At 60.6% G+C, this 57,671-nt stretch carries 43 protein-coding genes, 2 tRNA genes and 1 other RNA gene (2 of these 46 only partly in view); 28 read left to right on the top strand and 18 right to left on the bottom strand.

Annotated features, from left to right (window positions below; all coding sequences use genetic code 11):
• Positions 1 to 791, top strand: the 3' portion of a protein-coding gene (locus ACP3RB_RS06985; protein ID WP_426698884.1) for a DNA polymerase III subunit delta'. It extends 352 nt beyond the left edge of the window; the window shows 791 of its 1,143 coding nt (coding positions 353–1,143); its start codon lies off the left edge, out of view; it ends in the stop codon at positions 789 to 791.
• 111 nt (positions 792 to 902) lie between these two features.
• Here ACP3RB_RS06985 and ACP3RB_RS06990 read toward each other — a convergent pair whose 3' ends face one another.
• The 3 genes from ACP3RB_RS06990 to manA all read right to left on the bottom strand — a co-directional run bounded on the left by ACP3RB_RS06990 (position 903) and on the right by manA (position 4,066).
• Complete coding sequence (locus ACP3RB_RS06990; RefSeq protein WP_426698885.1) at positions 903 to 2,258, bottom strand: PFL family protein; 1,356 nt, start codon at positions 2,256 to 2,258, stop codon at positions 903 to 905.
• Positions 2,259 to 2,268: 10 nt separating this feature from the next.
• Positions 2,269 to 2,538, bottom strand: a complete 270-nt coding sequence (locus tag ACP3RB_RS06995) for an ACT domain-containing protein (protein WP_294631696.1) — start codon at positions 2,536 to 2,538, stop codon at positions 2,269 to 2,271.
• Positions 2,539 to 2,878: 340 nt separating this feature from the next.
• Entirely contained in the window at positions 2,879 to 4,066 is a 1,188-nt protein-coding gene (gene manA / locus ACP3RB_RS07000) for a mannose-6-phosphate isomerase, class I (RefSeq protein WP_426698886.1), read from the bottom strand.
• Positions 4,067 to 4,203: 137 nt separating this feature from the next.
• On the opposite strand from manA, the gene ACP3RB_RS07005 reads away from it, so the two are divergent.
• Positions 4,204 to 5,610: a phosphomannomutase/phosphoglucomutase gene (locus tag ACP3RB_RS07005; RefSeq protein WP_294645256.1), complete on the top strand. Its 1,407-nt coding sequence runs from the start codon at positions 4,204 to 4,206 to the stop codon at positions 5,608 to 5,610.
• 153 nt (positions 5,611 to 5,763) lie between these two features.
• On the opposite strand, the gene ACP3RB_RS07010 is transcribed toward ACP3RB_RS07005, so the two are convergent.
• The 3 genes from ACP3RB_RS07010 to ACP3RB_RS07020 all read right to left on the bottom strand — a co-directional run bounded on the left by ACP3RB_RS07010 (position 5,764) and on the right by ACP3RB_RS07020 (position 10,276).
• A complete protein-coding gene (locus tag ACP3RB_RS07010) occupies positions 5,764 to 6,945 on the bottom strand; it encodes an FAD-binding oxidoreductase (protein WP_426698887.1) in 1,182 nt (393 codons plus the stop codon).
• A gap of 651 nt (positions 6,946 to 7,596) precedes the next feature.
• A complete protein-coding gene (locus ACP3RB_RS07015; protein WP_060823933.1) occupies positions 7,597 to 8,067 on the bottom strand; it encodes an RrF2 family transcriptional regulator in 471 nt (156 codons plus the stop codon).
• A 358-nt stretch (positions 8,068 to 8,425) separates the two neighbouring features.
• Positions 8,426 to 10,276 (bottom strand): phosphoenolpyruvate carboxykinase (GTP), encoded by a 1,851-nt coding sequence (locus tag ACP3RB_RS07020; protein ID WP_426698888.1) that lies wholly within the window; start codon positions 10,274 to 10,276, stop codon positions 8,426 to 8,428.
• 510 nt (positions 10,277 to 10,786) lie between these two features.
• Here ACP3RB_RS07020 and ACP3RB_RS07025 point away from each other — a divergent pair.
• From ACP3RB_RS07025 to ACP3RB_RS07045, 5 genes are all read left to right on the top strand, one after another.
• Positions 10,787 to 10,862, top strand: a tRNA-Arg gene (locus tag ACP3RB_RS07025).
• 343 nt (positions 10,863 to 11,205) lie between these two features.
• The gene (locus ACP3RB_RS07030) at positions 11,206 to 12,822 is read left to right on the top strand and encodes a DNA repair protein (protein ID WP_315342353.1); all 1,617 of its coding nucleotides are present in this window, start codon (positions 11,206 to 11,208) and stop codon (positions 12,820 to 12,822) included.
• A complete protein-coding gene (locus tag ACP3RB_RS07035; protein ID WP_426698889.1) occupies positions 12,822 to 14,075 on the top strand; it encodes a cell wall biosynthesis glycosyltransferase in 1,254 nt (417 codons plus the stop codon). Before ACP3RB_RS07030 ends, ACP3RB_RS07035 begins: the two co-directional genes overlap by 1 nt.
• A gap of 279 nt (positions 14,076 to 14,354) precedes the next feature.
• Complete coding sequence (locus tag ACP3RB_RS07040) at positions 14,355 to 14,675, top strand: 2Fe-2S iron-sulfur cluster-binding protein (RefSeq protein WP_005507166.1); 321 nt, start codon at positions 14,355 to 14,357, stop codon at positions 14,673 to 14,675.
• Between the two features lie 2 nt (positions 14,676 to 14,677).
• Positions 14,678 to 15,622 (top strand): DUF4232 domain-containing protein, encoded by a 945-nt coding sequence (locus ACP3RB_RS07045; protein ID WP_426698890.1) that lies wholly within the window; start codon positions 14,678 to 14,680, stop codon positions 15,620 to 15,622.
• A 150-nt stretch (positions 15,623 to 15,772) separates the two neighbouring features.
• Here the strand turns inward: ACP3RB_RS07045 and ACP3RB_RS07050 are convergent, their stop codons facing one another.
• On the bottom strand, positions 15,773 to 16,360 hold the full coding sequence (locus tag ACP3RB_RS07050; RefSeq protein ID WP_426698891.1) for a malonic semialdehyde reductase: 588 nt from the start codon (positions 16,358 to 16,360) through the stop codon (positions 15,773 to 15,775).
• Positions 16,361 to 16,508: 148 nt separating this feature from the next.
• Between ACP3RB_RS07050 and ACP3RB_RS07055 the strand changes: the two genes are divergently transcribed.
• Complete coding sequence (locus tag ACP3RB_RS07055; RefSeq protein ID WP_426698892.1) at positions 16,509 to 22,103, top strand: DEAD/DEAH box helicase; 5,595 nt, start codon at positions 16,509 to 16,511, stop codon at positions 22,101 to 22,103.
• A 261-nt stretch (positions 22,104 to 22,364) separates the two neighbouring features.
• On the opposite strand, the gene ACP3RB_RS07060 is transcribed toward ACP3RB_RS07055, so the two are convergent.
• A complete protein-coding gene (locus ACP3RB_RS07060; protein ID WP_294641222.1) occupies positions 22,365 to 22,949 on the bottom strand; it encodes a TetR/AcrR family transcriptional regulator in 585 nt (194 codons plus the stop codon).
• Between the two features lie 573 nt (positions 22,950 to 23,522).
• Here ACP3RB_RS07060 and ACP3RB_RS07065 point away from each other — a divergent pair.
• The 5 genes from ACP3RB_RS07065 to ACP3RB_RS07085 all read left to right on the top strand — a co-directional run bounded on the left by ACP3RB_RS07065 (position 23,523) and on the right by ACP3RB_RS07085 (position 29,267).
• The gene (locus ACP3RB_RS07065) at positions 23,523 to 24,713 is read left to right on the top strand and encodes a pseudouridine synthase (protein WP_426698893.1); all 1,191 of its coding nucleotides are present in this window, start codon (positions 23,523 to 23,525) and stop codon (positions 24,711 to 24,713) included.
• A gap of 163 nt (positions 24,714 to 24,876) precedes the next feature.
• Positions 24,877 to 26,139, top strand: a complete 1,263-nt coding sequence (locus tag ACP3RB_RS07070; protein WP_426698894.1) for a glycoside hydrolase family 76 protein — start codon at positions 24,877 to 24,879, stop codon at positions 26,137 to 26,139.
• Positions 26,140 to 26,294: 155 nt separating this feature from the next.
• A complete protein-coding gene (locus tag ACP3RB_RS07075; RefSeq protein WP_426698895.1) occupies positions 26,295 to 27,233 on the top strand; it encodes a Dyp-type peroxidase in 939 nt (312 codons plus the stop codon).
• A gap of 181 nt (positions 27,234 to 27,414) precedes the next feature.
• Positions 27,415 to 28,725, top strand: a complete 1,311-nt coding sequence (gene tgt / locus ACP3RB_RS07080; RefSeq protein WP_044150805.1) for a tRNA guanosine(34) transglycosylase Tgt — start codon at positions 27,415 to 27,417, stop codon at positions 28,723 to 28,725.
• Between the two features lie 32 nt (positions 28,726 to 28,757).
• Positions 28,758 to 29,267, top strand: coding sequence for an SRPBCC family protein (locus ACP3RB_RS07085; RefSeq protein WP_303980409.1), 510 nt, complete (start codon positions 28,758 to 28,760; stop codon positions 29,265 to 29,267).
• Between the two features lie 135 nt (positions 29,268 to 29,402).
• Here ACP3RB_RS07085 and ACP3RB_RS07090 read toward each other — a convergent pair whose 3' ends face one another.
• The 6 genes from ACP3RB_RS07090 to ACP3RB_RS07115 form a co-directional block, all read right to left on the bottom strand.
• The gene (locus ACP3RB_RS07090; RefSeq protein WP_426698896.1) at positions 29,403 to 30,122 is read right to left on the bottom strand and encodes a hypothetical protein; all 720 of its coding nucleotides are present in this window, start codon (positions 30,120 to 30,122) and stop codon (positions 29,403 to 29,405) included.
• Between the two features lie 115 nt (positions 30,123 to 30,237).
• A complete protein-coding gene (locus ACP3RB_RS07095) occupies positions 30,238 to 31,356 on the bottom strand; it encodes a phosphoglycerol transferase (protein ID WP_426698897.1) in 1,119 nt (372 codons plus the stop codon).
• A 111-nt stretch (positions 31,357 to 31,467) separates the two neighbouring features.
• Entirely contained in the window at positions 31,468 to 31,989 is a 522-nt protein-coding gene (locus tag ACP3RB_RS07100; RefSeq protein ID WP_426698898.1) for an acyl-CoA thioesterase, read from the bottom strand.
• A gap of 368 nt (positions 31,990 to 32,357) precedes the next feature.
• Positions 32,358 to 33,863 (bottom strand): amino acid permease, encoded by a 1,506-nt coding sequence (locus ACP3RB_RS07105; RefSeq protein ID WP_426698899.1) that lies wholly within the window; start codon positions 33,861 to 33,863, stop codon positions 32,358 to 32,360.
• 232 nt (positions 33,864 to 34,095) lie between these two features.
• Entirely contained in the window at positions 34,096 to 35,547 is a 1,452-nt protein-coding gene (locus ACP3RB_RS07110; protein ID WP_426698900.1) for an amino acid permease, read from the bottom strand.
• A gap of 107 nt (positions 35,548 to 35,654) precedes the next feature.
• Positions 35,655 to 36,383, bottom strand: coding sequence for a queuosine precursor transporter (locus ACP3RB_RS07115; protein ID WP_060823951.1), 729 nt, complete (start codon positions 36,381 to 36,383; stop codon positions 35,655 to 35,657).
• A 225-nt stretch (positions 36,384 to 36,608) separates the two neighbouring features.
• Between ACP3RB_RS07115 and ACP3RB_RS07120 the strand changes: the two genes are divergently transcribed.
• Both ACP3RB_RS07120 and ACP3RB_RS07125 read left to right on the top strand, forming a co-directional pair.
• Positions 36,609 to 37,703, top strand: coding sequence for a hypothetical protein (locus ACP3RB_RS07120; RefSeq protein ID WP_426698901.1), 1,095 nt, complete (start codon positions 36,609 to 36,611; stop codon positions 37,701 to 37,703).
• A gap of 109 nt (positions 37,704 to 37,812) precedes the next feature.
• On the top strand, positions 37,813 to 38,508 hold the full coding sequence (locus tag ACP3RB_RS07125; protein WP_060823953.1) for a TetR/AcrR family transcriptional regulator: 696 nt from the start codon (positions 37,813 to 37,815) through the stop codon (positions 38,506 to 38,508).
• A 107-nt stretch (positions 38,509 to 38,615) separates the two neighbouring features.
• Here the strand turns inward: ACP3RB_RS07125 and ACP3RB_RS07130 are convergent, their stop codons facing one another.
• The 3 genes from ACP3RB_RS07130 to ffs all read right to left on the bottom strand — a co-directional run bounded on the left by ACP3RB_RS07130 (position 38,616) and on the right by ffs (position 39,390).
• Positions 38,616 to 38,939: a type II toxin-antitoxin system VapB family antitoxin gene (locus tag ACP3RB_RS07130; RefSeq protein WP_005507186.1), complete on the bottom strand. Its 324-nt coding sequence runs from the start codon at positions 38,937 to 38,939 to the stop codon at positions 38,616 to 38,618.
• A 119-nt stretch (positions 38,940 to 39,058) separates the two neighbouring features.
• Positions 39,059 to 39,147, bottom strand: a tRNA-Ser gene (locus ACP3RB_RS07135).
• A gap of 146 nt (positions 39,148 to 39,293) precedes the next feature.
• An RNA gene (gene ffs, locus ACP3RB_RS07140) (signal recognition particle sRNA small type) lies at positions 39,294 to 39,390 on the bottom strand.
• Between the two features lie 228 nt (positions 39,391 to 39,618).
• On the opposite strand from ffs, the gene ACP3RB_RS07145 reads away from it, so the two are divergent.
• The 9 genes from ACP3RB_RS07145 (at position 39,619) to purL (ending at position 51,254) form a co-directional block, all read left to right on the top strand.
• Positions 39,619 to 42,573, top strand: coding sequence for a DNA polymerase III subunit gamma and tau (locus ACP3RB_RS07145; RefSeq protein ID WP_426698902.1), 2,955 nt, complete (start codon positions 39,619 to 39,621; stop codon positions 42,571 to 42,573).
• 170 nt (positions 42,574 to 42,743) lie between these two features.
• Complete coding sequence (recR, locus tag ACP3RB_RS07150; protein ID WP_426698903.1) at positions 42,744 to 43,895, top strand: recombination mediator RecR; 1,152 nt, start codon at positions 42,744 to 42,746, stop codon at positions 43,893 to 43,895.
• A 187-nt stretch (positions 43,896 to 44,082) separates the two neighbouring features.
• On the top strand, positions 44,083 to 45,378 hold the full coding sequence (locus ACP3RB_RS07155; protein WP_426698904.1) for an aspartate kinase: 1,296 nt from the start codon (positions 44,083 to 44,085) through the stop codon (positions 45,376 to 45,378).
• A 228-nt stretch (positions 45,379 to 45,606) separates the two neighbouring features.
• Positions 45,607 to 46,077 carry a helix-turn-helix domain-containing protein gene (locus ACP3RB_RS07160; RefSeq protein ID WP_426698905.1) on the top strand — a complete coding sequence of 157 codons (471 nt, stop codon included), beginning with the start codon at positions 45,607 to 45,609 and terminating at the stop codon, positions 46,075 to 46,077.
• The gene (locus ACP3RB_RS07165) at positions 46,071 to 46,715 is read left to right on the top strand and encodes a PIN domain-containing protein (RefSeq protein ID WP_426698906.1); all 645 of its coding nucleotides are present in this window, start codon (positions 46,071 to 46,073) and stop codon (positions 46,713 to 46,715) included. Before ACP3RB_RS07160 ends, ACP3RB_RS07165 begins: the two co-directional genes overlap by 7 nt.
• A gap of 52 nt (positions 46,716 to 46,767) precedes the next feature.
• Positions 46,768 to 47,718: a 3-methyladenine DNA glycosylase gene (locus ACP3RB_RS07170; RefSeq protein WP_426698907.1), complete on the top strand. Its 951-nt coding sequence runs from the start codon at positions 46,768 to 46,770 to the stop codon at positions 47,716 to 47,718.
• 122 nt (positions 47,719 to 47,840) lie between these two features.
• Complete coding sequence (gene purS / locus ACP3RB_RS07175; RefSeq protein WP_005507194.1) at positions 47,841 to 48,092, top strand: phosphoribosylformylglycinamidine synthase subunit PurS; 252 nt, start codon at positions 47,841 to 47,843, stop codon at positions 48,090 to 48,092.
• A gap of 5 nt (positions 48,093 to 48,097) precedes the next feature.
• Positions 48,098 to 48,910: a phosphoribosylformylglycinamidine synthase subunit PurQ gene (purQ, locus tag ACP3RB_RS07180; RefSeq protein WP_012904196.1), complete on the top strand. Its 813-nt coding sequence runs from the start codon at positions 48,098 to 48,100 to the stop codon at positions 48,908 to 48,910.
• Positions 48,911 to 48,935: 25 nt separating this feature from the next.
• Positions 48,936 to 51,254, top strand: coding sequence for a phosphoribosylformylglycinamidine synthase subunit PurL (gene purL, locus ACP3RB_RS07185; RefSeq protein WP_060823960.1), 2,319 nt, complete (start codon positions 48,936 to 48,938; stop codon positions 51,252 to 51,254).
• A gap of 163 nt (positions 51,255 to 51,417) precedes the next feature.
• Here the strand turns inward: purL and ACP3RB_RS07190 are convergent, their stop codons facing one another.
• Positions 51,418 to 52,080, bottom strand: a complete 663-nt coding sequence (locus ACP3RB_RS07190) for a heme oxygenase (biliverdin-producing) (RefSeq protein WP_426698908.1) — start codon at positions 52,078 to 52,080, stop codon at positions 51,418 to 51,420.
• Positions 52,081 to 52,316: 236 nt separating this feature from the next.
• Here ACP3RB_RS07190 and ACP3RB_RS07195 point away from each other — a divergent pair, with 236 nt between their 5' ends.
• The 4 genes from ACP3RB_RS07195 to ACP3RB_RS07210 all read left to right on the top strand — a co-directional run.
• Positions 52,317 to 54,656, top strand: a complete 2,340-nt coding sequence (locus ACP3RB_RS07195; RefSeq protein ID WP_426698909.1) for an HtaA domain-containing protein — start codon at positions 52,317 to 52,319, stop codon at positions 54,654 to 54,656.
• 185 nt (positions 54,657 to 54,841) lie between these two features.
• Positions 54,842 to 56,005, top strand: coding sequence for a heme/hemin ABC transporter substrate-binding protein (locus ACP3RB_RS07200; protein WP_426698910.1), 1,164 nt, complete (start codon positions 54,842 to 54,844; stop codon positions 56,003 to 56,005).
• Positions 56,005 to 57,084, top strand: coding sequence for a FecCD family ABC transporter permease (locus tag ACP3RB_RS07205; RefSeq protein ID WP_219101931.1), 1,080 nt, complete (start codon positions 56,005 to 56,007; stop codon positions 57,082 to 57,084). Before ACP3RB_RS07200 ends, ACP3RB_RS07205 begins: the two co-directional genes overlap by 1 nt.
• Positions 57,081 to 57,671, top strand: partial view of a heme ABC transporter ATP-binding protein gene (locus tag ACP3RB_RS07210; RefSeq protein WP_426698911.1) — the 5' portion only. 180 nt of this gene lie beyond the right edge of the window; the window shows 591 of its 771 coding nt (coding positions 1–591); its start codon is at positions 57,081 to 57,083; its stop codon lies beyond the right edge, outside the window. Before ACP3RB_RS07205 ends, ACP3RB_RS07210 begins: the two co-directional genes overlap by 4 nt.

Below are 57,671 nucleotides of genomic sequence, written 5' to 3' on the forward strand. Positions count from 1 at the left end.
ACACCGAGCGCATGCCGGAGCGTACCTCCAATGTGTTGTTGAAGGCGGTTGAGGAGCCGCCGCCGCATACGATTTGGTTGTTGACGGCGCCCTCCCCCACCGATGTGCTGGTGACGATTCGTTCGCGTTGCCGCCCGGTACAGTTGCCGGTTCCTACCGATGCGCAGGTGCACGAGTACTTGCTGGCGCACGGTGTGGCGGATCCTTTGGCGCAGCGTGCGGCGCGTCTGGCTATGGGTGATGCGCAGGAGGGGTACCGTCTGGCGACCGACGAGTGGGCGATGGCTCGTCGGGAATTGATTACCTCCCTGATTCTGAATGTTCGTTCTATTTCTTCGGCTTTCAATGCTGCAGAAAAGCTCACCGACCTTGCCGACCAGGACGCACAGGCCGTCTCCGCTCTCAAGGATGAACAGGAACGCCAGGAGCTTCTGGCGCTACTGGGTATCCGCGAGGGTGAGCGTGTTTCGCCGTCCTTGCGAGCGCAGGTTCGCCGCCTGGAGGAGCAGCAGAAGCGCCGCGCTAAGCGCGTTTCATCCGATACGCTATTGCGTTCCGTGGCGCAGGTTCAGACGGTCCTACGTGATGCATTGACGGTGGCTCTGTCAGCTCAGGCTCCGCTGGTCAATGAGCATTTGCGTGAGCCTCTGGAGGCGTTCTGCACCCGCCGTTCCGCCCAGCAGCTACTGGAGGATGTGCAGGCGGTCGAGCTGACCCTGCGTCGCCTGCGGACGAACGCGAATGCGCGCCTGGCGCTTGAGGCGTTGATGAGCCGCTTCGTGTATCAGTAGCTTCTTAGTAGCTCATACAGCCAAAGGGGAGGCACCGAAGAGATGATCTTCGGTGCCTCCCCTTTTTCTGTTGGTTCTCAGCGCACCTAGGGCTTAGTTACGGAAGCGAGCTTAGTTGCGGAAACCGTGAACCGGCGACGGAATACGACCGCAGCGGGCGATGAACGCCTCCGCGCTGGGGGTGCGGGTGGGCATAACGGGTGCGCGACCGAGCAGGCCACCGAATTCGACCATGTCGCCTACGCCCAGGCCGACCGCCGGGATGACGCGGACCGCGGTGGTCTTGTGGTTCATCACGCCGATTGCTGCCTCGTCGGCAATCATTGCGGCAAGGGTGGCGGCGGGGGTGTCGCCGGGAACCGCGACCATGTCCAGGCCGACGGAGCAGATGGCGGTCATTGCTTCGAGCTTGTCTAAGGTGATGTGTCCGGCTGCTGCGGATTCAATCATGCCGATATCCTCAGAGATCGGAATGAAGGAGCCGGAGAGGCCACCGACGTTCGAGCATGCCATGAGGCCGCCCTTCTTCACCGCATCGTTGAGCAGCGCGAGTGCCGCAACGGTGCCGTGGGTACCGACGGTTTCCAGACCCATCTCTTCGAGGATGTGCGCGACCGAGTCGCCAATCTCTGCGGTGGGCGCCAGGGAGAGGTCAATAATGTTGAAGGGTACGCCCAGACGCTCGGAGGCGAGGGTGCCGACCAGCTGACCGACGCGGGTAATCTTGAAGGCTGCTTTCTTGATTTCTTCGGCGCAGGTGTCGAAGGATTCTCCGCGGACCTTCTGCAGGGCGCGGTGTACCACGCCGGGGCCGGAGACACCCACGGAGATGGTGGTGTCTGCCTCCTGCACGCCGTGGAATGCGCCAGCCATGAAGGGGTTGTCGCTGACTGCGTTGGCGAAGACGACGAGCTTGGCGCAGCCGAAGCCGTGTGCGTCCGCGGTCAGGTCTGCGGTGGCGCGGATGGTTTCACCCATGAGCTTGACGGCACTCATGTTAATGCCGGCGCGGGAGGATCCGATGTCTACGGAGGAGCAGACCACGTCGGTTTCTGCGAGCGCTCGCGGGATGGAGCGGATTAGCTTTTCGTCGGCGGGGGTCATGCCCTTGTCGACGAGGGCGCTGAAGCCACCGACGAAGTTCACGCCGACTGCCTTAGCTGCCGCGTCGAGGGTGCGGGCGAATTCTACGTAGTCCTCGTCGCCGGAGGCGCCTGCCACCAGTGCGATGGGGGTGACGGCGATGCGCTTGTTGACGATCGGGATGCCGAGTTCAGTTTCGATACCTTCGCAGACGCTGACGAGGTTTGCGGCGCGGCTGGTGATCTTGTCGTAGATTTTGCGGCGGGCTACTTCGCCGTCGGAGTCGGCGCAGTCGAGCAGGGAGATGCCCATGGTGACGGTGCGAATGTCGAGCTTCTGCTCCTCGATCATTCGGATGGTTTCTAGAATGTTGGTGTTGCGCATCAGTGGAGCCCTAGATGGCGTGCATTGCCTTGAAGATGGATTCTGCCTGGATGCGAATCTGCACCTTCTGTTCGTGTTCGACGCCGATCATGGCTTCCTGCAGATCGATGAGGTTCTGCTGCTTTTCGTCGAAGGAACAGTGCATGATCATGGTGAAGTACTCGCCCATGATGGTCTGGGAGACGTCGAGAACGTTGACCTTGCGCTCGGCGAGGGTTGCGGTCACGGCGGCGATGATGCCTTCGTGGTCGATGCCTGTGACGGTGAGAATAATCTTCACGGTGTTCTCCTAGTGGTTTGGGGTTGCGCCCCTAAGGAAAAGGTGCATAAAAGCGCACGCATACGCATATTTATAAGACCAATTATAGGTTACTCAGAACACATTCTGTAGAGTCAACAGCAGGGTCAACATAAAAAGCCCCTCCCACCGCACATCGAGAGAATAAAAAATCCACGTCCCCTCACCTTATTTAAAGGTAAGAAAGAACGTGGATTCTTTATGAGCATCGCTAACGGGGCATTCTCTTTTGATTGCTCCAATAAAATAATCTGTCTGGATTTGAGCGTCTAGAGACATTTCCCAGACGTAACGCCTAGATGTAAGACCTAACAGGTAAGGCCTAGACGTAAGAAGCGATGTACAGCTCACCGCTACCGCTCAGGGTTGCCGCCGAGGGCTCGCCCACATGCAGTACCGACTCGGTGGCACCCAGTACGAATTCCTCGGTGCCGTTGCCGTCTGCTGCGTGAATGGTGATTTCGCCGGATACGCTCAGTGCGGCACTAATGCCCTCGAAGGTGTATTCCTGCGGCTTGCCCTCTTCAACGCGGATGCGGGTCACGCTCATGCGTTCATCCCACATGGCGTAGGTACCCACGGGCGCATTCTCGGGGGTGGGACGCTGAATAACCGGGGCGTCCTGGCTTTCACCCAGAACCTTAATGAGCTCCTCAGTATCGATGTGCTTTGCGGTCAGACCGGCACGCATCACGTTATCGGAGGGGTTCATCAGCTCGATAGCGGTACCGGAGACGTAGGCATGCACCTGACCATCGGGGGTGAAGGCGGATTCGCCCGGTGCCAGGTGCACCAGGTTCATGACGAAGGCGACGAGCAGACCGCGGTCGCCGGGGTACTTGCCGGCAACGATCTGCACGAGCTCAGCGGCGTCAGCAATGACAGGGTTGTTGGAGCCGGTCAGCTGTGCTGCCGCCTCGACAAGCTGCTCAACAGCCGCGGTGGCGGTCTCTTCGGGCATGCGAATAATCTCGGTCAGCAGCTGCTTGGGGGTAAGCTCCACACGCTCTGCCAGCCAGTCGGCCTTGAACGCCTCGGCAAGCTCTGCCAACTGCGCAGAGGTGCGCACACCGGTGAGCACGCGCATCTGGGTCAGCGCGATGACGGTTTCAGGCTTGGAGTAGCGGTCCTTGTAGTTGCGGTGCGGCGCGTCAATCGCGATGCCGCGTGCCTGCTCATCCTCGAAGCCGGCAATAGCCTGCTCGGGGGTGGGGTGCACCTGAATCGACAGGGGCGCATCAATCGCAAGGATCTTAAAGAGGAAGGGGAACCAATCGGAGGTACGGTCCGGGCGCAGGAAGCGGGAGGGGTTCTCCACAATCAGCTCATTGAGCGGGGACTCGGTACCATCAACGGTTGCACGGGAGGGCGCAGCCGGATGCGCGCCAACCCACACCTCAGCCTCGGGCTGTTCGGTGGGCACGGGCACGCCGCGCATGCGTCCAAGAATTTCGCGGGAACCCCACGCATAATTCTGAATCTGGTTTTTTAGGGAAAAAATCTCACCCATGGGGGGAAATACCTCTCGACGTGAGTTGTTTGAAGTAAGTGACGTGATAAAAAACCCATACATTCAGCGGAATTTATAAGGTTTTACCTGCCCATTATAGAGGCTAGTTACACTTCTTTACCGCTAAAATAAAAGGCGTGACTACTATTAATCTACATGACTCATTCAAAGCGTACGACGTGCGTGGCATCGTCGGCGAGACCATTACCGCAGAGACTGTTCGCGCAACTGGCGCGGCTTTCGTAGACGTTCTGGGCCTGGAGGGCCAGACCATTCTGGTCGGTGGCGACATGCGCCCCTCCTCCCCCGAATTCATGGATGCATTCGCCCAGGGTGCAACCGCTCGCGGTGCAAATGTTGAGAAGATCGGTCTGATCTCCACTGACGTTCTGTACTTCGCATGTGGCGTTGAGAACGCTGCCGGTGTTACCTTCACCGCTAGCCACAACCCCGCAGAGTACAACGGCATGAAGATGGCTAAGGCTGGCGCTGTTCCGCTGTCCTCCGAGTCCGGTCTGTTCGATATCCGTGACCTGGCTCAGAAGTACCTGGACGCCGGCGAGATTCCTTCGGTCGAGAAGGTCGGCACCGTTTCTGAGAAGGACATCCTCAAGCCCTACGCAGAGTACCTGCGCAAGCTGGTGGACCTGTCTTCCATCCGCCCCCTGAAGGTTGTTGTTGACGCTGGTAACGGCATGGGTGGTATGACCACTCCCGCTGTTCTGGGCGACACCATCCTGCCGGGCCTGCCCCTGGAAATCGTTCCCCTGTACTTCGAGCTGGACGGTACCTTCCCGAACCACCCGGCTAACCCGCTGGAGCCGGCTAACCTGGTTGACCTGCAGAAGGCTGTTGTTGAGCACGGTGCTGACATTGGTCTGGCATTTGACGGTGACGCTGACCGTTGCTTCGTCATCGATGAGAAGGGTGAACCCGTCACTCCTTCGGCTGTGACCGCTCTGGTTGCTGAGCGCGAGATTGCTCGCGCGAAGGCAGAGGGTAACGAAGAGCCCGTCATCATCTACAACCTGATCACCTCGAAGGCTGTTCCTGAGCTGGTTGAGAAGCTGGGCGGCCGCGCAGTGAAGACCCGCGTGGGCCACTCCTTCATCAAGGCTGTTATGGCTAAGGAGAACGGCGTTTTCGGTGGCGAGCACTCCGCTCACTACTACTTCAAGGACTTCTTCAACGCCGATACCGGTATGCTGGCCGCTATGCACGTGCTGGCAGCCCTGGGCGGCGGCGACGAGCCCCTCTCCGAGATCAGCGCAAAGTACTCCCCGTACGTTGCCTCCGGCGAGATTAACTCCGAGATTGAAGACAAGGCAGCCGCAGTGGACCGCGTGCGTGCACACTACGCTAACGCTCCCGTGGTTGTTGAGGACTCCGACGGCACTACCTTCACCAACACCGAAGAGGGTTGGTGGGTTAACCTGCGTCCTTCGAACACTGAGCCTTTCCTGCGCCTGAACCTTGAGGCACCGGATGTTGCGACCATGGAGCGCGTCCGCGATGAGGTTCTGGCTCTGGTTCGCCAGGGCTAAGCACTAGCTAGCTACTAAAAATCCCGCCCGCAGATTACTTCTGCGGGCGGGATCTTTTTCTTAAGTTCTAAACCCGGCTAGGTTCTTCTGCCTAAGAGCAAAGAACCTAGCCGGGTTTAAGAAACCTAGCGGACGAGCCGGCTTACGGGGTTTTTACGCCTCGCGTGCCTGGTCGTGGAGCATCCACTGGTCGGGGCCGAAGATCTCGTAGTTGATGTTCTTGCCGGGAACGCCTGCCTCCACCAGTGCGGAGCGTACGCCCTGCATGAAGGGCAGCGGGCCGCAGAGGTAAACATTAGCGTTGGCGGGAACATCCAGCTTGGATACGTCGACGCGGCCGGTGAAGTCGCCACCTTCGCCCTCGATGAAGGATACGAGGCGTGCGTTGGGCAGCTTGCCGACGAGCTCGGTGAGCTCTTCGCGCAGGGGCCAGGTGTCCAGGGTGCGGTCTGCGTGGACCACGGTCACAGGGCGCTCGGAGCCCTTCTCAGCCAGCTCGGAGAGGAAGCTGAGCATGGGGGTGGTGCCGATGCCTGCGGAGAAGAGGTACAGGGGCGCCTCAGGGTCGCCAAAGCCATCCAGAGTCAGGTCACCGTAGGGGTTGGAGATTTCGACGACTGCGCCGACTTCCAGCTCGTGCAGGATGGAGGTCATCTCGCCGTTGGGGTCGAGCTTCACAGCGATGCGGCGCTGGTTCTTTTCGCTGGGCAGCAGGGTGTACTGGCGTGCCTGGCGCAGGCCGTCACGTGCGGGAACGACGATGGAGATGTACTGGCCACCCTTGGACTCGGTCATGGGGGTCTCGTCGGCGGGCTCGAAGGTCAGAACTACGACGTTCTCACCGGTCTCCTTGCGGTCAACGAGCTTGAAGGGTGCGAACATGACGTCGTTTGCCTGGGAAGCATACAGGCCCTTCTCCAGCTTGATGAGGGCGTTGCCCATGAGCCAGTAGACCTCGGTCCATGCCTCAACAATTTCGGGGGTAGCCAGGTCGCCCAGGTTAGCGGCGATTGCCTCGAAGAGGTACTTGTAGACGGTGGGGTACTCTTCTTCCTTCAGGCCCAGGGATGCGTGCTTGTGTGCAACGCGGGAGAGGACCTCGTCCGGGTAGGAGTCCGGGTGCTCGACAATGTAGGAAGCGAATACTGCGATGGAGCCAGCCAGTGCGCGAGGCTGAGTGCCTTCAAGCTGGGAGGAGCGGGAGAACATGCCGTCCATCAGGTCGGGGCGGGCGGCGAACATTCGACGGTAGAAGTCGGGGGTGATGTCGTTAATGCGCTCAGCAATAATGGGCAGCGTTGCCTCAATAATGGGGCGGGACTTCTCGGAGAGCATCGGTGTGTGCCTTCTTCCTGTGTGGTCACCTCGGTCATTGTGGCGAGGCCCCTCAATATCAGTATTGCGGGGCATTCACTCAGACAGCTTAGTTGGTGACAGAGTGTTTATAAAGCACCCTTACCGTAGCATTTTGCGGGGTGTTTGCGCTGAGTGCAGGTCACTTTCTGCGGGATATTGAGGGGGCTAGGTGAGACTTATGGTTCAGCTTGACTCAAAGAGAGAGCCGAGCGTCACACTATATATTTTCAGCACTGTTTTTGAGTTCGCCGCGTGACTAGCCCCGGAGTGTGCATAAAAATTCTGGCACGGAAATATATTTACTACGGAAAGTATGCAGTACAGTGCAAAAATGAATATGGTCACATTTTCTGTATTTGAAAAGCAAATTTGCAATATCTTGCATTTCCTGCACATTTTCCGGGTTCATGCAGGTGCCGGCAACCGCGCAGACGGAGTCAAAAATACCCCCGCGATGCCCTTAAAACCCCGCAAGAAACCCTAGAGAATACCCAGCGCGAACCGCCTAGCAACCCCCGCATCAAGCGCAGAAACGCCCAAACTCCGCGTTAAAAACTCTATGGAGCCTCCCACCGGAAAGCTCCACAGGTATCACGTATCTCTTGAATACTTACGACTAGCGCCTTACAACTAGCGGGCAGGCAACGCGTTCTCCGGAGGCCCAAAGCCCAGCTCAACAAACACCGGGCCAACGGGGCGCGCACCGGCAGTCAACTCGCTAATGATCACCGAATCAACCGAAGCATAGAATGCCTCACGCGCCTTCGCCAGCACATTGCGCAGGCGACAGAACTTATCGAGGGGGCAGTGGCCGTTCTCATCCTCGCACTCAATCATGGGGATATCACCCTCAGTAGCGCGAAGAATAGTGCCGACGGTCGCAGAACGACCCGCATCGGAAAGCATGACGCCACCGGCACGACCACGAGTCGAGTCCAGATAACCCATGTTCACGAGGAAAGCTACAGCCTTCGCCACGTGGTTGTAGGGGGTGTCCACACCTTCAGAGATCTTCTGGGTGGAAAGCTTCTGACCGGGCTCCAGAGCAGACAGGAGCATCAGAACGCGGAGCGAGACATCCGAGAATGCTGTCAAACGCATGGATACTCCTTCTCATCTCTCGTGCCGCCACATATCAATACATGCAGCAGTGGATATGCGCAGCTCGTGAAAGCCGTGCGCGTTCAAAAATCTTACATTGGCATTGTATAGGGGCGGCGAGGGGGCAAGAAATTATAACTAGCCGCTTCTGTACCCAAACCACCCCGGCGGGAAGCTTAAAGTATTTCTCAAAAGCAAGTGGACTGCATAGCCTTACACTCACGCCTTTGCGCGAAAACTTATCGTTCCCCCAACTGGTAGAGATTTAAATTTCCCCTCAACGGAAGGAAGGAGCGGAATCTCACCGGGAGATTCCGCTCCTTCAAAGCGCTATACCGTAGGTATTAGCTGGAGTGTCTTAGTCCTCCAGAGCCTTAGCCAAAGCATCGCGCTGCTCGCGAACCTCGGCAGGCAGCTTGTCGCCGAACTTAGCCAGCCACTCATCGATGCCGGGCAGTTCAGCGGCCCATTCTTCCTTCGAGACAGCCAGAGCAGCCTTCAGCTCGTCCTCAGAGATTTCCAGACCGGTCAGGTCCAGGTCTTCCTTGGTGGGAACGGTGCCAAGGAAGGTCTCCTGGCCGCCAGCCTTGCCGTCAAGGCGGTCGAAGATCCACTTCACAACACGAGAGTTCTCGCCGAAGCCGGGCCATGCGAAGCCGCCGTCGGGGGTGCGGCGGAACCAGTTGACGTAGTAGACCTTCGGCATGTTCTCAGCGCCGTGCTTCTTACCCAGGTCCAGCCAGTGCTTGAAGTAGTCACCAGCGTTGTAACCGATGAAGGGCAGCATAGCCATCGGATCGCGGCGAATCACGCCGACAGCGCCCTTAGCAGCCGCAGTGGTCTCAGAGGAGAGGGTAACTGCGCGGAACACGCCCTGCTCCCAGCTCTCGGACTCAGAAACCAGGGGGATGGTGGTCTTGCGGCGACCACCCAGAACGATAGCGCTCAGCGGCACACCCTCGGGGTCGTAGTACTCGGGAGCGAGCATGTCGACCTGGGATGCGGGGGTGCAGAAGCGGGAGTTCGGGTGAGCTGCCGGGCGGCCGGACTCGGGGGTCCAGTCCTTACCGGTCCAGTCGGTCAGGTGTGCGGGAGCCTCGTCGGTCTTGCCTTCCCACCAGACGGAGCCGTCGTCGGTCAGTGCAACGTTGGTGAAGATGGTGTTGCCCTTGGCGATAGCCTTCATAGCGTTCGGGTTGGTGGAGTAGCCGGTGCCCGGTGCCACGCCGAACAGGCCAGCCTCGGGGTTGACCACGCGTGCCTGGTGGTTCTCGTCGAACTCGATCCATGCGATGTCGTCGCCGACCATCTCAGCCTTCCAGCCGTCAATGGTGGGTTCCATCATTGCGAAGTTGGTCTTGCCACATGCGGAGGGGAACGCTGCGGAGATGTAGCGAACCTTGCCCTCGGGGTTGGTGACCTTCAGGATGAGCATGTGCTCTGCCATCCAGCCCTCATCGCGACCGATAACGGATGCGATACGCAGTGCGTAGCACTTCTTACCGAGCAGTGCGTTACCGCCGTAGCCGGAACCGAAGGACCAGATCTCGCGGGTCTCGGGGAACTGGACGATGTACTTCTCGGGGTTGCAGGGCCAGGGAACATCTTCCTGACCGGGCTCCAGGGGTGCACCGACAGAGTGCAGAGCCTTAACGAAGAAGCCGTTGGTCTCGTTCAGCTTGGCAAGAACGTCCTTACCAATGGTTGCCATGATGCGCATGGAGCAGACAACGTATGCGGAGTCGCTGAGCTCAACAGCAATCTTGGGGTTCTTAGCCTTCAGGGAGCCCATGACGAAGGGAATAACGTACATGGTGCGGCCGCGCATGGAGCCCTCGAACAGGCCGGTCAGGGTCTGCTTCATTTCGACGGGGTCGCGCCAGTTGTTGGTCGGGCCTGCGCCTTCTTCAGTCTCGGAGCAGATGAAGGTGCGCTCCTCGACACGTGCAACGTCATCGGGATCGGAGAAAGCTGCGTAAGAGTTCGGGAATTCGTGATCGCTGAGGCGAACAAAGGTACCGGCGTCAACCAGTTCCTGTGCCAGGCGGTCGTATTCTTCCTGGGAGCCATCGACCCAGTAGATGTGTGCGGGCTGGGTCAGGGCCGCAACTTCGCGAACCCAATCCAGAAGGCCCTGGTGGGTAGTGGGTGCACTCTGCAGCTCCTTTTCGAGCTCAGCAGAGAGAGTACGAGTTGAGGTGTCAGCCATTGACGTTTTCCCCTTCAATCGGTGGCCCGGATACTACGTTGATCCGGATAGGTCTGCGGTAACAAAGAAGCAGTTAAACACTACAAGCGTGCAAATAATCGTGAATATGCACGCTTGGACAGTCTCCACTTCCTCGTGATGCTTACAGAATAACGCATTAATGGTCTGCAGAGCTTTCTATGACACCATTTCTTAAGTTCTGCGCATCACATTCTTTGGGCGAGAAGATTTTTTGGAGGATTTTGGGGGTGATTCTGCAGGGTCTAGGCGGATGTTTTGGGCGTCCTTGAGGTAGGTTTCGGGGCAGAGTTCGGGGCGGAACAAAAATATTTTAAAAAAATTTTAGGAGCGCAAAACCCCCGGAATCATGCGGTAAAACGGGGTATTCGAGAGTCTTTTGGAGGGGATTTTAGGCAAATTTCGAGTTTTTCGGCTTGCACACCCTCTGGGACATCCGTATAGTAGTACCTGTTGCCGCGACGGGTTGAAGAAATCCAAAGCGAGGAACATGCGCCTGTAGCTCAACGGATAGAGCATCTGACTACGGATCAGAAGGTTGGGGGTTCGAATCCCTTCGGGCGCACCACCGATCCCCGGTTCTTCGGAACCGGGGATTTTTTGTGCGCCCAGAGATGCGCTCAAAAAGTACCCCACCGAAAGCGCCGAGTACAGCACAAGGCACCGCACTCAGGGCGGACGGCGCGGCACGCAGAAACCACAGCGCATAGAGATACCTATATAGGGGTGCAGCAAGGACGCTCCACCACCTGACGCTGTCCCCGCTGTGTCAAAAAGCGCCCCAACCTGTGAATCCACAGATTTACGCTCCCAGATGACGTGCTCCGGGGCACACCCGCGAAAAAACGCCTAGGATGGAAAGAGGACCCTCCACGCATAGGTTGGAGAGTAAGACAACGCAAAGGAGCACTATGGCACAGCTATCCATTCCGCAGTCCCTGATAGGTGCGCTCATCGATATTGCTGATTTGGGAACACTCGATTACTTCCCGCCCACCGAACGATGCGCCCACTGGTCCCTCTATGACGCGCAACGCCAGGAGCTCCTCTGCCCCTGCGCACCCGCCGCCAACACCACCACAGAAAAGCTCTTTGAGGCCGCGGCAAAGATTCTCTATGAGAATTTCCCCCGATACATCGACTCACCCGAGGAAATTATTCCTTATACTTCCCGCCAGGAACTCGTTGCCGCCCTACGCCGCGGCGATGAGGAACCCAGCAACAGTACGCCTCGTGAAGAGGACCAGAACGACCTGCAGGCGGCCGAAGCTACCGCAGAGTCCACGGCTGAGACTCCCGTTGCAGAGGCTAACGAGGGTGCAGTTAGCGAGGATGCCGCGGTGAGCACAACCGACGCTCCCAAACCCGCAGCGCCGAAGCCTGTAGCGCCGAAGCCCGCGCCTTCTCCCGCACTCTTTGCCGCCCGCGCGGCACAGGCACCCGCTCCGACTCCCAGCCCGGCTCCCAGCGTGCCGGCAGAAGCCCCTGTGGAAGCACCCGCAGAGGCAACAGCAGAAAAGACGGTTCCTGTACCTACCCCCGCCACGGTTGCCCCCGCGGCGCCGAAGCCCGCAGCTCCTACATCTGTAGCACCCAAGCCAGCAGTGCCGACTCCCGGTGCGCCCTCCCCCGGCATGTTCCGCAAGTCCACGCTGACCTACCGCCCGCCGCGTATCGAAGAGTACCTGGAGGGTCTGCGTGTCCGGCAGCAGGTAGCCGAAGAAGCCGCGCAGTCGGCAGCAGCTACCGAGCAGGCACCTGTTGACGAGTTGCCCGTGCTCAGCCAGTCGTTGCCGAGCGCGCCCGTAGCCGAGCCGACCGCTCCAAAGCCTGCCGCGCCGAAACCCGGTGCACCGATGCCTGCCGCGTCCACCCCGAGCGCGCCCGCAGCAGAACCGGTAGCCGCCGCACCTCGCGCCATTACCGCCGAGGACCGCGAACGCAGCTACCGACTGCGCCCGAGCCTGCGCGCCCGCCTCGAACGCGAAAACATCAGCGAAGAACTCGTGCGCACCATCCTGCGCGAAGGTGAAGCCGAACGCATCAACGACTGGACGATTCGCTTCACGCACGACGACTACCGCGTTGACGTGAACACCGCCTCCGCAGAAGTCATCACCGTCATCGACGAATACGATGCCGACTACAACGAGGCGGCACAAACCTCCCTGGCTCAGGGCAAATATAACTCGCTCAACGCCCTGGAACTCGAATTCAGCGAGCGCGCCCGCATCTTCTTGAAGAAGAACCCGCCGTTCGTTTTCGATCTGATGCTTCAGGCGCTGAGCAGCCCCGAAAGCGTGCGCATGGCTGAAGGCTGGACCCGCATCTACGCGGCGCAGGGTCTGGAAATTGCGATTTCACCCGATGAGCGGACCGTTCTGGCTCTGGCGAAGACCCCGGATTTCCATGTTCTGCACGCGGAGAACCTGCGCAAGGCACAGCTGGAAGAGCTCAGTAATACCCTGGCGAAGCAGGCAGAACATCAAGTAGCCCAGGCAGAAAACATCACCGAGGAGGAGAAATAATGTCCGCTAAGCAGATTACCGTTCCTCTTGAGGTGTACGTTCGCCTGCAGGAGCTTGCCTCCCTCGCCGCCTATAGTTACCGCGATGAGCAGGGCACCGAAGAGAGCCCTGCACACGATAAGCCGTGGGATTTGCTCTCCAAGGACGGCGCCTCCCTGCTCGATGAGAACGGCGCGCTCAAGACCGAAGCAGCAGAGCTCTACTTCACCCTCCTACCGCTCATCGCCCAGGAATTCGTGGAGCAGCAGCAGGCACTCGTAGACGCGTACCGTCAGGCACCCAAGCCCGCCGCCGCACGCGCCAAGATTCGCCCCTCCAACCAGCGCCTCATTCCGCTGACCGAGGTGCCGCTGGAGAACCAGCGTATTGCCGCGCGCATCGAGAAGGAATTCTACGGTGACGTGCCGCCGCGCCGCCGCATCTACGGTGTGCTCCCCGGCGTGATGGATTACATGATGCGTCACGGGCTCACCTACGAGCTGCTGCTGGACATCATCGAATCCCCCGCAAGCACCGTGGTTCAAGAAAGCGCGCAGGAGAACCGCTACGGCCGCGAAGTCACCCTCTACACGCATGAAGAGGAAGGCTACCAGGTGGTGCTCAACCCCCTGACCGCCGAAGTGCTCGCGCTACGCCCGCTGCAGGCTCTCGCCGGAGGCTACCAGCTCTCCCCCGAGGCTCAGGCTCAGCTCAAGTCGCTCGGACTGACCGGCGAGTACATTGCCCGCATCCTTGATGAGGCTGAGGACCGCCGCCCGATTCCCGGCAGTAGCCGCACCGTGTACTCACTCAACGGCTACCAGGTGGAGTTCTCGCACTCCGATCAGCAGGTTATTCGTATTAGTCGCGGCACCGCGCCCAGCCGCAACCCCTTCGAATCGCAGCCGAGGATGAGCGGCACGAAGAGGCAGCGCGGCCGCAAGATCCCGCACGATGTGGATGCGTTCGTGCAGCTGTTGCAGGAGCACGGCTTCACCATCACCATGGGCGGTAAGCACTACGATATTCGCCACGAGAAGCTGGCTCCGGGTCAGAAGGCGGTCACCTCCGTGACCCCCTCGGATTCGCAGCGCTGGCACCTGAACTCGGCACGCCAGATCCGCAATACCTTCGGTATCGACCTGCGCTACGCCGATCCGCGCGATAGTGTGCGCGGTATTGTGCGCGGCCCCGGAGGAAGCATCCAGAATGCTAATCACCACAGCGCAGAAAAGCAGGAGGCCGAGAAGGCTACGGAGAAGGAATCAGAGTAGGTCTTCGTCACCGTTAAAGCGCGCCTGCGTGCCGGTTCTTTATACTGCCCCCAGCATGTCTTTGCATCTGGGGGCAGTATTCATATATGCCTATATCCCGCGTTGTCAGGGCAATACGGGGTAGACTGGGGACAATACAGACATGCTATTCAGCATAAAAATTAATATGCGTTCCCGTGATATGCGTGACGGTAGGGTTGGGGATGCGCCACAAAGTACGGTGAATAACAGCCCCTACCTCTACAATAGAAACGCATCACTACAGAAGAAGGAGAACGCATGGGCGTAACGATTAAGGTCACTGACGAAGCAGGCGTAAACTACGACATTCAGTGGGAAGACCACCACACCCTCCTGGAAGCCCTCCAGGCTAACGGCGTGCCGGTCCTCGCAACCTGCGGTGGTAACGCATCCTGCGCTACCTGCCACGGCTTCATCGACCCCGAGCACTTCGAAGCTTCCGGTGAACGCACCGAAGCTGAGCAGGACCTGCTCGACATGGTCGACGATGTCGCCAACGAATACTCTCGCCTGTGCTGCCAGGTCGAGTACGCCCCCGGTATGGACGGAGCAGAAATTCAAATGCAGGCGGCGATGTAATCATGTTTAAATCGGCTCAGGTACTCGCATCAACCACCCTCCTCTGTTGCGTGCTCGCGCTCAGTGGATGCGGCGCGTCCCAGGCCGGTCAGGAAGCTGAAGGCACCTCGGCGCAGCCGAGTGCTTCGGCTTCGGTCAAGCCCGGTACGATTCGAGTAGCCTCCGACGGGGCTACCCCTTCGGTGAGCCCGGGCTCCATTACCGTGGTGAACTCCCCCGATGCGGAGCACCGCGAATCTTCCTCTGAGCACACCGAGTCTTCTTCCCACACCGAGACTCACGAGTCGAAGCAGAACTCTGAGTCTCATTCTTCTGATTCCTCCCGCGAGGGTTCCGATCAGAACAAGTCAGAGGGCTCTGCAGATTCTCAGCAGGATTCCCAGAAGAACTCAGATTCGTCTTCTCACTCGGGTTCCAACTCTTCGGGTCACTCGAACTCCTCCGGCTCTTCGGGTTCGTCGAATTCTTCTAATTCCTCGAACTCCTCGGAGAAGTCCTCTAGCTCCTCTAGCAACACTGTTGCCGAGGGCCCAACCCAGTGCGATCTGGATGATCTGAACATTTCGGTTGCTGTGGGAGAAGGCTCCCCCGGCGCCCGAAACTACACCCTGTACTTCCAGAATTCCTCAAACTCCGCCTGCACCCTGCGCGGCTACCCGCGGGTGGTGCATGCGGGTCCTTCGGGAACCTGGGTGGGTCGCGAGGCTTCCACCTCCGATGAGTACATGAACTCTGCGGGCGTGACCCTCAACCCCGGTGATAGCACCACCGCGATACTGCGTTCGGTGTACCCGGCACGCTTCGGTGATGATTGCGGTAGCCGCCCGGTTCAGGGCTTCCTGGTGGGTCTTCCCTCGGGTTCCGGCGGCGTAATTGTTCCGCTGGATACGACCGCGTGTTCCTCGTCTGTTCCGCAGCTGTCGGTGGGTCAGTTTGGTGCCCGCTAAAGTAGCGTTGCAGATGTGAATACTCTGGCGCCTCTTGTGGACCTATAGTTCACTTGTGCACCTATAGTTCAAGGGCGGTTCCCCGTGATGGGGAACCGCCCTTGAACTATTTTTAAGCCTAGTGTTTAGCGATGCCGTATCCGCGTGCTCTTAGAGGGAGCGGGTGACGTCCTCATGGCTGAAGCGTGCACCGCGCGGGTATGCGGGAGCCTCGCCGTGGCCGAGGTTGACGACCAGGAAGGGGATCTCTGCGTTGTCCGCGAAGAATTCCTTCTTGATGCCGGCGAAGTCTGCGCCGGTCATGGGGCCGGCGTCCAGGCCGAGGGCACGGATTGCGGTGATGAAGTAGCCTGCCTGCAGGTGGGCGCTCAGCTCAGCGGCGGGGGTGGCAAGCTCCTCGGTGGTGTAGTAGCTCTTGATGAAGCCGGCTGCGTTGGGGTTGAAGGTGTCAGCGTGCTCTACCCAGTTTGCGTCCGCGGAGAGAATCGCGGTCACCGGTGCCGCCTGAGTCTTTGCCTTGTTGCCGTCTGCCATGTGTGCGACGAGGCGCTCGCGTGCCTCAGGGCTCTTGACCCAGGTGATGCGCAGGGGCTGGCTGTTGAAGGCGGTGGGGCCGTAGAAGGTCAGCTCCTGGATGCGGCGCAGCTGCTCGTCGGTGACGGGCTCCTCGGTGAAGGAGGAGACGGTGCGCGGCTCGTGGAAGAGGTTGATGAGCTGTTCGTCGTTCAGGCGGGTCATGGTGAGGCTCCTTTGGGTTGTTCTCTCAGTCGATTACTTTACATGTAAAACATTACATGTTCTGTAGAAACCCTGTCAAGCACATCTTCCTCCCCCAGCCCCCAACAATTCAAGAGGCGCACACCATAAACCCCGCCATAATAGATACATGACCGACGCACTCTCCCACTTCTCCACCCCCGTACGCGACTGGTTCCGCGCCACCTTCAGCGCACCCACCGCCGCCCAAGAAGGCGCCTGGGAGAGCATCCGCAACGGCAACAACACCCTCATCATCGCCCCCACCGGCTCCGGCAAAACCCTCGCCGCCTTCCTCTGGGCACTCGACGCCCTGCACCGCGAACACGAAGCCGGAACCGCAGGCGGCACGCGCATCCTCTACATCTCACCCCTCAAAGCACTCGGCGCCGACGTCGAACGCAACCTGCGCGCACCGCTGACCGGAATCACCCGCCTAAGCGGAAACAACGCGACCGAACCGACCATCAGCGTGGGCGTGCGCAGCGGCGACACCCCCGCACGCGAACGCCGCCAACTCATCAGCAACCCGCCCGACATTCTCATCACCACCCCCGAATCCCTCTACCTCATGCTCACCAGCGCCGCCCGCAACACCCTCGCGGGCGTGACCACCGTAATCGTGGACGAGATTCACAACCTCGCCGCCACCAAACGCGGCGCACACCTGGCGGTCTCCCTCGAACGCCTCGACGCGCTCCTCGAAAAGCCCGCACAGCGCATTGGCCTCTCCGCAACCGTCGAAAACCCGGAGGCGGTCGCCCGGTTCCTCGGCGGCATTCAGCCGGTGACCATCATGAGCCGGCCGGTCGCCAAAGAATGGGACCTGCGCCTGAGCGTGCCCGTACCCGATATGGCGGCACTCGGAGGCGCCAACGACTACGGGCAGGGACTTTACGCCCCCTCGGAGGTGCCGGGCGGCGGGGGCTCAGCTTCTGCCGGTTCGCCGCAGGGCACGGCACAGCCTGCCTCCAGTGCCGTAAATACCCCGGCGAACGCGCCCTACACCCTCGAAGATGCCATTGGTGTGTTCCCCGGACAGGAAACCGAACTAGAAACCCGACAGGAAACCAGCCAAGAAACCGGGCAGGCACACCCGGCGCAACAGGGCGATAACGCCGCGCCTAAAAATACACTCACAATCCCGGAAGATGCATTGCGAGACGCCCCCGATAGAGAGCGTCCCGAGACTTCCATCTGGCCGCGTGTGCAGGAGCGCATCGTCGACCATATTGAGAACAACCGTTCTACGATTGTTTTCGTTAACTCACGTGGACTAGCGGAAAAGCTCACCGCGGCGCTCAACGATATTCACCTGCGCCGCGTCCTCGCGAAGCAGGGAATCGACCCCGAAGACTACGCGGCAGGCATCTGCGACATCACCGAAGTGCCGCCGCTCGCCCGCGCGCACCACGGCTCCGTATCCAAGGAACAGCGCACCCTCATCGAGGAGGCGCTCAAGGGCGGAACCCTGCGCTGCGTGGTTGCCACCAGCTCCCTGGAACTGGGCATCGACATGGGCCACGTGGACCTCGTAATTCAGGTGTCAGCCCCTCCCTCGGTCGCCTCCGCACTGCAGCGCGTGGGTCGCGCCGGACACCGCGTGGGCGAAATTTCGCGCGGATTCTTCTACCCCAAGCACCGCGGCGACCTGCTCGGTGCAACAGTCACCCTCGCCGGAATGCGCAGTGGAACCCTCGAGCCGCTCACCATCCCCACCAACCCCCTGGACGTACTCGCGCAACAGACCGTCGCCGCCTGCGCGTTGGGCCCCATCAGCGTGGACTCCTGGTACGAGGCGCTACGCCGCAGCGCACCCTACGCCGAACTACCGCGCGCCCTCTTCGACTCCGTGCTCGAAATGCTTGCCGGACGCTACCCCTCCGACGAGTTCGCCGAACTGCGCCCGCGCATCATCTGGGACCGCACCCCCACCGAGGAGGCGCCCTCCGGCAGTATTGAGGGTCGCCCGGGTGCGCAGCGCCTCGCCGTCACCAGCGGCGGCACGATTCCCGACCGCGGGCTCTTCCCCGTCTACCTGGTCAGTGGCGATGAGGAGCGCGGCCCCAAGCGTGTGGGTGAGCTCGACGAGGAGATGGTGTACGAATCCCGCGCTGGCGAGGTCATTACCCTCGGCGCGAGCAGTTGGCGCATTGAAGAAATTACGCACGACGCGGTGCGGGTCTCCCCCGCACCCGGCCAGCCCGCGCGCCTGCCCTTCTGGCACGGCGACCGCATGGGTCGCCCCTACGCCCTGGGTGTGCAGACGGGTGCGTTCACGCGCGCCCTCTCCAGCCTGGATGCCACCGATAGCGCCGCCGCCCGCCAGCAGCTCGAACAGCTCGGACTGGACACCTGGGCGGTCGATAACCTGCTCGCCTACCTGCGTGAGCAGCGCGAATCCACCGGGGCGGTCCCCTCCGACACCCGCATGATTGTGGAGCGGCACCGCGACGAACTGGGCGATTGGCGTGTGGTCCTGCACTCGCCGCTCGGCTACGGGGTGCACGCACCCTGGGCGCTGGCGGTGCGCGCCCGCATTGAGGAGCGGTACGGGGTGGACGCCTCCGTCATGGCGAGCGATGACGGCCTGATTCTGCGCCTGCCCGCCATGGAGGATGTGCCGCCCGGCGCTGACCTGTTCCTCTTCGACCCGGACGAGCTGGAGGCGATTGTCACCGAACGCGTGGGCGATTCGGCGCTTTTTGCGTCTCGGTTCCGTGAGAATGCGGCGCGTGCTCTGCTGTTGCCGCGCCGTGATCCGGGTAAGCGCACCCCGCTGTGGCAGCAGCGTCAGCGTGCGGCGCAGCTGCTGGATGTGGCGCGTAAGTACCCTGATTTTCCGGTGCTTTTGGAGACGGCGCGCGAGTGCCTGCAGGATGTGTACGATGTTCCGGCTCTGGTTCAGATGCACCGTTCGTTGCAGTCTCGGGCGGTGTCCATGCTGGAGGTTGAGACGAACGACCCTTCGCCTTTTGCGCGCACTCTGCTCTTTGAGTACGTTGCCGAGCACCTCTACGACGGCGATGCGCCCGCCGCCGAACGCCGCGCCGCCGCGCTGTCGCTGGACCCGGCACTGCTGGCTGAGTTGCTGGGTTCGAGCGGTCTGCGTGATCTGCTGGATCCGGCGGTTCTAGTGCAGACTCAGCAGCGTCTGCAGCGCACGGGTGAGCGTTACCGTGCCTGCGGTGTGGAGGGTGTGGCGGATCTTTTGCGTCAGCTGGGCCCGTTGAGCGCGCGGGAGTTGAGTCTGCGCTTGCGGGCTGACACCGCGCAGACTGCGGCACACGATGTTGAGGATTTCGGCGCGGGAGATTTTGGCGGCGCCGAGGACTCTGAAAACAAGGACTCTGAACACTACGGCGAGGGTTCCGGCGCGCACGCCAGCACGGCTGAGGCTCACGCCCTGGCGGAGGAGCTGGTGCGCTCACGCCGCGCGTTCTCGTTCATGGGAGCCGCCGATGGTTCCGCCGAGCCGCAACTGTACTATGCGATGGTTGAGGATGCCGCACGCCTGCGCGATGGACTGGGCATTATGCCCGCCACGGCGCTTCCTACTGCCCTCCTGGAGCCGGTCGCGGAGCCTTTAGAGGATTTGGTTTCTCGCTATGCGCGCACCCATATTCCCTTTACGGCGCAGCAGGCGGCGGAGCATTTTTCGCGTCTGACCCCGGTGGGTGTGGGCGTGCTGACTCCGGTGTTGCAGCGTCTTCAGCAGCAGCGCCGCCTAAGCTCTGGAGAGTTCCTGCCCGAGGTGCTGCGCGCCTCCGGAGCGGTCGGTGTTGAGTGGGTGGATGCGCAGGTTTTGCGCACGATTCGTGCCCGTTCTCTGGCGGCGTTGCGTGAGGAGATTGAGCCGGTATCGGCGCAGGTCTATGGCGTTTTCCTGCCCTCATGGCAGAACGTTCGTTCTTTATCTGTGCGGGTTGCGCAGACCCTGCCGGAGGCGAGCGCCTACGGTGCGTTCATGCCCTCCCGCCGCGCCGCCACGGTGGTGGGTGAGAGGGTGGCACCCCTCGACACAGCGACATTCAACCCGGCGACACCCAACCCGATGGCAGAAAACGGCGCAGAAAACGGCACCACCCATGCGAGCCAGGACTCCGCCTCCTCCACGGAGGATCTGCTCACCGCCATCGACCAGCTGGCGGGTGTGCGCGTACCGGCTTCCGCGCTGGAGACGCTGATTCTTCCGGCGCGCGTACCCGGCTACCAGCCGCACATGCTGGACGAACTCATGGCCAGCGGCAGGGTATTCTTCACCGGCGCCGGCCAGCTCGGCAGCGGTAGCGCGCAGAAGTCTGACGGCTGGATTCGCCTGCATTTGAGCGAGAGTTCTTCGCTGACCTTGGGCGAGGACTACCCGGAGCAGCTGGTGCGCGCGGAGAACCCGGAGCTCTGGGAGGCGCTACAAACCCCGGGCACGCTCGAGCACGCCATCTATGAGGCGCTGGCTCACGGCGGCCTGTTCGTGCCGGCACTGCGTGAGCGGGTGGCGCAGCTGATGAGCGCGGCGGCGCCTTCTGGTCAGGTGGTGACTTTCCCGGATGCGGCGGAGGTTTCGGCGGCGCTGTGGCGCCTGGTGTGGGCCGGTGCGGTGACGAACGATAGTTTCGCGCCGGTTCGGGCGATGCTTGCCGGTGTCCGTAGTGCGCATCCGACCCCGGCTGCCCCCGCGCGTCTGTCGCGGGTGGGTCGCCGCGGTGCGGGTCGTATTGCGGCGGCGCGCGCCTCCATGGGTAACGGCATGGCGGGCGGTTACAGTGCTGACAACTACAGTGCTGACAGCTATAGTTCCAGCGGCTACTCTGCCCCTGCCGCCGGGCGGGGCTTGCGTTCCCTTCGTGGTAATTCCCTCCGCGGCGGGCTCCATACCGCCCCCACTATTGCCCCGCAGGATAGCGGCCGCTTCTCGCGCGTGGACACGCTGTTGCAGGAGCCGGTGGAGGCGACGGTTGCGGCGCTCGCACGCGCCGATCTGCTGCTGGACCGCTACGGTGTGCTGACTCGCGGGTGCCTGCAGGTGGAGGATTCTGCCGGCGGGTTCTCACAGCTGTACCGGATTTATTCGGCGGCTGAGGATCGTGCGCTGGTGCGTCGCGGCTACTTTATTGAGGGTTTGGGTGCGGCGCAATTTGCCGCCCCCGCGACCGTGGATTTGCTGCGTTCTACCGCCGATAACCTCAGTATTCCCGCAGGTCCGCAGGGGTTCGGTGCGAGCGCCTACACCCCGCAGCGCACCGATACGGAACAGGTGTACGGCACGTTCACGGTGACGCTATTGGCGGCGACCGACCCGGCGAACCCGTACGGTGCGGCGCTGAGCTGGCCCGCGATTCCGTCCTTTGCGGGCGAGGGTGTGGGAGTGGTCAAGCACCGCCCGGCACGCAAGGCGGGCGCCTGCGTGGTGCTGGTGGACGGCGCCCCGGTGCTGTACGTGGAGCGCGGCGCGAAGACCCTGCTGGCTTTCACCACCGACCCGGTACTTCTGGAGGCGGCGGCCCCCGCCCTGGCGCGCCTGGTGTCCGCCGGTGGTGCGGAGAAGATTTCGGTGGAGAAGGTCAACGATGTGGAGCTCTTGAGCACCCATACGCTGGGCACCCACACGCTGAGTCCCTCCACCGGCGAGGCTGTGGAGCATCCGGTGGAGGCGCTGCGTGCCGCACTGCAGGCACAGGGTTTCTACGCGACGGTTCGTGGCCTGTCGCTGCGCCGCTCCATTTAACGCAAGCAGATCATCAAGCTTAGCCTCAGGTTAAATCATTTCCTCAACCTCAACCTGAGCATCATAATGCCCCGCACCCTCACGGAAGGGGGTACGGGGCATTATGTTTCCCTACTCACGAACCGGGTGGTGTTCCCGGAGTCCGCCACGTCGCAAGCGGCGCGACGGAGGAATAACCGCCCGGATGTCCACGTCGCCTTTGCCGTGGAGCACATAACCAAACATCGGAGCGGGAAGTCCTACGTTGACCTGTTGGGGCGGTTAGTAGCCGCCGGTGAGGGTGTCCACGGCACCCAGGCACAGGTCGATAGCTTCTTCGAGCCCGAGCCCGCGGGAGCGAACGGTGCGCTGATCGCGGGGGTTGAGCTGCACGACGTGCAGGGCGAAGTAGTCGACGAGCTGCAACCAGCCTCCGAGGATGACGCGGGTGCGATCATTAATCGGCATGCCGGTGCGTTCAAGCATCCATTCGAGGTAGTCGGTGGGATTGTTCGGGAAGTCCTCCCCACCGGGGGTGGGGACACCGGCTACGACGAGGAAGTAGGTGCGCAACGCCCTGCGGAGTGCTTCCTCGGGGTTTTCGTGGTGCTCGCCGAGCGCTTCGAGGACTGCGTTGGCTTCGCGTCGGGTGACGGCTGCCGCCAGGGAGTCCTTGCCGGGGAAGTAGTGGTAGAGCAGGGCGCGGGTAATGCCTGCATCGCGGGCGATAGCGCTCATGGAGGCGCCGAGTACGCCGCGTCGAGCGAAATGTTCTGCAGCAATTTTCAGAATTTGCTCTTCGCGTTCGTGCGGTTCCATGCGCAGGGCACCGGTACGAGGCTCCGCATTCTTTTGTGAATGTTCCATAACCTCTCCTATCGCATTTTCCGGTGCTTTGGAATTGTCTGATTGCACCGCCGTAATTGGGGGTGTTCCTTTACTCTCTGCACCCTTGCGCTGTTTCTGTCCCATTTCGACCCCTTCGTTCGAAATATCGAACTTCTGTGTCTTAATCGTACCGCTTTAAGGCTACTTTCAGCCTTTATTAAGGCGTTTATGACGTAGGATGCCCAGGTTAGCAGGTATTTATTTGCTTCACATCTTTTATACTTAGAAAAACCACAGGGGCTAAATTGAGGGTTATTAGTTTCTGATTTGACAGAATTTTCGAAAATACCGCACTTAAACGCTGTTTTTTGTAAAATCAATGCAGTTTTTTTAAATTAAATGTCCAATAATTTCAAAAATTTGTGAAGTTTTCGTTTTTTGTTCCACGTATTCACACAAACATTCATGAGTGTCAGACAAAACTGCATTCCGCAGCCCGAAACCCAACCCCGCGGCAATATTTCTGACCACCTCATCGGTAGGCAGTCCGGCTCAGCTTACCTCGGTCCCCGCCCCGCTCAGGTGATAGGGTTCAGGCGGTAGAGTAGAGCCATGCCCGCACAGAACACCGCACGCCCGCATTCCAGCTCACTGCCCAACTCTCAGTCCAGCTCACTGCCCAACTCTCAGCCCGATACGCAGCAGGGAATGCAGTCCGGCGCCGCCTATCAGGCGAAGCCGGCACGCCGCACGCATCGCCGCCTACTGACCCCTCCGCTGGCTCAGAAGAACGGTATCGACCCGATTCAGCTGATCCTGCCGCTTGTGGAGGAGCTCCCCGCCGAGCTCACCCCGAACAACACCGTCCCGGCAACCATTGCGGACTACCTGATTGCGCGTTTCTACCCGAACGACCCGCAGATTATTCACGCCCGCTTCAACACCGGCGAGGTGCGCCTGGACGACGGCACGATTCTGACCAGCGATAGCCCGTATATGCCGGGCGAGCGCATCTGGTACTTCCGTGAGCTTGCCGATGAGCCGCAGCTACCCTCCGATATGCCGGTGCTCTACGAGGATGAGCACGTGCTGGCGATTGATAAGCCGCATTTTCTGCCGACCACACCGCGCGGCTCCTATATTGCGCAGACCGCGCTGACCAAGCTGCGGGTGCGTGAGCAGAACCCGCTGCTGATTCCGATTCACCGCCTGGATCGCCCGACCGCGGGCGTGCTGCTCTTTGCTAAGACTGTGGAGGCGCGCCGCCCCTTCCAAATGATGTTTCAGCATCGTCAGGTGTCGAAGACCTACCGCGCCGTGGCACCGGTTCCCGCCGACCCTGCCGCCACCGAGCAGGCGTTGAGCGCTGAGGGGCTGCAGGTGCGTTCGCATATTCAGAAGATTCGTGATCAGCTGCAGGTTCAGCAACTATCTGAGCAAGAATGTGCGGCGCAGGGTGTGGAGCCGAATACGCTGACGACCGTGAAGATTCTGCGAACTTTCACTCCGAGTGCGCAGGCGGTTGAGGGGTGGGGAGCCGAGCCTACGCTGAACAAAAAACAAGAATGGGCGCTCTATGATTTGGCACCCCACACCGGCAAGACCCACCAATTGCGGGCGCACCTGAACCTTTTGGGTTCCCCCATTCTGGGCGATGTTCTCTACCCGCGGGTGCTACCCGACGCCCCAGACCGCCCCGAGTACCCGCTGCAGCTGCTGGCGTACAGCCTGCACTTTGAGCACCCCATCACCGGCGAGCGGGTGGACCTGTACAGCGGGCGTTCGCTGACTGCCGCCGCCTAACCGGTTTTTGAGTGGCGTTCACCCCGTTCCCTGCGGTGCATCTTCTCGGCGGGCTCTCAAAAAGGGATCACACCCGAGAGCCCGCCCACAGCATCCGGGCGCTCAGAGGGCAAAAAGTGGGATAATTTCAGACGTAATACTTCACCGCAACTACAGAGGGTCCATGAATTCCCAGCCGTCTTCCCACAACGAGCAGTCTCTGGAGTCGATTAGCGAGTACGCCCAGCGCACCTCCTCGCACGCCGCTGCCGCAGCCGTCAGCGTCACCGACACCTTCGTGCACCGCATCCTCGGCGTGCCCGGCGCCCTCATCGGTTCGGTACAGGTGCCGGATCCGCGCCCGCTGAGCCAGCGCCTGAACGTTTGGCATTACTGGTGGCAGGCGCACCTGCTGGACTGCATGATTGATGCCGGTCAGCGTCACCTGCGCGAGGGCGATATTACTGCCGCCCAGGAAGAGCTGCACCGCGCCCGCGCGCTGTTGCGCGGCATTAACGTGCGTAATTACGGCCGCTTCGCGAACGATTATTTTGACGATATGGCGTGGCTGACCCTCGCGGTGGGCCGCATGAACTCCTTCTGTATTGAGCTGACCGGCGCTAATGACGTTGCCGCTCAGGATGCTGGCGCGGCTCTCTTCGAGCAGCTGGCAAAGGGTATTTCCCCGGTGGGTGGCATGAGTTGGCGCAAGTCCAAGCGTGATTTTGTGAATGCTGCGGCAACCGCGCCGACCGCTCTGGCCTATGTGCGTGCGGGCGACCCGAAAACTGCCGCCGCGCTCATGGACTGGATGAACGAAACCCTCTGGGATGCAGAACGTTCGCTCTATATTGACGGCGTGAACGTGCGCGGCGACGAGTACGAATACGAACGCAGCGAATTCACCTACAACCAGGGAACCGCCCTGGGCGCCCTACTGAGCCTCGCCGCATCCGGTGTGCCCTGCGAGGTGGACCCCGCAGAACGCGCCGAGCGCCTCATCGTCGGCATCGTCAAGCACATGACCGAAGAGGTGGAATTCCTCTCCGGTGCGCGCCGCCGCATCCTCATCTCGCACGGCAACGGCGACGGCGGCCTGTTCACCGGCATTCTCGTGCGCTACCTGGGCATGGCGGCATCCTCACCGCTGCTCAGCGATGAGGCGCGAGCACTCGCCTCGACCCTGGTGTACTCGACCGCACGCGCCCTGTGGGAGGGCCGCCGCGAGTTCGACCCCAACCTGCCGATGAACGAGTACGGCATTGACCCGAATGAGATTCGCGGTAAGGCGCTCGTGCAGTTCTCCCCGCGGTTCACCGAGCCGATGAGCAAGGTTGTGAAGCCCGGTGCGCCGGTGGAGCTGTCCACCCAGGTGCAGGCGTGGACTATTTTCGAGACGGCGGCACGCCTGGCGCATGCCCGTGACCTCGCCGCCCATGGTTTCTAAAGCACGGCTTCTAAAACCCTATTATTCTTTGCCCCAGCCCTCATCTTCTCCGTCCAGTGCTGAAGGTTAGGGCCAATGCAGAAGATCAGGGCTAGTGCAGAAGGTTAGGGCTAGATTCATTGCAGGGGTGTGCACACGGGCGTACGGTGGATTTTATGCTTGCTTCAGAATCACAACAGGTCACTGCCAGCCCGAACGCTAACACCATTTTCATGGTCTGGAAGTTCAAGGAAGGCATCTCGCAGGATGCGCTCGTTGAGGGGTTCCAGAACCTCTGCGGGCTCGTCATTAACCTCAACCACACCGCCGCGAACCGCTACTCCCCCGAGAATGCCAATATTGTGCTGGGTATCAGCCACAGCGCGTGGCTGACCCTGGATCTGCCCAAGCCTCTGCCGCAGGAGCTCGTGGAGTTTGAGGAGATTAAGGGCCCCAAACACACCGCGGTGTCCACTCCCGGCGATCTGCACTTCCACATCCGCGCGACCCAGCCGTCCGTCGCCTACGATATGGCGTCCGCTATTACTGCGGCTCTGCGCGATATTGCTGAGGTGCTGGAGGAGGTGCACGGCTTCCGCTACTGGGACGGCCGCTCCATCATCGGTTTTGTGGACGGCACCGAGAACCCGCAGACCCCCGCGGCACGCGAATACTTCGGCCTCATCGGCGACGATGACCCCGCGTACAAGGGCGGCAGCTACCAGTTCGTGCAGAAGTACATCCACGACATGACCGCGTGGAACGCCCTGCCCGTCTCCGAGCAGGAGAAGGTTATTGGCCGCTCCAAGCACGACGACATCGAGATGAGCGAGGACGAGAAGCCCGCCAACTCGCACTCCGCTCTTGCCAATATCGGTGACGACTTCAAGGTTATTCGCGACAACATGCCCTTCGGCACCGTGGGTAACAACGAGCTGGGCACCTACTTCATCTGCTACGCCAGCACCTTCTCGACCGTTCGGAAGATGCTCATGAACATGTTCATGGGAGTGGATGGCGCCAACTACGACCGTCTGCTGGATTTCAGCACCGCGGTGACCGGCACCCTCTTCTTCGTGCCGACCGTGGATATGCTCGGCGACTTCGCCGGCTAACTACACCGGCTAACTTCGCCGACTAGGGCTAGCTAAACCCAGCTACCCTGCCTATACCCCAGTCTGGCTGTGCCCCAACCTGACAGTACCCGCGAAAACCCCGCCTCCGGCAAGAGAGGCGGGGTTTTCCGGTAGGCTAGGGTGTAGACATTCAGACGGAAAGCAAACAATCGAGAGAAGAATGAGCGTTCTAGATAACTCTTTCCCCACCGAGGACTTTGGCTTCACCATCACCAGCCGCCTGGCGGACACCGCCTCCCCCAGCGCTGAACGTGTAGAAGCCAACGGCGGACAGTTCCGCGGACGCACCGGTGTCATCACCACCCCGCACGGACAAATCCAGACCCCCGCCTTCACCCCCGTGGGCACCAAGGCAACCGTCAAGGCGGTCCTGCCCGAATCCATGAAGGAGCTCGGCGCTCAGGCTCTGCTCTCCAACGCCTACCACCTGTATCTGCAGCCCGGCCCCGAAATCCTCGACGCGGCAGGCGGCCTGGGTGCCTTCATGAACTGGGACGGCCCGACCTTTACCGACTCCGGCGGCTTCCAGGTCATGAGCCTGGGCTCCGGCTTCAAGAAGGTAATCGACATGGGTACCGTCGCGGACGCTAAGGGCGCCGACGGCCGCCCCCTCGGTGACGACGACGTGGCAAAGGGCAAGGAACGCCTCGCCCACATTGACGACGACGGCGTGAACTTCAAGTCGCATATTGACGGCTCGATCCACCGCTTCACCCCCGAGGTGTCCATGCAGGTTCAGCACCAGATCGGTGCCGACGTCATGTTCGCCTTCGACGAGCTGACCACCCTCTACAACTCCCGCGGCTACCAGGAGGAGGCGCTCGAACGCACCCGCCTGTGGGCGCTGCGCTGCATCGCTGAGCACCAGCGCCTGACCGCTGAGCGCGTGGGCAAGCCCTACCAGGCACTGTTCGGCGTCATTCAGGGTGCACAGTACGAGGACCTGCGCCGCAAGGCATGCCAGGACCTCGGTTCCATGCCCTTCGACGGCTTCGGTATCGGCGGTGCGCTTGAGAAGGAAAACCTCGGCACCATCGTGCGCTGGTGCGCCGAAGAGCTGCCCGAATCCAAGCCCCGCCACCTGCTCGGCATCTCCGAACCCGACGACATCTTCGTCGGCATCGAAAACGGTGTAGACACCTTCGATTGCGTCTCCCCCACCCGCGTGGCACGCAACGCCGCCGTCTACTCCCCCACCGGCCGCTACAACATCACCAACGCGCGCTTCAAGGCGGACTTCTCGCCCATCTACGAGGGCTGCGATTGCTACACCTGCACCCACTACACCCGCGCCTACCTGCGTCACCTGTTCAAGGCGGACGAGCGTCTGGCGGCGACCCTCGCATCCATCCACAATGAGCGTTTCATCGTGCGCATGGTGGACGACGCTCGCGAAGCCATCAAGGACGGCACCTACTTCGAGTACCGTGATGAGTTCCTCGGCAACTACTACTCCGGCAAGAAGCCCTAAACCCGCTCTTCAACCCGTTTAAGGAGAACCCTATGAGCATCACTCATGTTCCCGATGAGGAGCTTCTCGTCTTCGACCACGAGATCGCGGCCCCGGTCGAGGACGTCTTCGGCGCCTATCTGGACCCCGAACTGCTGGTCCGCTGGTACGGCCCCGCAGGCTGGCATGTGCGCCCCACCGACGTTGTCGTGGAGCCAGTAGTCGGCGGCCTGCAGCGCCTGTCCATGATTAACGAGGTTGACCCCTCGGTGTCCTGCATTCTGCAGAGCCGCTTTTTGAGCATTGAGCCGTTCAAGGAGCTCGAATACGCCGAGCAGCTGCCCGACCACCTGGGCAACCCCGGTAGCGTGCTGGTGTACCAGCGTCACCGTTTCTTCCCCGAAACCGTGATTACCGCCGACGGCGTGGGATCCGGTACCCGCATCGTCATTGAGATTGGTCCCATGCCCGCCTCGGTCCACGAGGAGGTGCGCACCACCTGGCGTTCGACCTTCGCCCGCCTGGATGACGTGCTCGCCGCCCGTGCACGCGGAGAGCTCTAAAACCCGCCGCGCAGCACTCGCCGCCGCGCCAGCGGCCTGAGGTAGCTTCGAAACACACAAGCGCCGCGTTGACGAATGACTCGTCAACGCGGCGCTTGTGTTTAAGACCTGTGCCTGTGGAGTGTGAGCCGTGAACTAGTTGGTCAGCTTCACGGTAATGACGGTGCTGCCACCATCCAGGGACACGCACTCGGGGGTCGCACGATCCGCGCCGTCACCCGGCTTCCAGTAGCAGCGCGCCGACATGACGGTACGCTCACCATTCGCCTTATCGGTCACCTCGGCGGGGTTCTGCACCACAAACTGGCGGATCAGCTCACGCGCAAACAGGCAATCCACCGCGCCGGAGGTCACCTGAACCGTAGCGTTGTGCTTCAGGTAGCCGGTAGCGTCCATGCTGCCGCAGCTACCGCCCGCAGACTGAACATCCGAGCTGGACAGGCTCGCAGTGCTCGACGCCTTCGCCACAGCGCTCGCCGAAGTATTCGCCTTAGCCGATGCGGAGGCGCTCGCCGCCGCGCTCGCCTGCACGGTCGCCGTGGGGCTTGCGGTGGTGATGGTTCCGGGGCTCACAGTAGCAGCCGCGGTGGAGGTGTGAACAGTACCGGCAGTCGGGGTGCTTTCAGTGACCGTTACGGTGCGGGTGGGGCTGGCGCTTGCCTTCGCGCTCGTAGCGCTCGGGCTGGGGGTTGCGGTGGCGCTCGGGGAGGCGGCGGTAGTGGCGCCTCCGGAGCATGCTGACAGCGCCAGCAGGAGCGTCGCACCCAATGCTACGGGGCTGTAGCGCTGAGCGGTGCGGAGCGTAGAACGAGCCTGGGTAGAAGTCTGGGTAGAGTGCTTCTGTGCCGGATGCATGGTGACCTTTCTGCGTCATTGGTTCGGGTTCCTCAACAGTATTCTAAAGACGCTACCTGTGAGCTAGCTATACGGCATCTTAGGACCCTGCAGGGTGACCCCTCCTCTAGAGCGCTTAGCCTTCGTGCCTGCCACGCACCAGAATAGTGTGCCCGTTTCCGTCATGGCAGCTAATCGAGCCAGTCTCAATCTCGCCGAAGCAGGTCAGCTGATTACCGTCAGCAGCGGGCACAGTCACCACATCCCAGGTGTGCATCATCTTCGTGTTTGCGGTGTTGGTTTCCGCGTGCAGAGCCGAGGACTCATTCACGGTATTCACCTCGCTGGCGCCGGTCAGGAAGTTCATGCGAGTCACCTCCACCGGACCGGCAAAAGTACGACCGACCGCACCGTTACCGTCACCGGTCTGCTCGCCGGTGCGGCGCTCGCACACCAGGGTTCCGTCCGCGGGGTTCAGCTCGCAGAGGGTGCGCTCATCGTCGCTCTTGAAACGGTAGTAGCCGGCACCGGAATCGTAGTAGGAGGGCTCCATGAGGAAGGGAATCGGGGGAGCGTCCGGGTTTTCCAGACGAGCCACAAAGGCGACATCCTCACCGATAGTGCACTCGGGGGCGCCGCGATCCTCGCGACGGTTCTCAGCCATCGCGTACTGCGGGTTCCAGTAGCAGGTGGCGTCCTGAACCTTCGCAACCTGGTGCTCGGTCAGGTTGTCGTCGGCACGCGGGGTGGTGATGTACTCGGTCAGCACGTCCAGGGCGTGGGCGCAGTCCACGGTACCGCGCAGCACCATGATTTCCGCACCGGTCTTCAGGTAGCCCTTGCGTCCGATGTGTCCGCAGCGCTCGCCGGCGGAGGCGCGTTCAACCTCCACCTTTTCGGGCGCGCGGGGAGTCTCAGCGGCGGTAGGGTTCGCGGCAGAGGTTGCCTTCGCTTCAGCGGGTGCGGAGGATTCAGATGCCTTCGCCTCGGCGCTCTCTGCGGGGGCTGACACCTGGGTCTCGGTGACGGTCGGCTCGGTCTTCTTCGTCGGTGACGGGGACGCGGTGGAGGAAGGGAGCGGGTATTGCGAGTGGTTAGCCGTGTTGGAGGGGCTGGGGCTCGACGAAGAGTTTTCGCTCTGAGAACCGCCAAAGCAGCCGGTCAGGGCGAGGAGCAGGGCGGCGGCGCATCCGGTGGCGCGCATCGTGCGGCGACCCCAATCGGCGGGGTCTGCCTGAGTGTGGTGAAACGACATCGTTATCTCTCCCGGGAATGAACCTTTTGCACCCTTTGCAGAAGGTATTTAAAGCATACGCTTGACCCCGTTCAAGACCGGTTTATTACAGCGGAGCGCCGGTATCTACCCCTACTTCTGCGGCAGGTAGGAGCTCAGCAGATCACGCTGCTCGGGGGTCAGTCGAGTCAGTCGCCCCGCAACCGAGTCCCAGAACGCCAGCACGGTAAAGGCACGCACGCATTCACGATGGTCCACCGGGGAGAGAATCGAGTAGCCAATACGCACGGATGCGGCGCTGACCTTCTCCACGCTCAAGCGCACCGGCACGGGCTCGCCGGTGTAGGGCAGCTGAGCCAGGTAGCGGATGCCGTGCTCGGCAATGAGCGCCTGCACGCCCTCGGCAACCAGGTCGAACAGCGGAATCGGAGGCTGCGGTGCCACGGTCGGCTTCTGCCCGGAGGACGGCGGTGGGCCGAAGAGCGCTACACGGGCTTCTTCCATGACCGAGAGGATAGCAACGTTGTTGACGTGCCCGTAGGCGTCCATATCACCCCAGCGGGCGGGCACGTGCACCAGCAGTTCGGTGGTACCGGCCTCAGAGACGGTGGTCTGTTCGGGGGTGTTTTCGCGGTTCTTTTCGTGGTTTTGCATGGTTTTAACTCTACTCGCCCCGCACCACGAGTCGGCCATTCACACAGGTTCGCAACATAAAACAAATGAACACATTATCTAGGATTAATGCTCTAAAAATATGTTCAGAAATTAAAGCGATGAGGCTCGAAAGCTACGATGCTTTCGAGCCTCATCCAACACACAGACATTTGAACGCATACAAGATCATACGGTTCACTGTCTATGATAGACCCGCCCTGAGGACCAACGGTATTTTTACGGTTTTATTACGAGGAATCCCAGAAATTTTCCGTATTTTTCGTTTATTACCTTCTTGGAGTTTGGAGTCTCTGCAGGCCCCAACATAGCCCTCCGAGGAGCTACAGAATCCGAGGAGCCACAGAACCTTAACGGCCCAGCTTCGCCGCAGTCTCCAACGCATGATCAGCGTCGTACTTCATGGCGTCATACTCGGCAGTTGCCTGCTGAGCCTCCACGAAGGTCTGCTCGTCAATCACGTGAGTGTGGCGAATACGAGCAAAGTACAGCAGGCTCAGCACCACAAAGTAGCCCACGCCCACAATCGCCGGAACCATAGAACCGCGCACCATGAAGAGCGCAACCCACACCGCGAAGAGCAGCAGAACGCCGACCGCGGCAGTGAACTGGCCACCCCACAGGCGGAAACCGCCCGTTGCCGGCTCAACACGCTTGTACACGATGTAGGCGAACAGAATCAGAACCCACACGGTCAACGCGCACACCATAATCACGAAAATCATGGAGAGGAACGCTTCCTTCGGGCTGTACAGCGCCAGCAGAATAGCGATTACCATGCCGCTGGTCGACAGCCATACCGCACGAGCCGGAACGCCAGCGCGGTTCACCTGAGCCAGCTGGCGAGGCGCCATGCCGTCAGCCGCCAGGGAGTGCAGCAGACGCGCACCCGCGTACAGGTTCGCGTTCGCACTCGACAGCGCCGCAATCAGCACCACAAAGTTCACGAAGTGTGCCACGCCGTGCACACCCAGCTGTTCAAAGACCAGAACGAACGGGGAAGCGTCCACCGCATCGCCCAGACCAGAGGCCGAACGCCACGGAATAACAGCCACAACAATCAGAACCGCCAGCACGTAGAAGGTCGCCAGGCGAATCATCATCGCCTTAGCCGAGGAACGCACCGAACGGGAGGGGTCCTTCGCCTCCGCGGCGGAGATCGAGATCATCTCAATACCGCCGAAGGAAAACATCACAACAGCCAACGACAGCCACACCGACTGCGGGCCGTTGGGCATGAAACCACCGTCGTTAAAGAGGTTTGCGGTACCCACCGCGGCGTGACCGGGCAGGCCGAAGAAAATCAGGCACAGACCCACCAGCAGGAAGGCAACAATCGAAATGACCTTAATCGAAGACAGGAAGAACTCCAGCATGCCGAAAGACTTCACGCTGGTCAGGTTCAGCACAATCAGCGCCACACCAAACACGGCAATACCAGCCCACAGGGGCAGCAGCGGCCACCAATAATTCAGGTAGGTCGCCACCGACACCAGCTCAACACCGGCAATCAGAACAGTCGCCGTCCAGTAGGCGATGCGAGTCAAAAAGCCCGCGAAGGGGCCCAGGTAGCGGGTAGCAATAGTACCGAAACCGCCACGGACAGGGTAGCGAACCGCCATTTCACCGGTTGCCGCACCAATCACCGAAGCGAGCGCAGAACCAATAGCGTAGGTGAGAATGACCGCGGGACCAGCCATCGCAATGGCGGTGCCCGAACCCAAGAAGAGGCCCGTACCGAGCGCGGAACCCATCACGATCATGGTCATCTGTCCGTGGGACAGAGAACGCTTCAGGGTGCGCGATCCGGCGGTCCCCGCTACAGCCTGGCTGCGGGTATCGTCGTTGTGGGACACGAAGGTGCCTTCCGTCAGTACGCCTTAGGGGCGTGATGTGCAATGTGTGCTCGCACCCGGCTTCTGCGGCTTCTAGCCTCGTTGACGGGTACGAATAGTTAACTATTCTACGGGCACACTCACATCGCTCAGAACGGCGCCGTCTAGAGCGCATAAGCGAAAAGGCACCGAACGGGGGTGCTCCCCCATCCGGTGCCTTTTATGTTTTAGCCTCGCGAGGCTTTCACGCTATTTAGTGCTGTGCCGCGCTGGTGTTCTCGTCGGCGTGCATAGCGTCCAGGTCGGGGCGCTCATAGCCGCCCTGAACCTTCGAGGAGACGGCGTAGCCAATAGAAATCAGCACGAAGAAGACGATGCCGACCATGATGGATTCCTGCACACCCGAGCCGGGCAGCATGAACATTGCCGCCAGGGTCGCCAGAACACCCGCCAGAGCCAGGCCTGCGGTGACGCGGCCACCCAGCACGGTGAAGGAGGAGGCGTTCTTCTGGTCCTTCTTGTACGCCTGGTAGGTCAGCAGAATCATGACCCACACAATCAGGATGCACAGGGTCACCAACGCCATGAGCAGTGCAAAGATGTCGCCAATCTTGGCAACAGCCATTACGGTCGCCACGACAACGCCGGTGAAGGAGATGAGCAGAGCCACGACCGGCACGCCGCGCGAGGAGGTGCGTGCAGCCACTGCGGGAGCCATGCGGTCAGAGCCCAGGGCGTGCAGCAGGCGGGTTGCCGCGTACAGGGAGGCGTTAGCGCCGGAGAGCGCAGCAACGAGCACCACGAAGTTCATGATGTCCGCCGCGAAGGGGATACCCAGTTCAGAGAAGACGAGCACGAAAGGCGACTCGGTCAGTTCCGAGTTCTGCGCGGCGGTCTGCCAGGGCACCAGGCACAGAATAATCGCCATGGACACCACGTAGAAGGTGGACAGACGCCAGATCATTGCCTTCACGCTGGTTGCCACCGAGCGTGCCGGGTCTTTCGCCTCCGCTGCGGAGAGGGAAATCATTTCCACGCCGCCGAAGGAGAACATGACAACAGCCATCGAAATCCAGATGGATGCCGGGCCGTTGGGCAGGAAGCCGCCGTCGTTCACGAGGTTTGCGGTACCCGCCGCGGCATGGCCGGGCAGGCCCACGAACACCAGCAATACACCAATCACCATGAACACGATGACGGCAGAAACCTTAATCGAAGAGAGCAGGAACTCCAGGGCGCCGAAGGACTTCACGCTCACCAGGTTCAGCACCAGAATAATTGCGCCGAAGAGGGCAACGAACACAGCCAGGGGAACGTCCGGGAACCAGTACGCCATGTAGTGGCCAACCGCCACCAGCTCAGCGCCGGCCAGCGGCACGGTGCATGCCCAATACGCCCAGCGAGTCAGATAACCGCTAAAGGGGTTCAGGTATCGGCTCGCAATGGTGCCGAAACCGCCCTGGACGGGGTGACGCACGGACATTTCGCCCGCGCACGCAGCAATGATTGCCGCAATCATCGCACCAATAGCGTAAGAGATGATTGCGCCGGGGCCCGCAATTTTAATGGCGGAGGAGGAGCCCAGGAACAGGCCCGTACCCAGCGCCAAGCCCATCGCAATCATGGTCAACTGGCCGTGGGAGAGGGAACGATTCAACGAGTCGTTCTTCGACTGCTCGGGGGTGTTCCCCTGCAGTTTAGACATAACGTATCTCTTTCTTAGACATGCTGTGTATTGAACAAAGCTGAAATGGCAACGCCGCCCAGGCGTTAGGCCGGGCGGCTGTGCACATCAGCTGTAAGGAGGTTAGCTTACGCCACGTACTCGAGTTCGTGACGCTTGAACCAACCAATAATCGGGTAGCTGATCGGCATGAGGAGCACCTCGACCAGGCACTTGTAGATATAGCCGATCAGTACGTAGTTGATGAATGCTTCCACGGTGTCGATGCCGAGCACCGGTGCCGCAATGGAGCAGAAGATCAGGGTATCGAGCAGCTCACCGACCAGGGTGGAGACAATCATGCGCAGCCACAGGAAACGGCCCTTGCTTGCCTTCTTCATCGCGACCATGACCCAGGCGTTCAGGGTCTGACCGAAGAGGTAACCGAGCAGGGAGCCCACAAAAATCTGCCAGACCGGGCCGAGAACCTGCGCGAATGCCTCCTGGCCGGTGTAGAAGCTCGCAGCGGGCAGGTGCACAATCAGCAGGAAGCACAGGGCCGCAAAAGCAGCCGAGCCGAAGGACGCCACAATGGCGCGGCGGGCACGCTTGAAGCCGTACACCTCAGAAAGAAGGTCGCCAATCACGTAGGCGAGCGGGAAGAGGAAGAAACCACCGTCGGTGACAATGGTCGAGCCAATCAGGGGCAACTCGAAGGGTAGCGGACCGAACTCCACACCCTTGGTTGCACCAATATTCGAAATGATCAGGATGACGCAGGATGCGCCCAGCAGCAGATCAAAGTAGCCGCGGCGACCGGCCCAGGGCACCTTGACGGTGCTCGTCTGAGCTTTAGATTCGCTAACGGGTTTAGCCATTACTTTCCCCAAGTCTTTCTTCATGCGATGTGTTTCTTCACGTAGGGTACGAGCCCTCACGCGTGGTGGTGAGCCTGCAATGCAGGGCAGGGCTCACCGGCTCGTCTGCCACCCGAGCCTATCTAATAGTACCTATACGCCGTACCGGCGGCAGGTTTATGGGCTCCGTTCAAGAGTGTGGACAGGCCCCGGCGCTTGCAGAACCCCCGCACCTACAATGGAGGTATGAAGAGTCTGAGCCGCAGAGTTCACCGCAGCGGAGTTTACCGTACCGGCGCTCACCATACCGGGCAGGTGGAGTTCCCGCTGGAGGCGGGGCGTGCTTTACGCGCCTCGGTGCAGCGCTCGGTGCGCCGCTCGGTTCGTGGCTCTCTACGGCGAGCGCGGAGGCGGCGGTACCGTAACCAGCGGCGGCTGAGCGCGCATATTCCGCGTCTGCATCCGCTGTTTACCTATACAGCGCAGGTTGTGCGTACCGGTCTTTCCCTGCTGGAGCCGATGCTTTTGGCGTCCTCTGAGCTGCTCGGTTACGGGTCGTTTACGCATCGGGGTCGCAATATCTACTATCGGGTCGATAATCTGCATCTTCTGTCGGAGTCTGAGTCTGCGCCCGGTGTGCTGTTCTATTTTGATGGTGATCATCTTTCGCGTGCCGGCAGTCGCCTGTTGCGCCGTACTTCTCCCCTGCGTGCCGAGTTGGCGCAGGTGGCAGCTGAGTTCAATATGCTGTCGGTGCCGGTGCTGTCGCCGGGTAGCCTGCGGGAGCCTCGCCTGACGGATGCCGGCTCCTATGCGCCTCCGCTGACGTATAACTGGTGGGTTCGTGCCCGCTCAAACGGCAGGATGGTTCGTGCCCTGATTGAGGAGATTGCCCTGGCGTACGGGGTGGATATGAGCCGCGTCTGGTGTGCAGGCTATTCGGGGGGCGCGGAGTTCCTCAGCTACGAGCTGCTGTCACACGATATTGCGTGGATTCGCGGAGGCGGCGCGACCTTCATCGGTGGCGGCGGTGCCGACGGTGTGCCGGAACGGGTACGTGAACGGGCGGCGTTGAATCCTTCCTCGCATGAGCATCTGTTGATGAGTTGGCATGTGGGTGTGTTGGATGGGCGTTCGCCGTCGGGTCGTCGGCGTATGGCGACCAGCGCGGAGGGTAGCTGGTCGGCGCGTATTGCGGTGCAGGAGGGTAGCGCTTTCTACGAGGGTTTGGGGGCACGGACTTTGTTGCAGGTGACTCCGGGGCGCGGTCATACGGGGTATCCGATTGCGTCGTTGGTGGGTGCTGATTTGGCGGCGGCGACTCGTTTGGGGTTCCTGTAGGGCCGGTTATTTCGTCACAAACGTGAAAATTCGCATGAATTGGGCAAATTTCTTGGTGACACATTCGATAAATTCGTCATTTGCTGACAATCTGGGGTAGAGTGTCACTATGCCCCGTATTTCTGCAGCAACCAACGCCGCCCAGCGCGAGAACACCAAGCGTGCCATTCTCAACTCCTTCGGCGAAATCCTCTACACCCGCGGCCTGCCCGGCCTGACCATGACCGACGTCGCCAAGAACGCCGGCATCGGCCGCACCGCGGTCTACAACTACTTCGCCGACATGGGCGAACTGTTGGTCGCCTACGCCCTGGACGAGACCGAACGCTTCCTCAACGAACTGCGCGTCGGCCTGGAGGGCATCGAGAACCCGATTGACCAGCTCGCGGTCTACATTCGCCTACAGATCAACGATTTGGCGCGCCGCCACCTACCTCCGGGCCCGGCGATGCGCTCCATGCTTTCCCCCGAGTCCTACGCGAAGCTCGGCAAGCACGTGCACGAGCTGCAGATGGTGTTGGCGCATATTCTTTCTGCCGCCATTGCTGAGAACTACATTCCGAAGAACGACATTCGCGAATTGGCGATGCTCGTGCACGGTTCCCTCTCCTCAAGTGCGGGTCGTGCGGAGGACGCACCGGATGAGGAGACTCGCGAACGTCAGATTCTGAATACTATCCGTTTTATTCAGATGGGCCTGGGCGCACGTTTTGACGCCGCAGGCAACCCTGTTCGTCTGGACTCCGAGGAGTCTCTACCGGAGCAGTCGCCCGTGCAGGAGGCGAACCTGAAGGTCGCTTCCTAAGGGTTGAGCGGACTGAATAGCTACATATAATGCCGCGGACCTGATGCTTCTTTGCATCGGTCCGCGGCATTTTCTGTATTCGGGTAGGTTTTTACGCGAGTAGGTTTTTATGCGCCGGGCAGCAGCGCCGGGGAGATGGAGTCCAGGTCCAGTACGCGCGCGTACATGACGGCGCGGCGATGCAGGGCGTTACGCAGTGCGCGGTGTACGCCGTCTTCGAGGTAGAGTTCGCCACCCCATTTGACGACGTGCGGGAAGAGGTCGCCGTAGAAGGTGGAGTCTTCGGCGAGTAGGGTCTCGAGGTTGAGGGTTTTTTGGGTGGTAATGAGGGTGTCGAGGCGTACCTGCTGCGGCGGGATTCCTCCCCAGTCGGCGTGGGTCATGCCGTGCTGGGGGTAGGGGCGGCTGTCGCCTACTTTTTTGAAGATCATGGTGGTGCTTTCTGCAGGTCTGGGGCGCCCCGGCGGCGCGTGGAACCGTGGGGTTCTGAAGAAATAGTACCAAGGGGCATAAAAAATCCCCGGTCTTAGAATCTAAGACCGGGGATCGGTGGCGGAGGATGGGGGATTTGAACCCCCGAGGGCTGTTAACCCAACACGCGTTCCAGGCGTGCGCCATAGGCCGCTAGGCGAATCCTCCAGCTATGTTTTCTACGCATTGCGTAGGCAACGAATAAAACTTTACTACGCTTTTGTGAAGCATGCAAGCCCCGAATAGGAAAAGTAACAGAAAGCACATTTGTGGGTGCTTGTGCCCTTGTTTTTTTGGGGCGCCCATTTTTGGGTACTAAAAACCTCCTACGCACCCGTCATAGCTCGAATACCCTTGCTACCTTCCGGTCCTGGGGGAGTTTTCCAAGATAACGCCACGTAAGAGGCAAGAACCAGTGTACCGGATTTTTGGGTTCTTGGGAATTCGGTGCGTCCGCGGTATTTCTGTGAGCGTACATGCCGCCCGGGTGAGCGTCCATAGTAGATGTCACGGTGGCGGTGTTGTGCTGGGGTGCTGTAGCAGCGTGTTCGCCGGTGACTGTCGGCCACTCGGGCCGGGGGTAAAGCGTCTAAAATGGTAGGGATTGTCCTATCCGCACCCCGAGTTGAAGAGGTTGCCGTGAGCACTGCCCTTTATCGTCGTTATCGCCCCGAGACCTTTGCTGAGGTTATCGGGCAGGAGCACGTGACCGAACCTCTTATGGTCGCTCTGGAGAAGAACCGTGTGAATCACGCGTACCTGTTTTCGGGTCCGCGTGGTTGCGGTAAGACCACGTCGGCGCGTATTTTGGCGCGTTGCCTGAACTGCGCGCAGGGTCCGACTCCTACTCCGTGTGGTGTGTGCGATTCGTGCCGTGAGCTATCGCGTGATGGTGGCGGTTCCCTTGACGTGATTGAGATGGACGCGGCGAGCCACGGCGGTGTGGATCATGCCCGTGACTTGCGTGAGCGTGCTACTTTGGCGCCGGTGCGTGACCGTTACAAGATCTTCATTATTGATGAGGCGCATATGGTGACCCGTGAGGGTTTCAATGCGCTGCTGAAGATTGTGGAGGAGCCGCCGGAGCACGTGAAGTTTATCTTCGCGACGACTGAGCCGAATAAGGTGTTGGGTACGATTCGTTCGCGTACTCACCATTACCCGTTCCGTCTGGTTCCGCCGGAGGTTCTTCTGCCGTTCCTGCAGGGCCTGTGCGATCAGGAGCAGGTGGCCGTGGAGCCGGGTGTGCTGCAGCTGGTGATTCGTGCTGGTGGCGGTTCGGTGCGTGATTCGCTGTCGATTCTTGATCAGCTGATGGCTGGTGCGTCTTCGCAGAACGGTATTGAGTATGACCGTGCGGTGGCGCTGCTGGGTTATACCCACGCGCAGCTTCTGGATGAGGTTATTGAGGCGTTGGGTGCGAAGGATGCGCCGACTCTCTTTGGTGCGGTGTCTCGCGTGGTGGCGACCGGTCAGGATCCTCGCCGTTTTGTGGAGGATCTGCTGGAGCGTCTGCGTGATCTGATTGTGGTGAAGGCTGTTCCGCAGGCTGCCGGCCAGATTTTGCAGGGTGTTCCGCAGGATCAGTTGGAGCGCCTAGCTCAGCAGGCTCAGGCTCTGGGTGAGCGTGAGCTGACGGTTGCTGCGGCTACGGCGAATGAGACTCTGAATGGTATGACGGGTGCGGCGAATCCGCAGCTTCAGCTGGAGTTGCTGTGTGCTCGTCTGCTTCTGCCTGCGGCGGAGGGTTCTGCCGGTGGCGCTGAGGTGGCGGCATTGGCTTCTCGCTTGCAGGTTTTGGAGCGTCGCGTGGCTTCTGGTGCTACTGGTTCGGTTCCTGCTGGTTCTGGTCCGGTGCAGGGTGGCATGTCTGCGGCTCGTGCGGCGGGTATGGCGGCGGCTGGCCTGATGCCTAAGACTCAGGCTCCTAATACGCAGACTCCTAGCGCCCCGGTTCAGGACGCAACTCAGGAGGCGGCTCAGCCCGCGCAGCAGCCTACTTCTCAGCAGGCGGCACCTCAACAAGCCAGCGCGGGTACTCCCCCGCTGGCGGGCGCGCCCCTTAGCGCTGCACCCCTTAGCGGTGCACCTCTAGCACCGACCGCACAGGCCCCTGCACCTCCGACTGGTGCTCCCCTGGCGGGTAACGCCCCGGCGGCGCCTGACGCTCCGGAGGGACCGAACGCCCCGGCGTCCCCCGCCGCTAATGCCGCTGCGGCGGGTACCCCCTCCGTGCCTTTGAAGCTTAACCCGAACGATCCGCTGGCGGCGGTTCAGGGTAATTGGCGCGCCATCCTAAACAGAATGAGCGTTCCCGGTGCGGCGGAGCAGCTGATGAAGGTGCGTCCCGCCCGCATGGACGGCACGACCCTGTACGTGAGCGCCGATATTGCGACCCTACGCGCGGTCAAGGGCTTTGTGCCCGAGCTGACCGCCCGCGTGAGTGAGTTCCTGCGCCGTCAGGTGACTATTCACGCTCAGGTGGCGAAGCCCGGTGAGCAGGTCAAGCCCGCAGTCCAGCCTGCCCCTGCTGCTCAGCCTGCCCCTGCTGCTCAGCCTGCCCCTGCAGTTCAGCCCGTAGCTCCGGCGGCTGTTGCCCCGCAGGCGGCTCAGCCGCCCGTTCAGCATACTCCCCCGCAGCCCGTTCAGCCGGCGCCTCTGGCTGATGGTCCGCGCGGCGGTGAGGATGCGTGGCGTCGCCACGGTCAGCCGCTGACCGGCGCAAACTCCCCCGAGTCCACGAGCGTGGATGCGCCCCTGGGTGCGTGGGAGGTTGCCCCGATTCCGCAGAGCGCCCCCGAGGAGGCACCTCAGCAGGCCGCCCCGCAGGCGCCGGCTGGTCCGCTTGCACCTGAGCCCCCGCTTCCTCAGCAGGTTCCGGCAACTCAGCAGGTGCCGACTGCTCCGGCGGGCGGTTTTGGTGAGCGTGATTCCTTTGCCGCCTCCGGTAGTGGAGTTCCACAGCAGGAAAGCACCCCGGAACCCCAGCAAGCACAGGAACCCCCGTTCTCGCAGGAGCCCCCTCACGTGGAGGAACCTCCGTATGAGGAGGAGCCCCCTTTTGAGGATGAGCCTCCCTACGCTGAACCGGTTGAGGCACCCGCTACCCCCGCACTGCCTGCTGAGCCTGTAGCACCGGCTGGTCCGCTCGCTACTCCGGTCGCCCCGGCAGGCCCCCTCGCTCCGGCTGGCCCGTTGGCGGAGGCACCTCAGGCAGCACCGCAGGCAGTACCGCAGGATTCGGCACCCCCGGTTGAACCTGCGGGTCCGCTCGCTGCTCCGGTTGCCCCGGCAGGTCCCCTCGCGGCAGGTCCGTTGGCGGCTGCGGCTGATAATGCTCCGGCTAGCGATGAGAAGCCCACAACGCCAGCTTCTAACGCACCTAACGCACCTACCGCGCCGACTCCTAGCACACCGGCTCCTAGCGCACCGGCTCCTAGCGCACCGGCTCGCCCGGCACGCGCCGCATCCGATGAAGACTACGTCTCTGAGGATGATGAGAAGGTCGAAAACAGCACCTTCATCGGTCTGCGCGCTATCGAAAAAATTATTGGTGGCACCGTCATTGACGAACGCCCCCTGCACCAGCCCTAACCGGGGTCGTAGGTGCCGCGCCCGCCATCGCACCGATGGCGGGCGCACTCATTCCAGCCGCATACTCGCTACGCGAAACGCCCCTAAACTGTCAGGGGTTGGGTGCATACTCATAACGTCGCCCAAGAACAACACACCAGCACAACACACCGCATTTGTAAGGAGAAGCCATGTACGAGGGAGCAGTTCAAAACCTCATTGACGAGCTCGGCCGCCTGCCGGGTGTGGGCCCCAAGTCGGCTCAGCGCATCGCTTTTCACATTCTGAATGCGGATGCGGCAGATATGGCGCGCCTAACCAACGCCATTTCCACGGTGAAGACCAGCGTGAGCTTCTGCGAGGAGTGCGGTAACGTCTCCGAGACGAAGCTGTGCACAATCTGCCGTGATGAGCGCCGCGACCCGTCCGTGCTGTGTGTGGTCGAAGAATCAAAGGACGTGGTGGCGATTGAGCGCACCCGTTCCTTTACCGGCCGCTACCATGTGCTCGGTGGCGCCATTAACCCGCTGGCGGGTGTGGGCCCGGAGCAGCTGCGTATTCGTGAGTTGGTGTCCCGCCTGGCGGATGAGCGCATCCAGGAGATTATTCTGGCGATGGACCCGAACCTTGAGGGTGAGGCGACCGCAACCTACCTCTCGCGCATGCTCGTGCCGCTGGGTGTGCGTCTGTCGCGTCTGGCGTCGGGTCTTCCGGTCGGTGGCGATCTGGAGTATGCGGACGAGATTACTCTGGGCCGCGCGTTGGAGGGCCGCCGCGTCATTAGCGAGGGCACGGCGGTGGCTCATACTGCCGCCGAGGATTTTGAGCGCGTGAACCGCGAGGAGGAGCAGGAGCGTGAGCAGGCGGCTCAGGTTCAGGCTCAGGAGGCGAAGCAGAGTCGTCGCCGCTGGAATTCGAGCATGTTTGATGACCTGGATTCTGAGGATTCTGCCCGTTCCCGCGCGGAGGCGCCCGCCGCTGAGGGTGTGCAGGGCACGGTGGATGAGCAGCTGATTGAGCAGGTTCTGCAGGAGGCTGAGGGACCCGGTGACGAGGTCTCACCCACCGATTCCGGCGCGGACTCTACGCCCGAATCAGCAGAATCCACCCCTGACCTGGGCGAAGACTCCGGCGAGGGCACCCCAGTTGAGGAAGCCCCGGCGAGCGTCGCCTCCGAACCGGCTGAAGCACCCGTAACCGAGCAGTCAGAAGATGCGCCGGAGGTGTTCCGCACCCCCGACTATGAGGAGAAGATCCGCTCGATCCAGAACGCCCCGTTGCGCACCCCGAAGCCGGATGTTCCGCCGCTGCCGGGTGTCACTTATGTGAATCCGTGGACCTAAAAACTTGCCTCCGCGGGCGTGCTGCACCCGCCTCCGCGCCCCGCATCACCGCCCCGTAATACTACGTAATATTTCACGGGGCAATACATACGGGTGCACAGTTAGCCGCTTGTACTGAACGCCGTCTACTATAAATGAGGAGCCGGCGTCTGCCGGTAGCACACAAGTAACTGACCTGGAGATATCAATGAGCCTGATCGTCCAAAAGTTCGGCGGTTCCTCCGTAGCGGATGCGGAGGGCGTCAAGCGCGTTGCCCGCCGCGTCGTGGACACTCAGAAGGCAGGTAACGATGTGGTCGTCGTGGTGTCCGCTATGGGTGACACCACCGATGAGCTGCTCGACCTTGCCGCAGAGGTCACCAGCAATGTCACTCCTTCTCGTGAGCTGGACATGCTGCTGACTGCCGGTGAACGCATTTCGACTGCCATCCTGTCGATGGCTATTAACGACCTGGGTGCTAAGGCCCAGTCTTTCACTGGTTCTCAGGCTGGCATGATTACTGACGGCGTGCACGGTTCTGCGCGTCTGGTTGAGGTCAACCCGGAGCGTATCCGTGAGTCGATTGAGGCTGGCAACATTGCGATTGTTGCTGGTTTCCAGGGTATGAACCGTCAGAGCGGTGATATTACGACTCTGGGCCGCGGCGGTTCTGATACGACTGCTGTTGCTCTGGCTGCTGCTCTGAACGCTGATGTGTGCGAGATTTACTCGGATGTTGACGGCGTTTTCACTGCCGACCCGCGCATCGTGCCGACCGCGCATAAGCTGGACACCATCACCAGTGAAGAGATGCTGGAGATGGCGGCTAACGGTGCGAAGATTCTGCACCTGCGCAGTGTTGAGTATGCTCGTCGTTTTAATTTGAAGCTTCACGTGCGTTCTTCGTTCTCTAACCTTGAAGGCACTATTGTGGTTCCGGAGGAGTCCGCGGAACTGACCCCCACCCATCTGAAGGAGATTCCCTTGGAGCAGCCCCTGATTTCTGGTGTCGCGCACGATCGCACCCGCGCAAAGATTACTGTTGTTGGTGTTCCGGATGTTCCCGGTTCGGCAGCTAAGGTGTTCGGCCTGATTAATGAGGCGAAGGTTAACCTGGACATGATTGTTCAGAACGTTCCGACTGACCGCCCCGGTGTGACCGATATTTCCTTCACTCTGGATCAGGCTCAGGGCCCCACCGCGCTGAAGGCGCTGGAGGCTGCTAAGGCTGAGCTGGGCTTTGAAGAGGTTATTTACAACGAGTCGGTTGGTAAGCTGTCGCTGGTTGGCGCGGGCATGAAGACTAACACGGGTGTTTCGTTCACTTTCTTTGAGGCCCTGTCTAACGCTGGCGTGAACATTGACATGATTTCGACTTCTGAGATCCGTATTTCGGTGATTACTGAGCTGAGCAAGCTGGATGAGGCTGTTCGCGCGGTGCACACTGCGTTCGGTCTGGACGCTGAGGGCGAGGCTACTGTTTACGGTGGTACTGGCCGCTAGGGTTTAGCTCGTTTGTGGGCTGTACGCTTCGGGAGGGGCGGTGCTGGGTTTTCTCAGCACCGCCCCTCCCCTTTGTCTACCTACAGGTGAAATAGCTGAAACACTTTACAGTTATTTCAGATATGGGTAAGGTTGTATCAACCGTGGATGAGCCTCTCGCCGAATGATATGCACCCCACCGGCGCGGTGCCTTCGGACGCTTATTTGCCCAACCCCGAGGAGAAGATAATGACCACCACCCTAACCAGCCCCCTGGAGGAAGATACCCTCAATCAGGCTCGTGCAGAGGCGCGGGAGATTCTCAAGAACTCTGAAGAAACCACCATTGAGCTGACCGTTTCGGGCCGAGAAAGCCAGCAGCTTGGCGATGCCCTCAACCAGGTCATTCAGCACGTCCTGCATGCCCTGGCTAGCGGGCAAAGTATTGATGTTCAGGTTGTCCCTCACGATTTGACGACGACGGTTGCTGCGCAGCGCATCGGTATTTCACGCCCAACGCTCATGAAGGCTATTCGTGCGGGTGAGTTGCCTGCGCATAAGGTGGGTAGCCACTTCCGTATCCGCACCGAGGATGCTGACGCTTTCCGTAAGGGACTTCTCAAGAAGACCGTTGCTCAGAAAGAACAGGCCCTCAAAGAGCTCTGGGAACTCGAGGAGGAACACGGTCTTGTTGACACCCTCGGAGGGCCCGCATGGTAGCGTCCAAATACTCTGTTCTGCTGGATACAAATATTCTGATGTCCAAAACTCTTCGGGATTGGATTTTATTGCTGGCGGTGAAGAGTGAATACGAGTTCTTTACGCCTCACGTCTCCAGTGGAATTATGGATGAATTTGGCTACCACGTTCGTCGAGCCAATCCAGCAATAAGCGACGCCGTCCTTGAAAACTGGAAGCAACAAATCATCAAGTCCTGCATCTCATGTATCTCCGGGTTTCCTGTTGAAACTCCTGTTTCCTTCCCCGATACAGACGATCTTCACGTGCATGCCGCTGCCCAACATGGCGCCATGCACGCATTAGTCACCGATGACCGCAAACTGCTCGATTATGCTTCCACGGAAGAAGCTCAGAATATTCAAAATTATGAGACGCTCAGCGCGGACGATTTTCTGATGCAGCTCACCGAATATGCTCATCCCTCCTTATTTGCGGAGGTCTATCTTTTCCAGGAATCTTATGCTCGCTCTAAGGGATTCACGGAGATTGATATTCCTCGGTCGCTTGAACGAGCAGGAGCGGGTCAATTTGCCCGCTATCTTCGAACTGTAGTGATTAATAGCCCACAGTTTGTCGATTTTGAACGTGAGTTTAAAGCCCGGTCTTCTAGTAACTAGATAGACATTGCTACGTCCACTACCTTGTCACAGCATCGTTTAGGCTAGAAGCATGAGTAGTGTTGTATTTTCCCAGGTGATGGATGCCCGCGAATGGCGTGCCGCCCAGGCAGCGCATGAGGCGCGTGCCGGCCGCTACGCCGACCCGTTTGCGCAGCGTCGCGCCCGCCACGAAGTGCACCCCGTGGAGGACTTCCTCTTCACCTACTACACGCTCAAACCCGGCCAGTTTAAGCGCTGGCACCCCGGAGCCGGCATCATCCTGCTGGATGCGCCCGAGCGCGCCTCCTGGCGTTTTTACCGGCGCGCAACCGAGCAGGAACTCCTTGAGGCTGGCTGCACCCCCGAGCAGGCGCACGCTCAGGCGGAGGCCGCCTCCGCCGTCACCGTGGACGTCACCGGCTTCGTCGAACGCCGCGCTACCGCCCTCGCCTTTACCCACGAGATTCTGCGCAACACCGCCGCGAAGAAGGGTCAGTTCGGTTGCTTCGGCATGCACGAGTGGGCGATGGCGTACAAGTCGGTGGAGAACAATATCCGCCACGACTACCTGCAGTTGCGCCTGGGTGCGGAGGGTACGGACCGGGTGGTGGAGAGCCACCGCATCCGCTGCTCGCACTTTGACGCGTTCCGTTTCTTCATGCCGCAGGCGGCGCCGATGAACGAGCTGCAGCCCACCCGTGAGACGCAGCGCGTGCTGGAGCAGCCGGCGTGCCTGCACGCGAACATGGACGTGTACAAGTGGGCGTACAAGCTGCTGCCGCTGGTTGATTCGACCCTGGTCATGGATTGTTTCGACCTGGCGTGGGATGCGCGCGAACTGGATATGCGCGCGGCCCCCTACAATATTCGTGACTGGGGGTATGAGCCGATTCCGGTGGAGACGACCGAGGGTAAGGCTGAGTACGTGCGGATTCAGCGTGAGCTGTCGGAGCGTTCGATTGAGCTGCGTGAGCGCCTGCTGCGGGTGTGCGAGCGCTATCTTCCACCCCTCGAGGCGTAAAAGACGTGATTCGAGCCTCTTAGGGTATCCACCAACCGAACACATACCCCCGTTACGGTCGTTAGTACGGTAAGATGAGATACGGCTCATACAGAACCCACGCACCCAAGGAGTGCCCACACATGGCCCGTATTGTTGTTGATGTTATGCTCAAGCCCGAAATTCTTGACCCGCAGGGTAAGGCTATTTCTCACGAGCTGCCCCGTATCGGCGTTGATTCCTTCGTTGATGTTCGCCAGGGTAAGCGCTTCGAGCTGACCGTCGAGGGTGAGGCAACCGAGGAGCACCTCGCAGCTGCCCGCAAGGCTGCTGAAGAGCTGCTCTCGAACCCCGTCATCGAAGATGTTGTGAACGTTTCGGTTCTGGAGGACTAATACCTATGGCAGAGTCCCTCGCACCTACTGAAGTCCCCCTGGTTGGCGACTTTTCTACTTACTCCCCGAACCCCGCTTTCGCTGATGCACGCGTTGGCGTGGTGACTTTCCCCGGCACCCTGGATGACCGTGACGCTGCGCGTGCTGTCCGTTTGGCTGGCGGTACCGTCGTTGAGCTGTGGCACGACGACGCTGATTTGAAGAACGTTGATGCCGTCATTATTCCTGGCGGCTTCTCCTACGGTGACTACCTGCGTGCCGGCGCTATTGCTGCGAAGGCTCCCGTGATGCGTTCGGTGATTGATGCCGCTAACGCTGCTGGTACCTCCGGTTCCGCTCCCCTGCCTGTTCTGGGTATTTGCAATGGTTTCCAGATTCTGACTGAGTCTCACCTGCTGCCCGGTTCGATGATTAAGAACGATCACCGCAAGTTCATTTGCCGTGACCAGATTCTGCGCATTGAGAATAACTCCACCTCCTGGACGAGCAACTATGCTGCTGGCCAGGAGATTGTTGTCCCTCTGAAGAACCAGGACGGTCAGTATGTTGCTGACCAGAAGACTCTGGAGGCGCTGGAGGCTGAGGGTCGCGTGGTGTTCCGCTACGTTGGTTTCAACCCGAACGGTTCCCGTAATGACATTGCTGGTATCAGCAATGAGCGCGGTAACGTGGTCGGTCTGATGCCGCACCCGGAGCACGCTGTGGAGCCTGGCTTCGGTCCTTCCTCTTCTGGTTTTGGTGAGGTTTCTCTGCGCGGTGGCGCCGATGGTCTCGGCGTGTTCACCTCCGTTCTTGCCAACCTGATTAACGCCCGCTAACGCACGACAAGGATTCTAAGAAGTTATGAGCGAAAAGCAGTTTAACCTCGACACCGTCGAGCACGCGGCGGCAACCCCGGACACTGAACTCCCCTGGGCTGAGCTGGGCCTGAAGGAGAACGAGTTCGAGGATATTAAGGAGATTCTTGGTCGCCGTCCTACCGCGGCTGAGCTGGCAATGTACTCGGTCATGTGGTCCGAGCACTGCTCCTACAAGTCTTCTAAGGTTCATCTGAAGCAGTTCGGTGCGAAGGTCACCGATGAGATGAAGAAGGACCTGATGGTCGGTATCGGTGAGAACGCCGGTGTGACCGATATTGGTGACGGCTGGGCTGTTACCTTCAAGATTGAGTCCCACAACCACCCCTCGTACGTGGAGCCCTACCAGGGTGCTGCGACCGGTGTGGGCGGTATTGTGCGTGACATTATTTCCATGGGTGCACGCCCGATTGCTGTGATGGATCCGCTGCGTTTCGGCGCGATTGATCACCCGGACACCGCCCGCGTTATTGGCGGCGTGGTTGCCGGTATTGGTGGTTACGGTAACTCCCTGGGCCTGCCGAACATCGGCGGCGAGGTTGAGTTCGACTCCTGCTACCAGGCTAACCCGCTGGTCAACGCACTGGCTGTGGGCATTATGCGCCACGAGGACATCCGCCTGGCGAACGCATCGGGCGTGGGCAACAAGGTTGTTCTGTTCGGTGCGCGCACCGGTGGCGACGGCATCGGCGGTGCGTCGGTGCTGGCGTCGGAGTCTTTCGATGACACCAAGCCCTCGAAGCGTCCTGCCGTTCAGGTGGGCGACCCCTTCGCTGAGAAGGTTCTGATTGAGTGCTGCCTGGAGCTGTTCAAGGGCTCCGTGGTTGAGGGTATTCAGGACCTGGGTGCTGCGGGTATTTCCTGCGCAACCAGCGAGCTGGCTTCTAACGGTGAGGGCGGCATGCACGTGGACCTGACTAAGGTTCTGCTGCGTGACCCCACCCTGACCCCGGGCGAGATTCTGATGTCTGAGTCTCAGGAACGCATGATGGCTGTTGTCTCCCCCGAGAACGTGGAGCGCTTCGAAGCGATCATGAACAAGTGGGGCGTGGAGTACTCCTTCCTCGGTGAGGTCACCAACTCTGGCCGCCTGGTCATTGAGTGGGACGGCGAGGTCATCGTGGATGTTGACCCCCGCACCGTTGCACACGACGGCCCGACCTACGAACGTCCTTACGCACGCCCCGAGTGGCAGGATGACGTTCAGGCTAACCACTTCACCGGTTCGGCTGCTGACGATTCCCGCCCGCGCGGTAAGGAGCTGGGCGAGGCAATCAAGGCGTTCATGGCGTCCCCGAACATGTGCTCCAAGTCCTGGATCACCAACCAGTACGACCGCTACGTTCAGGGCAACACCGCCCTGTCCATGCCGGACGACGGCGGCGTGGTGCGTGTGGACGAGAACACCAACCTCGGTGTTGCTCTGGCGACCGACGCCTCCCCGCGTTTCACCTACCTGGATCCGTACGAGGGTGCTCGCGCGTCCTTGGCTGAGGCGTACCGTAACGTTGCGACCGTTGGTGCACGCCCCGTGGCTGTGTCTGACTGCCTGAACTTCGGTTCTCCCGAGGATCCGGACGTCATGTGGCAGTTCGCTGAGGCTGTTCGCGGTCTGGCTGATGGCTGCATGGAGCTGGGTGTTCCGGTGACCGGCGGTAACGTGTCCCTGTACAACCAGACCGGTGGTAAGGCTATTAACCCGACCCCCGTGGTGGCGATGATGGGCGTGATGGATGACGTCACCCGCCGCACCCCTTCGGGTTGGGCTCCTGAGCATGACGGTCAGGCTATCTACCTGCTGGGTACCACTCGCGATGAGCTGGACGGCTCCGAGTGGGCTCGTTTCAAGGGTCACCTGGGCGGTCAGCCGCCGAAGGTTGATTTGGCCCTGGAGCGTCAGCTGGGTGACATGCTGGTGAACATGTCTCGTGACGGCATGATTGATGCCGCTCATGACGTGTCTGCTGGTGGTCTGGCTGCGGCTCTGTCGGAGGCTTGCCTGCGTTTCAACACCGGTGCCCGCATTGGTCTGGGAGAGGTTGCTGAGCGTGACGGCCTGGACCTGTTCACCCTGCTGTTCTCGGAGTCCCTGGGCCGCGTTGTGGTTTCGGTTCCGCGTTCTGAGGAGGTGCGCTTCAAGGATATGTGCACCGCTCGCCAGTTCCCCTTCGCACGTATTGGCGTGGTGGATGCTGAGTCGAACGCTCTGGACTTCCAGGATGAGGTTTCTATTGACCTGGATGAGCTGCGTGCAGCTCACGAGGGTACTCTCGCTTCTTACTTCGGTGAGGTTGCGAAGGGCTAGTCTTCGACTAGTTTGAGACTAACGCCGAAAGGGGCGGATGCTTGTGAAAGCATCCGCCCCTTTTGTTATACCCGTGTTATGCCTACAGGCTTGTGCCCGCGAACTTGTGCATTGGGCGTTTAGCCGTTGAGTGTTGAGCCGATGAGCGTTGAGGCGTTTAGGTTTATGCCTCGGTGACCTCGCGGCCCAGCTGGGCGAACAGGGAGGCGTTGATGCGGAAGCCTTCGATGCATTCGTCGATAAGGGCTTCGCGCTGTTCGTCGGTCATGGGTGCATTGTCGAGCAGTTCGCGGTAGCCGTCCTTGAAGACCTTGGGCTTGGGCAGTTCGGTGAAGCGGTACATGCTCAGTGCTTCAGCGGGGATGCCGTAGTGGCGGCTGACCAGCGCTGCGACTGCCTGGCCGCCGGAGAGGTCGCCGAGGTAGCGCAGGTAGTGGTGTGCGAGGTAGCGTTCGGGGGAGTTGACGGTGGCGCGGATGCGCTCTACGTATTCTGCGGTTGCGGACAGGGGCGCGTCGATGTCGCCGTCCTGGCCGAGTGCGCGGATGTCTGCGCGGATGTATTCTGCGCGGTCGAGGCCGGGGTGGGTGAAGGGTTCGGTGATGGGGTTGGGTTCTGCGCGGTAGTGTTCGGAGACTGCTTCGAGTGCTTCGTAGATGTGCACGTACTGGTTGATGAGGCGCAGGTATGCCTCGGTGTTGAGGGAGCCACCCATGAGGTCTTCCATGAAGGTGGAGTGTTCGGCGTTGTCGTGGACGTGCTTGGTGCTTTCCTTCAGGCGTGCGGAGAAGCGTTCCTGGGTGGTTTCGGGGGCGGTCACGGTCATTGTGAGTTCCTAAAGTGGGTTGTGGGTGAACAATAAATGTTTTAGTGACACGATGTCACTAAAACCTGACAATGACATATTGTCACCAAAAACCGGTTTTGGCAATAGTTTTCAAAAACTTTTGCTAAGGTATACCTCATGCACAAGTCACCCTAGGCATTAAGTTACACAAACATAAGCTAATAAGGCTAGACTTGATACGAACACCACAATCACAAAATTCAAGGAGACACCGAATGTCTACCCCCTCTCTCACCAAGCGCACCTGGGCGTTCTTGGCTTCAGCAACCATTGGTCTCAGCGGCGTCGCTGGCGTACCCGCGGCCTTCGCAGCTGAAACCAACTCCCACATCAGCGCCGGTGAGGTAACCGCAGCCTCAGAGCAGAGCCTGCAGGACGTCACCGTCAACTGGGGCCTGAAGAAGTCCTTCCGCTCCTACATCAACGGTCCCTTCTCCCAGGGCTCCCAGAAACTGACCGGCGTCACCACCAACGAAGACGGCTCCTACCACTTCACCTCCGCCGAAGGCACCGTAGCCAACGGCGAATACTCCGTCACCTTCACCGGCTCCTCGATTCACTACACCGCACACCACGGCCTGCTGGAAGTCATTATCTCCGACCTCTCCGTCACCATTAAGGACGGCGTGGGCACCGTGCGCGCCAACGTTCAGTCGCGCCCCTACAACGGCAACACCACCCCGAATGACCTGGTCGAGACCAAGAACATGACCATTGGCACTTTCAACGCCTCCGGTCTGAAGGTTGAGGGTAACACCATTACCCTGCCCAGCGTTGACGAGGAAAATGGCACCCGCGTCAAGCTTTCCGAAGAGGCAACCGGCGCCTTCGCGGGCTTCTACAAGGCAGGTCAGGAGCTGGATGCGCTCAGCTTCTCCGCAACCATCGTGACCAAGGAAGCACCCGCGCCGAGCCCTGAGCCCAGCAACGAGCCGACCGCAGCGCCGACTGTAGCACCCTCCTCCGCACCGACCAGCGAGGCACCCAAGCCCGCCGACCCGACTTCTGCAGCGCCCAAGCCTGCAGAGCCCACCTCCGCGGCGCCTTCCTCCCCCGCCGCAACCACCGAGCCCAAGCGTGACGAGAAGGTCACCGGCAACGTCGTCGAGTCCGGCACCCTCAGCTGGGATATCCGTGAGTCCTTCCTGAAGTACCTGACGGGCTTCGCGCACGGCTCCGTGAACGTTGAGGGTATGGAGAAGACCCCGGCTGGCGGCTTCAAGTACACTCAGGCATCCGGCGTGTACAACCCCGAGACGAAGACCGGTCAGATCAACTTTGCGGGCACCGCAGAGTTCACCGGCCACAACGGTCAGCTCAAGAGCACCATCAAGAACATGCGCCTGGTCGTCGTTAACGGCAAGGGCACCCTGGTCGCTGACGTGGACGCACTGACCCGCGACGGCAAGTCCGTTTCTAAGACCGGCCTGGCGTTCGCTGAGGTGGACCTCTCCGGCGCGAGCGTGAAGGACGGCGTCTTCTCGGCACAGAACGCGGCAGTCACTCTCACCGATGAAGGTTCCACTGTGCTCTTCGCGGGCCAGTACCGCGGTGCTGACAACGCCATGGCACCGCTGAGCTTCTCCGTAAAGCTCAGCGAGCAGACCGCGGAGAACACCGTTGAGGTTCCCCGCATCTCTGAGAACAAGTCCTCGGAGAGCAGCGCTTCCGATAACAAGGGGTCTGAGAACGGCTCTTCCGATAACGGCTCCTCAAGCTCCTCCGGCAACTCCGGCGCTAACGGTTCGGCAGGCACCTCCGGCAGCGTTTCTAACGGCGGTTCTTCCCCGAACGGTTCTGTCAGCAACAACCCGGCACAGCCGGTCTGCGTACCCGTCACCCGCACCCGCGAGGTGCAGGAGCAGGGCGCATCCGACGGCACCATTAAGAGCGCAAACCTTGGCTGGGGCGTGCGTGATTCCTTCCGCAACTACGTGCGCGGCGGCATCGCGAACGGTAGCTGGGAGCTGAACGGCACCTCCTACTCTTCGGATGCGTTCAACTGGTCTAACGGCACCGGCACCTTCAAGAATGGTAAGGGTTCTATCTCCTTCAGCGGTTCGGTTCACTTCACCGGTCACCACGGCATTCTGGACACCACCATTGCAAACCCGCGCCTTGAGATTAACGGCAATTCCGGTACTCTCTACGCGACCATGACCAGCAATGACCCCTCCGGCAAGGCAACTAACTACGGTGAGGTGGCGCTGCTGAAGGTGGACCTTTCGGGCCTGCAGAGCTCCGCTGACGCTGTGAGCGTCAACGGTGCGGCAACCACCCTGACCGCTGAGGGCGCGAAGGCGTTCGCTGGCTTCTACGAGGCCGGTAAGGACATGGCTCCGCTGAGCTTCTCCGCGGCGATCAACGGCGCGAAGACCACCACCAAGACCGTGACCGAGACCGTCTACGAGGGTGAGGGTTGCGACCCGGTCACCGGCAAGCCTCTGGCGTCCACCGGTGCCTCCGGTGTTGAGGGCACCCTGGTTGCAGGTTTCATCGCTGTTGCAGCCGGTGCGGGTACCGTCGTGTACACTCGCCGCCGCAAGAAGGCATAACGGCACCTCACGAGGATGCCCACACTGTCGGCTCGCCCGTGAGACTCAACTATGAGGTTCACCGGTGAGCCGACACGGCCCGTGCGGGGGTGCAGATTTTCACTGCACCCCCGCTTCAGGTGCCAGGTTTTGCCCCGGCGCCTACTCCAGTTTTTCTAGCTCCCCCTTTTTTCTGCGAGACTACGATGTTTTCTTCCCTATCTTCTTCTGCCCTGAACCGCCGCGATGCAATGAAGTATGCGGCGTTCTCCATCACTTCGGCGTTTCTGCTGAGCTCTTGCGGTGTGGGTACTCAGAACCCGACTGCTTCTTCGAGCACTTCGCAGGCTGTGGTGGATGAGCAGAGCACCCGCACCGTTTTGGAGAACCTTGCCGATCAGCTGCGTTCTTCTATTGCCCCTAATCAGAAGGCTCTGCGCGGCCCCAACAGCGCCGCGGATACCCCCGAAATTCAGCCGATGGTCGACACCCCCACTCCGGCTTTCCCCGTGACCTTCAAGGATTTCAACGGCACCGAGGTGACCGTTAAGTCCGCTGACCGTGTGCTGGCACTGGACCTGTACGGCACTCTGGCTCAGCAGATGATTGCGCTGGGTCTGGGCGGTCGCCTGGTCGGTCGTGTCACCTCCTCGACTGAGCAGTCGCTGGCTCATCTGCCGCTGGTGACCCAGAACGGTCACGACCTGAACGCTGAGGCGATTCTGGCGACCTCCCCGGACCTGGTGCTGTGGGATAAGAGCAACGGCCCGATTGAGATTGTGGATCAGCTGCGCGCAGCGGGTGTGACCGTCGTGGCCTTCGATCATGAGCGTCGTATGGATAAGATCATTCCGCAGCTCAAGGCTGTTGCGCAGGCGCTGGGTGTTCCGGAGGCGGGCGAGCAGGTTGCTGCCCGCGTGCAGAAGGACCTGGATTATGCTCTGCAGGTGCTCAAGGACGTCGCCCCGAAGGGTGCACAGCAGGTGTCGTTCGCGTTCCTGTACGTGCGCGGTACCGCTGGCGTGTTCTTCGTGCTCGGTAAGGGTTCGGGCGCTGACGATTTGATTCAGGCTATTGGCGGCAAGGATGTGGCGTCTGAGCAGAACGCAACGAATATTATTCCGGCGACCAGTGAGGCGCTGGTGAAGCTGAACCCGGACGTCATTCTGACCATGAGCGGCGGCATTAAGTCCACCGGCGGTTTGGATGGTTTCTTGGCTCGCCCGGGTGTGGGTGAGACGACTGCCGGTAAGAATAAGCGCATTATCGATATGGGTGACGGCCAGATTCTGTCCTATGGCCCGAATACTCCGGCGGTGCTTTTGTCGCTGGCTAAGGCTGCGTACTCGACTCCTGCGGGGGGCCAGTAGTGGCTGCCGTGAAAAGTGCGGCGGGTGCGCGGGATTATCGTGCTTCGCGTCGGCGTCGTGCCGGTCTGACGTTTACGTTTTTGGCGGTGGCACTGTGCGTTGTGATGGTGCTGTCTGCGGGTTTGGGTCAGTACTATATCCCGACTGATCAGGTGATTGCTTCTGTGGGCCGCCGCCTGGGTCTTGCGCCGGAGAACCCGGCGATGCAGCTGGCGGATAGCACTCTGTGGAATATCCGTTTCCCGCGTGTGCTGTTGGGCGTGCTGGTGGGTGCCGCTTTGGGTACTTCCGGTGCGGTGATGCAGTCGGTGTTTGGTAACCCGTTGGCTGAGCCGGGCGTGATTGGTGTTTCCTCGGGTGCGGCGGTTGGCGCGTGTTTGTCGATTGTGTTGAACCTGCAGTTCTTCGGTATTTTCACGACTCCTGCATTCGCGTTTGTGGGTGCGTTGGCGGCTACCGCGCTGGTGTATTTCCTGTCGCGTTCTTCGGGCCGCGCGAAGGTTCTGTCGATGATTTTGACGGGTATTGCGGTGACTGCGGTGGCGAATGCGATTATTGCGTTCCTCATGTTTATTGCTGATACGACGAGCCGCGATCAGATTGTGTTCTGGCAGATGGGTTCGCTGAACGGCTCCACGTGGAAGGCTGTGGCGAGCGTGTGGCCGGTTATCCTGATCGGTTTGGTGGCGTGTTTTGTGATGGCTTCTTCGCTGGATGTTCTGGCGTTGGGTGAGCGTGCGGCGCAGCATTCTGGCGTGAACGTGGAGCGTCTGCGTGCGGTGTCTATTGCGGCGACGGCTTTGTTGACGGGTGCTGCGGTGGCGTATGCGGGCATTATTGCGTTTATTGGTTTGATTATTCCTCACCTGTTGCGCATGATTTTGGGTCCGTCGAATCGTGTGTTGTTGCCGGCTTCGGCGTTGGGTGGCGCCCTGTTGATTGCGCTGTCTGATTTGGGTGCACGTACGCTGGTGCCTTTTGCTGATTTGCCGATTGGTATTTTTACGGCTTTGGTGGGCGGCCCGACGTTCTTCGTGTTGTTGCGTCGTTCCCTGGGTCAGGGCGGAGGTGCTTCGTGAGTGAGTTGTTGAGCCTGTCCGGTGTGTGTTTTAACGCTGGTGGGCGTCAGATTTTGAATGATGTGTCTCTGTCGGTTTCTGCGGGCGAGGTTGTTTCGCTGATTGGTCCCAATGGTGCCGGTAAGTCGACTCTGTTGGGTGTGATTGCCGGTGATATTGCGCCCAGTGGCGGCGAGATTCTGTTGGATGGCGCCCCTTTGGGTTCGATTCATGCCCGTCAGATGGCGCGTCAGCGTGCGATGTTGCTGCAGAAGTTGAATGTGGCGTTTTCGTATACGGTGCACGAGGTGGTTCAGATGGGCCGTACTCCGTGGAAGGGTACGGAGCGCGCTGAAGAGGATGACGCCGTGGTTGCTTCGATGATGGAGCGTACGTCGGTGACTCATTTGTCTAATCGCGATATTACGACTCTGTCCGGTGGTGAGAGTGGTCGTGCGCATTTGGCGCGTGTGTTTGCTCAGCAGACTCCGCTGATTCTTTTGGATGAGCCGACTGCGGCGTTGGATATTACGCATCAGGAGCAGACGTTGCGGGTGAGCCGTGAGTTGGCTGCTGAGGGTGCTGCGGTGCTGACGGTGCTTCATGAT

Source organism: Rothia mucilaginosa (assembly GCF_049990865.1).
Classification (GTDB): Bacteria; Actinomycetota; Actinomycetes; order Actinomycetales; family Micrococcaceae; genus Rothia; species Rothia mucilaginosa_I.

Coding starts and splice junctions, on each gene's coding strand:
- ACP3RB_RS06990 (WP_426698885.1), bottom strand. CDS start 2,258: ATGCGCAACACCAACATTCTAGAAACCATCCGAATGATCGAGGAGCAG.
- manA (WP_426698886.1), bottom strand. CDS start 4,066: ATGGGTGAGATTTTTTCCCTAAAAAACCAGATTCAGAATTATGCGTGG.
- ACP3RB_RS07010 (WP_426698887.1), bottom strand. CDS start 6,945: ATGCTCTCCGAGAAGTCCCGCCCCATTATTGAGGCAACGCTGCCCATT.
- ACP3RB_RS07015 (WP_060823933.1), bottom strand. CDS start 8,067: ATGCGTTTGACAGCATTCTCGGATGTCTCGCTCCGCGTTCTGATGCTC.
- ACP3RB_RS07020 (WP_426698888.1), bottom strand. CDS start 10,276: ATGGCTGACACCTCAACTCGTACTCTCTCTGCTGAGCTCGAAAAGGAG.
- ACP3RB_RS07030 (WP_315342353.1), top strand. CDS start 11,206: ATGGCACAGCTATCCATTCCGCAGTCCCTGATAGGTGCGCTCATCGAT.
- ACP3RB_RS07035 (WP_426698889.1), top strand. CDS start 12,822: ATGTCCGCTAAGCAGATTACCGTTCCTCTTGAGGTGTACGTTCGCCTG.
- ACP3RB_RS07040 (WP_005507166.1), top strand. CDS start 14,355: ATGGGCGTAACGATTAAGGTCACTGACGAAGCAGGCGTAAACTACGAC.
- ACP3RB_RS07045 (WP_426698890.1), top strand. CDS start 14,678: ATGTTTAAATCGGCTCAGGTACTCGCATCAACCACCCTCCTCTGTTGC.
- ACP3RB_RS07050 (WP_426698891.1), bottom strand. CDS start 16,360: ATGACCCGCCTGAACGACGAACAGCTCATCAACCTCTTCCACGAGCCG.
- ACP3RB_RS07055 (WP_426698892.1), top strand. CDS start 16,509: ATGACCGACGCACTCTCCCACTTCTCCACCCCCGTACGCGACTGGTTC.
- ACP3RB_RS07060 (WP_294641222.1), bottom strand. CDS start 22,949: ATGGAACATTCACAAAAGAATGCGGAGCCTCGTACCGGTGCCCTGCGC.
- ACP3RB_RS07065 (WP_426698893.1), top strand. CDS start 23,523: ATGCCCGCACAGAACACCGCACGCCCGCATTCCAGCTCACTGCCCAAC.
- ACP3RB_RS07070 (WP_426698894.1), top strand. CDS start 24,877: ATGAATTCCCAGCCGTCTTCCCACAACGAGCAGTCTCTGGAGTCGATT.
- ACP3RB_RS07075 (WP_426698895.1), top strand. CDS start 26,295: ATGCTTGCTTCAGAATCACAACAGGTCACTGCCAGCCCGAACGCTAAC.
- tgt (WP_044150805.1), top strand. CDS start 27,415: ATGAGCGTTCTAGATAACTCTTTCCCCACCGAGGACTTTGGCTTCACC.
- ACP3RB_RS07085 (WP_303980409.1), top strand. CDS start 28,758: ATGAGCATCACTCATGTTCCCGATGAGGAGCTTCTCGTCTTCGACCAC.
- ACP3RB_RS07090 (WP_426698896.1), bottom strand. CDS start 30,122: ATGCATCCGGCACAGAAGCACTCTACCCAGACTTCTACCCAGGCTCGT.
- ACP3RB_RS07095 (WP_426698897.1), bottom strand. CDS start 31,356: ATGTCGTTTCACCACACTCAGGCAGACCCCGCCGATTGGGGTCGCCGC.
- ACP3RB_RS07100 (WP_426698898.1), bottom strand. CDS start 31,989: ATGCAAAACCACGAAAAGAACCGCGAAAACACCCCCGAACAGACCACC.
- ACP3RB_RS07110 (WP_426698900.1), bottom strand. CDS start 35,547: ATGTCTAAACTGCAGGGGAACACCCCCGAGCAGTCGAAGAACGACTCG.
- ACP3RB_RS07115 (WP_060823951.1), bottom strand. CDS start 36,383: ATGGCTAAACCCGTTAGCGAATCTAAAGCTCAGACGAGCACCGTCAAG.
- ACP3RB_RS07120 (WP_426698901.1), top strand. CDS start 36,609: ATGAAGAGTCTGAGCCGCAGAGTTCACCGCAGCGGAGTTTACCGTACC.
- ACP3RB_RS07125 (WP_060823953.1), top strand. CDS start 37,813: ATGCCCCGTATTTCTGCAGCAACCAACGCCGCCCAGCGCGAGAACACC.
- ACP3RB_RS07130 (WP_005507186.1), bottom strand. CDS start 38,939: ATGATCTTCAAAAAAGTAGGCGACAGCCGCCCCTACCCCCAGCACGGC.
- recR (WP_426698903.1), top strand. CDS start 42,744: ATGTACGAGGGAGCAGTTCAAAACCTCATTGACGAGCTCGGCCGCCTG.
- ACP3RB_RS07155 (WP_426698904.1), top strand. CDS start 44,083: ATGAGCCTGATCGTCCAAAAGTTCGGCGGTTCCTCCGTAGCGGATGCG.
- ACP3RB_RS07160 (WP_426698905.1), top strand. CDS start 45,607: ATGACCACCACCCTAACCAGCCCCCTGGAGGAAGATACCCTCAATCAG.
- ACP3RB_RS07165 (WP_426698906.1), top strand. CDS start 46,071: ATGGTAGCGTCCAAATACTCTGTTCTGCTGGATACAAATATTCTGATG.
- ACP3RB_RS07170 (WP_426698907.1), top strand. CDS start 46,768: ATGAGTAGTGTTGTATTTTCCCAGGTGATGGATGCCCGCGAATGGCGT.
- purS (WP_005507194.1), top strand. CDS start 47,841: ATGGCCCGTATTGTTGTTGATGTTATGCTCAAGCCCGAAATTCTTGAC.
- purQ (WP_012904196.1), top strand. CDS start 48,098: ATGGCAGAGTCCCTCGCACCTACTGAAGTCCCCCTGGTTGGCGACTTT.
- purL (WP_060823960.1), top strand. CDS start 48,936: ATGAGCGAAAAGCAGTTTAACCTCGACACCGTCGAGCACGCGGCGGCA.
- ACP3RB_RS07190 (WP_426698908.1), bottom strand. CDS start 52,080: ATGACCGTGACCGCCCCCGAAACCACCCAGGAACGCTTCTCCGCACGC.
- ACP3RB_RS07195 (WP_426698909.1), top strand. CDS start 52,317: ATGTCTACCCCCTCTCTCACCAAGCGCACCTGGGCGTTCTTGGCTTCA.
- ACP3RB_RS07200 (WP_426698910.1), top strand. CDS start 54,842: ATGTTTTCTTCCCTATCTTCTTCTGCCCTGAACCGCCGCGATGCAATG.